The 56961-nt window shown below is 68.0% G+C and carries 50 protein-coding genes and 8 pseudogenes (1 of these 58 only partly in view); 31 read left to right on the top strand and 27 right to left on the bottom strand.

Going from position 1 to position 56961, the window contains the following annotated elements; translation table 11 throughout:
- The 5 genes from AB0M63_RS25845 to AB0M63_RS25825 all read right to left on the bottom strand — a co-directional run.
- Positions 1-63, bottom strand: partial view of a glutamine synthetase family protein gene (locus tag AB0M63_RS25845; protein WP_366021067.1) — the start only. Its footprint begins 1338 nt before the window's first position; the window shows 63 of its 1401 coding nt (coding positions 1-63); its start codon is at positions 61-63; its stop codon lies off the left edge, out of view.
- The gene (locus AB0M63_RS25840) at positions 60-1484 is read right to left on the bottom strand and encodes an amino acid permease (RefSeq protein ID WP_366021311.1); all 1425 of its coding nucleotides are present in this window, start codon (positions 1482-1484) and stop codon (positions 60-62) included. The genes AB0M63_RS25845 and AB0M63_RS25840 overlap by 4 nt, the downstream gene beginning before the upstream one ends.
- 195 nt (positions 1485-1679) lie before the next feature.
- A complete protein-coding gene (locus tag AB0M63_RS25835) occupies positions 1680-2675 on the bottom strand; it encodes a hypothetical protein (RefSeq protein ID WP_366021066.1) in 996 nt (331 codons plus the stop codon).
- Between the two features lie 235 nt (positions 2676-2910).
- The gene (locus AB0M63_RS25830; RefSeq protein WP_366021065.1) at positions 2911-3378 is read right to left on the bottom strand and encodes a hypothetical protein; all 468 of its coding nucleotides are present in this window, start codon (positions 3376-3378) and stop codon (positions 2911-2913) included.
- 14 nt (positions 3379-3392) lie between these two features.
- Positions 3393-3740, bottom strand: a complete 348-nt coding sequence (locus tag AB0M63_RS25825; RefSeq protein WP_366021064.1) for an ATP-binding protein — start codon at positions 3738-3740, stop codon at positions 3393-3395.
- Between the two features lie 881 nt (positions 3741-4621).
- On the opposite strand from AB0M63_RS25825, the gene AB0M63_RS25820 reads away from it, so the two are divergent.
- The 3 genes from AB0M63_RS25820 to AB0M63_RS25810 are packed head-to-tail and all read left to right on the top strand — an operon-like array spanning position 4622 to position 6506.
- Positions 4622-5623 (top strand): XRE family transcriptional regulator, encoded by a 1002-nt coding sequence (locus AB0M63_RS25820; protein WP_366021063.1) that lies wholly within the window; start codon positions 4622-4624, stop codon positions 5621-5623.
- A 14-nt stretch (positions 5624-5637) separates the two neighbouring features.
- On the top strand, positions 5638-6261 hold the full coding sequence (locus AB0M63_RS25815; protein ID WP_366021062.1) for a 2'-5' RNA ligase family protein: 624 nt from the start codon (positions 5638-5640) through the stop codon (positions 6259-6261).
- A gap of 50 nt (positions 6262-6311) precedes the next feature.
- Complete coding sequence (locus AB0M63_RS25810; RefSeq protein WP_366021061.1) at positions 6312-6506, top strand: hypothetical protein; 195 nt, start codon at positions 6312-6314, stop codon at positions 6504-6506.
- A gap of 163 nt (positions 6507-6669) precedes the next feature.
- On the opposite strand, the gene AB0M63_RS25805 is transcribed toward AB0M63_RS25810, so the two are convergent.
- The 4 genes from AB0M63_RS25805 to AB0M63_RS25790 form a co-directional block, all read right to left on the bottom strand.
- Complete coding sequence (locus AB0M63_RS25805) at positions 6670-6918, bottom strand: transposase (protein WP_366021060.1); 249 nt, start codon at positions 6916-6918, stop codon at positions 6670-6672.
- A gap of 154 nt (positions 6919-7072) precedes the next feature.
- Positions 7073-8530 carry an MFS transporter gene (locus tag AB0M63_RS25800; protein ID WP_366021059.1) on the bottom strand — a complete coding sequence of 486 codons (1458 nt, stop codon included), beginning with the start codon at positions 8528-8530 and terminating at the stop codon, positions 7073-7075.
- A 706-nt stretch (positions 8531-9236) separates the two neighbouring features.
- A complete protein-coding gene (locus AB0M63_RS25795; protein WP_366021058.1) occupies positions 9237-10007 on the bottom strand; it encodes an SDR family NAD(P)-dependent oxidoreductase in 771 nt (256 codons plus the stop codon).
- The gene (locus tag AB0M63_RS25790; protein WP_366021057.1) at positions 10004-11542 is read right to left on the bottom strand and encodes a long-chain fatty acid--CoA ligase; all 1539 of its coding nucleotides are present in this window, start codon (positions 11540-11542) and stop codon (positions 10004-10006) included. The genes AB0M63_RS25795 and AB0M63_RS25790 overlap by 4 nt, the downstream gene beginning before the upstream one ends.
- Positions 11543-11706: 164 nt before the next feature.
- Here AB0M63_RS25790 and AB0M63_RS25785 point away from each other — a divergent pair, with 164 nt between their 5' ends.
- The 5 genes from AB0M63_RS25785 to AB0M63_RS25765 all read left to right on the top strand — a co-directional run bounded on the left by AB0M63_RS25785 (position 11707) and on the right by AB0M63_RS25765 (position 18176).
- Entirely contained in the window at positions 11707-12519 is an 813-nt protein-coding gene (locus tag AB0M63_RS25785) for an enoyl-CoA hydratase-related protein (protein WP_366021056.1), read from the top strand.
- Positions 12520-12664: 145 nt separating this feature from the next.
- Positions 12665-13726, top strand: coding sequence for an alcohol dehydrogenase catalytic domain-containing protein (locus tag AB0M63_RS25780; RefSeq protein WP_366021055.1), 1062 nt, complete (start codon positions 12665-12667; stop codon positions 13724-13726).
- A complete protein-coding gene (locus AB0M63_RS25775; protein WP_366021310.1) occupies positions 13618-14730 on the top strand; it encodes an acyl-CoA dehydrogenase family protein in 1113 nt (370 codons plus the stop codon). Before AB0M63_RS25780 ends, AB0M63_RS25775 begins: the two co-directional genes overlap by 109 nt.
- Before the next feature lie 386 nt (positions 14731-15116).
- Entirely contained in the window at positions 15117-17114 is a 1998-nt protein-coding gene (locus AB0M63_RS25770; RefSeq protein ID WP_366021054.1) for a dehydrogenase E1 component subunit alpha/beta, read from the top strand.
- A 351-nt stretch (positions 17115-17465) separates the two neighbouring features.
- On the top strand, positions 17466-18176 hold the full coding sequence (locus tag AB0M63_RS25765) for a TetR/AcrR family transcriptional regulator (protein ID WP_366021053.1): 711 nt from the start codon (positions 17466-17468) through the stop codon (positions 18174-18176).
- A 360-nt stretch (positions 18177-18536) separates the two neighbouring features.
- Here the strand turns inward: AB0M63_RS25765 and AB0M63_RS25760 are convergent, their stop codons facing one another.
- Positions 18537-19583, bottom strand: coding sequence for a cyclase family protein (locus tag AB0M63_RS25760; RefSeq protein WP_366021052.1), 1047 nt, complete (start codon positions 19581-19583; stop codon positions 18537-18539).
- A gap of 262 nt (positions 19584-19845) precedes the next feature.
- Complete coding sequence (locus AB0M63_RS25755; RefSeq protein ID WP_366021051.1) at positions 19846-21498, bottom strand: NAD(P)/FAD-dependent oxidoreductase; 1653 nt, start codon at positions 21496-21498, stop codon at positions 19846-19848.
- A 287-nt stretch (positions 21499-21785) separates the two neighbouring features.
- Between AB0M63_RS25755 and AB0M63_RS25750 the strand changes: the two genes are divergently transcribed.
- From AB0M63_RS25750 to AB0M63_RS25715, 8 genes and pseudogenes are all read left to right on the top strand, one after another.
- Positions 21786-22178, top strand: coding sequence for a carboxymuconolactone decarboxylase family protein (locus AB0M63_RS25750; protein WP_366021050.1), 393 nt, complete (start codon positions 21786-21788; stop codon positions 22176-22178).
- Between the two features lie 113 nt (positions 22179-22291).
- The gene (locus AB0M63_RS25745) at positions 22292-23032 is read left to right on the top strand and encodes an SDR family NAD(P)-dependent oxidoreductase (protein ID WP_366021049.1); all 741 of its coding nucleotides are present in this window, start codon (positions 22292-22294) and stop codon (positions 23030-23032) included.
- A 203-nt stretch (positions 23033-23235) separates the two neighbouring features.
- A pseudogene (locus tag AB0M63_RS25740) lies at positions 23236-24422 on the top strand (FAD-dependent oxidoreductase).
- 21 nt (positions 24423-24443) lie between these two features.
- Positions 24444-24638, top strand: coding sequence for a ferredoxin (locus AB0M63_RS25735; protein WP_366021048.1), 195 nt, complete (start codon positions 24444-24446; stop codon positions 24636-24638).
- Positions 24639-24839: 201 nt separating this feature from the next.
- The gene (locus AB0M63_RS25730) at positions 24840-25766 is read left to right on the top strand and encodes an SDR family NAD(P)-dependent oxidoreductase (RefSeq protein WP_366021047.1); all 927 of its coding nucleotides are present in this window, start codon (positions 24840-24842) and stop codon (positions 25764-25766) included.
- Positions 25767-26093: 327 nt separating this feature from the next.
- Positions 26094-27335, top strand: a complete 1242-nt coding sequence (locus tag AB0M63_RS25725) for a cytochrome P450 (RefSeq protein WP_366021046.1) — start codon at positions 26094-26096, stop codon at positions 27333-27335.
- A 186-nt stretch (positions 27336-27521) separates the two neighbouring features.
- Complete coding sequence (locus AB0M63_RS25720; RefSeq protein WP_366021309.1) at positions 27522-27803, top strand: aldehyde dehydrogenase family protein; 282 nt, start codon at positions 27522-27524, stop codon at positions 27801-27803.
- A gap of 160 nt (positions 27804-27963) precedes the next feature.
- A complete protein-coding gene (locus AB0M63_RS25715) occupies positions 27964-28245 on the top strand; it encodes a hypothetical protein (RefSeq protein ID WP_366021045.1) in 282 nt (93 codons plus the stop codon).
- Between the two features lie 198 nt (positions 28246-28443).
- Here the strand turns inward: AB0M63_RS25715 and AB0M63_RS25710 are convergent, their stop codons facing one another.
- Positions 28444-29022, bottom strand: a complete 579-nt coding sequence (locus AB0M63_RS25710; RefSeq protein WP_366021044.1) for a class I SAM-dependent methyltransferase — start codon at positions 29020-29022, stop codon at positions 28444-28446.
- Positions 29023-29129: 107 nt separating this feature from the next.
- On the opposite strand from AB0M63_RS25710, the gene AB0M63_RS25705 reads away from it, so the two are divergent.
- Positions 29130-29933, top strand: coding sequence for a helix-turn-helix transcriptional regulator (locus tag AB0M63_RS25705; protein WP_366021043.1), 804 nt, complete (start codon positions 29130-29132; stop codon positions 29931-29933).
- Positions 29934-30277: 344 nt separating this feature from the next.
- Here the strand turns inward: AB0M63_RS25705 and AB0M63_RS25700 are convergent.
- Positions 30278-30412 (bottom strand): annotated as a pseudogene (locus AB0M63_RS25700) (ISAzo13 family transposase); the annotation flags it as partial.
- 181 nt (positions 30413-30593) lie between these two features.
- Here AB0M63_RS25700 and AB0M63_RS25695 point away from each other — a divergent pair.
- Positions 30594-31424: a helix-turn-helix domain-containing protein gene (locus AB0M63_RS25695; protein WP_366021042.1), complete on the top strand. Its 831-nt coding sequence runs from the start codon at positions 30594-30596 to the stop codon at positions 31422-31424.
- A 176-nt stretch (positions 31425-31600) separates the two neighbouring features.
- Here the strand turns inward: AB0M63_RS25695 and AB0M63_RS25690 are convergent, their stop codons facing one another.
- On the bottom strand, positions 31601-32215 hold the full coding sequence (locus tag AB0M63_RS25690; protein WP_366021308.1) for a DUF6461 domain-containing protein: 615 nt from the start codon (positions 32213-32215) through the stop codon (positions 31601-31603).
- Between the two features lie 483 nt (positions 32216-32698).
- Between AB0M63_RS25690 and AB0M63_RS25685 the strand changes: the two are divergent.
- Together AB0M63_RS25685 and AB0M63_RS25680 are read left to right on the top strand one after the other, a co-directional pair.
- Positions 32699-33952: pseudogene (locus AB0M63_RS25685) on the top strand (IS256 family transposase).
- Positions 33953-34070: 118 nt separating this feature from the next.
- Positions 34071-34303, top strand: a pseudogene (locus tag AB0M63_RS25680) (hypothetical protein); the annotation flags it as partial.
- Between the two features lie 71 nt (positions 34304-34374).
- Here AB0M63_RS25680 and AB0M63_RS25675 read toward each other — a convergent pair.
- The 4 genes and pseudogenes from AB0M63_RS25675 to AB0M63_RS25660 all read right to left on the bottom strand — a co-directional run.
- Positions 34375-35550, bottom strand: coding sequence for a macrolide family glycosyltransferase (locus tag AB0M63_RS25675; RefSeq protein ID WP_366021307.1), 1176 nt, complete (start codon positions 35548-35550; stop codon positions 34375-34377).
- 289 nt (positions 35551-35839) lie between these two features.
- The gene (locus AB0M63_RS25670; RefSeq protein ID WP_366021041.1) at positions 35840-36490 is read right to left on the bottom strand and encodes a CatB-related O-acetyltransferase; all 651 of its coding nucleotides are present in this window, start codon (positions 36488-36490) and stop codon (positions 35840-35842) included.
- Positions 36491-37049: 559 nt separating this feature from the next.
- Positions 37050-37511 carry a GNAT family N-acetyltransferase gene (locus tag AB0M63_RS25665; RefSeq protein WP_366021040.1) on the bottom strand — a complete coding sequence of 154 codons (462 nt, stop codon included), beginning with the start codon at positions 37509-37511 and terminating at the stop codon, positions 37050-37052.
- Positions 37512-37607: 96 nt separating this feature from the next.
- Positions 37608-38228 (bottom strand): annotated as a pseudogene (locus tag AB0M63_RS25660) (transposase); the annotation flags it as partial.
- A gap of 81 nt (positions 38229-38309) precedes the next feature.
- On the opposite strand from AB0M63_RS25660, the gene AB0M63_RS25655 reads away from it, so the two are divergent.
- From AB0M63_RS25655 to AB0M63_RS25645, 3 genes are read left to right on the top strand one after another with little or no spacing between them, the layout of a single operon-like run.
- Positions 38310-38702 carry a transposase gene (locus AB0M63_RS25655; protein ID WP_366021039.1) on the top strand — a complete coding sequence of 131 codons (393 nt, stop codon included), beginning with the start codon at positions 38310-38312 and terminating at the stop codon, positions 38700-38702.
- 41 nt (positions 38703-38743) lie between these two features.
- Positions 38744-39460: a DDE-type integrase/transposase/recombinase gene (locus AB0M63_RS25650; protein WP_366021038.1), complete on the top strand. Its 717-nt coding sequence runs from the start codon at positions 38744-38746 to the stop codon at positions 39458-39460.
- Positions 39418-39723: an integrase core domain-containing protein gene (locus AB0M63_RS25645; RefSeq protein ID WP_366021306.1), complete on the top strand. Its 306-nt coding sequence runs from the start codon at positions 39418-39420 to the stop codon at positions 39721-39723. The genes AB0M63_RS25650 and AB0M63_RS25645 overlap by 43 nt, the downstream gene beginning before the upstream one ends.
- 30 nt (positions 39724-39753) lie before the next feature.
- On the opposite strand, the pseudogene AB0M63_RS25640 reads toward AB0M63_RS25645, so the two are convergent.
- The 3 genes and pseudogenes from AB0M63_RS25640 to cas6e form a co-directional block, all read right to left on the bottom strand.
- Positions 39754-40329, bottom strand: a pseudogene (locus tag AB0M63_RS25640) (IS110 family transposase); the annotation flags it as partial.
- Between the two features lie 261 nt (positions 40330-40590).
- A complete protein-coding gene (cas1e, locus tag AB0M63_RS25635; protein WP_366021037.1) occupies positions 40591-41595 on the bottom strand; it encodes a type I-E CRISPR-associated endonuclease Cas1e in 1005 nt (334 codons plus the stop codon).
- Positions 41588-42301, bottom strand: coding sequence for a type I-E CRISPR-associated protein Cas6/Cse3/CasE (gene cas6e / locus AB0M63_RS25630; protein ID WP_366021036.1), 714 nt, complete (start codon positions 42299-42301; stop codon positions 41588-41590). Before cas6e ends, cas1e begins: the two co-directional genes overlap by 8 nt.
- Positions 42302-42671: 370 nt before the next feature.
- On the opposite strand from cas6e, the gene AB0M63_RS25625 reads away from it, so the two are divergent.
- Positions 42672-43646 (top strand): site-specific integrase, encoded by a 975-nt coding sequence (locus AB0M63_RS25625; RefSeq protein ID WP_366021035.1) that lies wholly within the window; start codon positions 42672-42674, stop codon positions 43644-43646.
- A 120-nt stretch (positions 43647-43766) separates the two neighbouring features.
- Here the strand turns inward: AB0M63_RS25625 and AB0M63_RS25620 are convergent, their stop codons facing one another.
- Complete coding sequence (locus AB0M63_RS25620; protein ID WP_366021034.1) at positions 43767-44528, bottom strand: SDR family NAD(P)-dependent oxidoreductase; 762 nt, start codon at positions 44526-44528, stop codon at positions 43767-43769.
- Positions 44529-44717: 189 nt separating this feature from the next.
- Between AB0M63_RS25620 and AB0M63_RS25615 the strand changes: the two genes are divergently transcribed.
- The gene (locus tag AB0M63_RS25615) at positions 44718-45590 is read left to right on the top strand and encodes a helix-turn-helix transcriptional regulator (RefSeq protein WP_366021033.1); all 873 of its coding nucleotides are present in this window, start codon (positions 44718-44720) and stop codon (positions 45588-45590) included.
- Positions 45591-45702: 112 nt separating this feature from the next.
- Here AB0M63_RS25615 and AB0M63_RS25610 read toward each other — a convergent pair.
- Positions 45703-48697: pseudogene (locus AB0M63_RS25610) on the bottom strand (Tn3 family transposase).
- Between the two features lie 375 nt (positions 48698-49072).
- Here AB0M63_RS25610 and AB0M63_RS25605 point away from each other — a divergent pair.
- Positions 49073-49852 carry an IS5 family transposase gene (locus AB0M63_RS25605; protein ID WP_366021032.1) on the top strand — a complete coding sequence of 260 codons (780 nt, stop codon included), beginning with the start codon at positions 49073-49075 and terminating at the stop codon, positions 49850-49852.
- 87 nt (positions 49853-49939) lie between these two features.
- On the opposite strand, the gene AB0M63_RS25600 is transcribed toward AB0M63_RS25605, so the two are convergent.
- Positions 49940-50923, bottom strand: a complete 984-nt coding sequence (locus AB0M63_RS25600; RefSeq protein ID WP_366021031.1) for a helix-turn-helix transcriptional regulator — start codon at positions 50921-50923, stop codon at positions 49940-49942.
- A gap of 214 nt (positions 50924-51137) precedes the next feature.
- Here AB0M63_RS25600 and AB0M63_RS25595 point away from each other — a divergent pair, with 214 nt between their 5' ends.
- The 3 genes and pseudogenes from AB0M63_RS25595 to AB0M63_RS25585 form a co-directional block, all read left to right on the top strand.
- Positions 51138-52082 carry an NADP-dependent oxidoreductase gene (locus tag AB0M63_RS25595; protein ID WP_366021030.1) on the top strand — a complete coding sequence of 315 codons (945 nt, stop codon included), beginning with the start codon at positions 51138-51140 and terminating at the stop codon, positions 52080-52082.
- 18 nt (positions 52083-52100) lie between these two features.
- The gene (locus tag AB0M63_RS25590) at positions 52101-52619 is read left to right on the top strand and encodes a cupin domain-containing protein (protein WP_366021029.1); all 519 of its coding nucleotides are present in this window, start codon (positions 52101-52103) and stop codon (positions 52617-52619) included.
- 31 nt (positions 52620-52650) lie between these two features.
- Positions 52651-52893 (top strand): annotated as a pseudogene (locus tag AB0M63_RS25585) (transposase); the annotation flags it as partial.
- On the opposite strand, the gene AB0M63_RS25580 reads toward AB0M63_RS25585, so the two are convergent.
- Positions 52841-53350 (bottom strand): hypothetical protein, encoded by a 510-nt coding sequence (locus AB0M63_RS25580; protein ID WP_366021028.1) that lies wholly within the window; start codon positions 53348-53350, stop codon positions 52841-52843. The pseudogene AB0M63_RS25585 and the gene AB0M63_RS25580 sit on opposite strands and share 53 nt — an antisense overlap.
- Positions 53351-53484: 134 nt before the next feature.
- Positions 53485-54225 carry a CRISPR-associated endonuclease Cas3'' gene (locus AB0M63_RS25575; protein WP_366021027.1) on the bottom strand — a complete coding sequence of 247 codons (741 nt, stop codon included), beginning with the start codon at positions 54223-54225 and terminating at the stop codon, positions 53485-53487.
- Positions 54226-54778: 553 nt separating this feature from the next.
- Here AB0M63_RS25575 and AB0M63_RS25570 point away from each other — a divergent pair.
- Both AB0M63_RS25570 and AB0M63_RS25565 read left to right on the top strand, forming a co-directional pair.
- A complete protein-coding gene (locus tag AB0M63_RS25570; protein WP_366021026.1) occupies positions 54779-56197 on the top strand; it encodes an ISL3 family transposase in 1419 nt (472 codons plus the stop codon).
- Positions 56198-56272: 75 nt separating this feature from the next.
- Positions 56273-56407, top strand: a complete 135-nt coding sequence (locus tag AB0M63_RS25565) for a hypothetical protein (protein WP_366021025.1) — start codon at positions 56273-56275, stop codon at positions 56405-56407.
- 15 nt (positions 56408-56422) lie between these two features.
- Here the strand turns inward: AB0M63_RS25565 and AB0M63_RS25560 are convergent.
- Positions 56423-56961, bottom strand: a 539-nt coding sequence (locus AB0M63_RS25560) for a DUF6368 family protein (RefSeq protein ID WP_366021024.1), incomplete at its 5' end; no start/stop codon positions are given.

Raw genomic sequence — 56961 nt, 5'->3', positions numbered from 1 at the left:
GCCCTCAAGGGCCTCGTGCCCGGCGGAGCCGTTGACCGGGGTGTCGCGGGGGTCGTTGTTCATACGACGTCCTGCGCCATCTGCTCGCGCTCGCCCTCGGTGCCGTACTCGGGGATGCCGTAGGTGCGCCGGCCGCGGGTCGCCCACCCGATGGTGGCCAGGAGCAGCACGGCCACGAGCGCGACGGGGGCGTAGTTGAAGGAGTCCTTGGTGACCGGGGAGACCTGCGGGAGGCAGAAAACCACGGTGATAAAGAAGACCCAGATGACGGCGAACCATCCGATGGGCTTGCTCCAGCGGCCCAGGTGCCAGGGGCCCGGGGTGAATCGGTCTCCGGCGCGCAGGCGCAGGTAGACGGGAATGGCATAGGCGGGGGTGATACCGATGACGTTGATCGCGGTGACCGCATAGTACGCGGTCAGGGAGTACAGCGACGGCAGGGCCAGGGCGAACGGGACGGCCACCGACAGCCACACGGCCGGGACCGGGGTCTTGGTGCGGGGACTCAGCCGATGCCAGGTCTTGGAGAAGGGCAGGGCGCCGTCCCGGGAGAACGCCCACACCATCCGGGAGGCACTCGCGAGTCCCGCGTTCGCGCAGAACAACTGGGCCACGATCACGATCAGCAGGAGAATCTTGGCGCCGGTCAGACCGAGCGCGTCGAGGAAGATCTGCGCGGGCGGCACCCCAGTCGCACTTCCGACGGTGCCGGCGTAGTCCTGGATCGCGAACAGCATCCCCGCGAGCAGGACGAAGCCCACGATCCAGGACCAGAAGATGGAGTACACGATGCCCCTGGCGGCCGAGATTTGTGCCTGGACGGTTTCCTCCGACAGGTGGGCGGAGGCGTCGTAGCCGCAGAACGTGTACTGCGCGAGCAGCAGCCCGAGCGCGATCACATAGATGGGGTTGCCCCATCCGGTGGAGTTGGCGAAGTGGGTGAACACGAAGCTCGCCGACTGGTGATGGGAGGGTATGAAGACGAGGGCGCCGACGATCGCCGCGACGCCGCCGATGTGCCACCACACGCTGAGCGAGTTCAGCACGGACACCAGCCGGACCCCGAACAGGTTGAGCACGGCGAGCAGCAGCAGGATGACACCGCAGATGGCCATCGTCCGGGCGGGAGTGGGTGTGAAGCCCCACTGGAGGTTGAGCCACGCGCCGACGAACAGCGACATGCCGTAACTGCCGCCCGCCATGCCGCCAAGCAGGCCCAGCAGGTTGAAATACCCGGTGTAGAAACCCCACTTGGGGCCGCCGAGTTTGCCGGCCATGAAGAACAGGGCGCCGGCGACCGGATAGGCGGAGGTGACCTCGGCAAGCGCGGCACCCAGGCAGAGCACGGTCAGGCCGACCGCGGCCCAGCCCCACAGCATGACGGCCGGGCCGCCGGTGATGAGCCCGAACCCGAACAGGGTCATGCAGCCGGACAGGACGCTGATGATGGAGAAGCTGAGCGCGAAGTTCCCGAACGGGCCCATGCGGCGGGCCAGTTCGGGCTGGTAGCCCAGCTGCCGAAGCTTGTCCTCATCGCTCGATGCGCGATGGGTGGTTCTTGCGGACGACAACGGAAGTACCTCCGGGGACGGGAGAGTTGGAGTGATCAGGACCCTGTGGCCGACGGGCGGAAGACACTCATCCACGGGGCGGGGACCGGCAGGTGCTTCGCCAGCCAGTCACCGGCGTCGCCCCGCGCGCCACGTGCCGCCGGCCGCAACCGGCAGACAGCGGTCGCGGGCGCGCTCGAACTGCTCCAGCCACCGCTCCGGCGCCTCGGCCACATACCTCCATGGCTCAGGGGTGGCAAACGGCCCGATCGCCGCGAAGACCGCAGCCGCCTCGCTGATGAACCCGCCGGAAAACAGCGCCTGCGCCACGTGGTTCAGGTCCAGCTGCGACCACTGACTCCGATCCGCATACCTGAACCACCCCTCAAACGCCCGCCCCGTGTAATAAGAGATCGGGTCTCGGGTCCAGTACAAAGGGGTGGTGAGCGCCCCGCGGGCCCGCTGCTCCGCGTAGTGCTCGGCGTACAGGTACAGCGGTAGCAGCAACAACGGCGAGCCATCCGGCGCCCACGTGCAGATCCACCGGACAACGTCGTGGACGCTCACCCCGTACGCGCGCAGCGCCTGGATCATGCGGTGCCAGGCCTCACGGTTGCCCCGATCACGCCGGTCGGCCGCGCGCAACAGCCCCCACGGTCCGGACGGCAACAGGTACTCCGGCGACGGCATACGGTGCTCGGGCAGGCGCCGCTCCTCATCGGGCCAGTCCAGCCGCGCCAGGGCCAGCAGGCACACCCAAGGCACCGGATCGGCGGGCCAGTTGCGCGCCGCTTCCCAGCACGCCGCCCGGGGACGATCCGCCAGCAGTCCCGCATCACCATCCCCAGCCCGGTGCGCGGTGAGCGCCCGCTGGGTCCGCACCCGCGCCCGCATCATCACCGCGTTGGCGTCCGGCTCCTCCTGCAACCACGCCTCGACCGCGTCGCCCTGAGCCGCAGCCGCCGCCAGGACCTGACTCCGCGAGGTCCGCACTCCCCACGTCGGGCAGTGCTTCAACAACTCGCTCATCGCACGCCACCGGCCGGCTCGTACGTCGTCCAGCGCCGTGCGTAACTCATCGTCGAACCCGGCCGGATGAAACTGGGGCTGATCAGCGCCGCTCATCCGCGTATCCCGTACCCACACAAGCGAGTTGAAGCGTGTCCCGTCCCATCAGCTCGTCGGGCAGTGGCGAGCGGGAGTAACGGCTTGAGACAAGGCAGGAGCGTCCGTAAGGGTGTCATCGGGACCTCAGGGGAGTTGGTCAAGAAGGGGAGGTGACCGCCGGGACGCCGGCCTCGACGGGGGGCGAGGCACAGAGCGCCCCGGCGGCCGATCACGGGGCGGCGTACGACTGGAGTTACGCGGGGAGTGCACGCGGCTTGATCAAGGCTTGGACAACCTTGCCGCCTTCGGTGAGGGCGTAGGCGATCTCCGCTCCGCGCTGGCGCGCGGTCCACAGGCCGCGAGGGCGTTCGTCCTCCGACGGCTCCCACTCCATGGCGTCATCAAAGTCCGGGAAGTCGCGAATCCTGTCGTGCACCTGAATGACCAGGGCCCCGCTCTGCAAGAGCGCCCACGTCACGGGGATCACGGCGTGCTCGGAGACACCTGAGTGCGCGACAGCGTTGGACATCAGCACCCGCCCAATCACGGCCGCATCCTCAATGTCCACGAGGACGTGCTCCCTGTCCGCAAGCAGGTACAGGCGGGTGAAGCGGTACACGTTCCCGGCCACATGACGGTCGGCCCGGAACTTCTCCTTCCGGACCCACCAGGTCTCCTCGCACACGAGATCCCGGATCGCGGTGACACCGCGGTGTTCCATGTCGTCGTTCCTTCTCAAAGAGGGAGGGAGCACCAGGCCGTCGTGCCGTCAGAGCTGAAACCCCAGACGTCGGCGATGGCAGCGACGAGGAAGAGACCACGGCCGTCCTCGTCGTCGAGGCCGGCAGTGCCGGGCACGGGGATTTCATGAGAGCCGTCCCGCACCTCGATCAGGAGATGCGTATCGGTGAGATACACACGAAGACCGACATCACCACGACCGTGCTCGAACGCGTTCGTGACCAGCTCGGTCACGAGCAGATCGGCGGACTCGATGAGTTCCGGCCGACCCCAATAACGCAGCCCGGCACGGACGATGACGCGTGCGCGACGCGGCACAGCTCGGTCTGCATCGGCGATCACGCCGGCCGTGGAGCCCGCGCCTCGCTCGAAGGACAGGTCGAGTCCGGGGTACGCCCGAGGAAGAGGGGGGATTCTGGGGCGTGTACGCGCGATGATCGCAACCGAAGTCATGCCGATTTCTCCATGCGTCCTCAATTTGGCGATCAGCTTCCAGGAGTCAGTAGCCGGGGGCTGCCTCGCCGGGGTGCTGGTGCGGGCTCCTACGCTTTCAATAAGGTCAGTCGGCGTCGCGGGCACGCGTGACCAACTTTTTTGGACGCACACCGACGCGCCGACCAGGAGCAATCGCCTTATTTGGACGATCAGTTGGGCTGCATATCCCCGTTCTCCCGGTTCAGGCCCACCGATTGATCGATGACGCGGCTACCTTGAGTTCACGACACCGCATAGGGAGCACGCCCATGAACGCCCCCTCGAAACCTGGTTCCAAGGCAGACCGGGATGCCCTCCGCCAGGACATGGCCACTGCCGGATGCGCACTCACCGATATTGCTATTGAGATGCGCGCTCGATTCAGGATGCGTCCCAGAGAAGCGTGGCGGCATGCCCGTGGTTGGACACTTCAAGAGGCAGCAGACCGCATCACGCAGGCAAGCTTCCGACGCCCCGGCGAGTCTGTGGCTGCCGACGCTTCCCTCGTAGGCAAGTGGGAGAAATGGCCGGGTCCATCCTCGCGCCGCCCCAGCTTCCCGGTCCTGTTCGCCATGGCGGGTGCCTTCTCGTGCCGCGTAGAGGACCTGTTGGACTTGGAGGATCGGCGTGCGTTGCCCGAGGCAGACCTGAGCCTGCTTACTCATCGCCCGTCAGCTATCGATTCGACAGTCCCACCATCCGCGTCATCGCTCACGGATACATCGTCCGAAGCTGCGGGGACCGATCTCGTGCGTCTCGCCGCCGACGAGTCTGCGTCCTGGGCACAGTGGGCGGAAGCCGCGAACGTCGGCGACATCGCCCTCGAACAATTACTGGCCGAGACGCGGATGCTCGCGTCCGACTACCTGACCTCAGATCCGGTTCCGCTCTTCATCCGGACCCGGGCGCTACGCGACCGCGTTTTCGCGCTCCTTGAGGGACATCAGTATCCTCGCCAATCGGTGGACCTGTATGTCGCAGCCGGCTACCTGTGCGGGCTCCTGGCGTGGATGTCTTCCGACTTGGGACAACTGCGCGATGCGGAGACGCAAGGTCGGACCGCGTGGCTGTGCGCCGAGCTATCAGGACACAACGACCTGCGTGCTTGGGTCCTTTCGACTCGCTCCAAAGTGGCGTTCTGGGACGGCCGCCTTCGTGAGGCGATCAACTTCGCGCGGCGTGGCAGCACATACCGCACCACGGGAACGGTTGCAGTGCTCCTCGCCTGCCAGGAAGCCGATGCTTGGTCTGAGCTGGGTGCTCAGGACGAGGCCCTGGCGGCGCTCGCCCATGCCGACGACGCGCGCGTCGCAATGGGCGGCAACGACGAGATCGGAGGCATTTTCTCCTGCCACCCCGCTCGGCAGGAGAACTACGCGGCAGCAGTCCAGTTGCGTGTCGGTCGCCCCTCTGATGCCTTGCGATCTGCGGACAACGCCCTCGCGCTCTTGTCTGTGCAACCGGTCAGGGCATACGGCACCGAGGCACAGATCCACATCAGTCAGGCAGCAGCACACATAGCCGCTGGTGAGGCGGAAGGCGCTCTAGAAGCCCTTGCTCCTGTTCTGGCACTGCCACCGGATCACCGTCTGGCTCCTGTCACTCGCCGCCTCGGCGAACTCAGCTCCGGCATCGGCCAGCCATCTGCCAGCGGTACTGCGACCGTTGGGCTGAGACAAGCAATCGAAGCGTTCTGCGTGAACTCAGCTCCGCGACATCTCGCACTCTCGCCAGGGGAGGGCTCCGCCTGATTTGATCGTTAGCTATGAGCACTCAACCCGAGCCCATGCGGAACCACTGGTGGTGGCGACCTGGCTGGAGCATAGGCCGCCGCTTCTACACCTGGCACCTGACATTCGAGGGTCAGGACGACGTACACCGGCTTGCCGCCCAGTACCGGTCCGCGCTCGCTCCGCTTGGAGACGCCTTTACTCCGATCCCAGACAGGTGGCTGCACCTGACGATGCAGGGCATCGGTTTCGTTGGCGCGACCAAAGAGCAGGACGTCCACGACATCGTGGATGCAGCCCAGACGCAGCTGGCTTCCATTCCGTCCTTCGATGTCCAGATCGGGCCGGCCGTACTGGACCCCGAGGCCGTGCTCCTGCACGTCCACCCTGACAGTCCTGTCCGCGCCGTCAGGAACGCCATCCGGGACGCCATCGGGGATGTCCTCGGACAGGTTCCGGAGAGAGCTGAAGGCTTCACCCCGCACGTGTCCGTGGCCTACAGCGCCAGCGACGGACCCACCGAACCGATCGCGCAGATCCTTACCAATCTCGGCGCGACTCCGGCGCGTGCACTCATTTCCAGCGCGGAGCTCATCGTGATCCACCGGGACAACCAGATGTACGAGTGGGAGACCTTCGCGAACGTGCCACTCGGCTAACGTCCCCTGCCCCGCTTCCTGACGAATCCACGGGTACGCAACGAGTTCCGTTGCCTTCCGCCGAGGGCGAGCGGGCGAGGCTCGCCGGACTGATCGGCGAGAAGTACGAGGCGCAGTGGCGGGCGTGGAGAGAGGCGGCCGTCGCCTTCCAGTCCGCGGTGACCGAGTACGCGGGGCGCGAGAGCGTAGGCATGTCGCGGTACGAGGTGGAGCAGGAGGTGAAGTTGGCGGTGCGTCACGCGTAGGAGGATCCGGCGGGGTAGCCGCCAGGTGGATGTGACCTCCAACGTTAGGTGGCCACATCGCCCGACAGAGCCGCAGCCCGGCAGCCCGTGCTCAGTGAACTGCTCCGAGTCTGATGGAGGCTCCCGGACTGTCCCGAGGTGGGTGGAGTCAAGTTACTTGGTTTCAAGCTACCGGTGGGGGACGGAGTTCGTACTCCAGTTCGGCGATGCGCTTGCGGGCCGTGGCTAGCTCGGACAGGCCGGTGCTGGTCGTGCCGGGCAACTGTCCCGTATCGATGAGGTGTTGACGGCGCCAGACATAGATCGTCTGGTCGCTGATGCCGAGGAGTCGGGCGACCTGGGCGACCTTCCTCCCGGACGCGACGAGATCGAGGACCTTGCGGCGGAACTCGGGCGGATAGCTGCGGGGCATCACGGCCTCCGAAGGCTGCTGGATCGTCAATTGTCCAGCAACCCGACTCCCTCAGAACCGGGGCATACCAGCTCCACCGATCCCGGAGCGGTTCAGTACAGGACGCCTGACCGGGCTCCCGCACCGCTCCGCGCGGTGCGGGAGCCCGGTCGGATCAGGCGGCCTGGCCGACCTCGGCGTCGTCGAGGCGTTCGGCCTTCGGTACGAGGGCGACGAGAAGTCCGCCCAGCGTGCAGCATCCGATGACCAGCCAGATTCCGTTGGTGAAACCCTTGTCGAGGTAGAACTGAGTTCCCTTGAGGACCATGCCGTGCTGTGCCATCACCACGTAGGCCAGCTGGGAGACGATGATCTGGGCCACGCCCAGGACCAGGTTCTGGGCGCCGTTGGCCAACGCTTGCTCCTCGGGGCTGACCACCTCGATGACCATGATGGGCACGACCGCGACGACCACACCGGTGCCGAGCCCCGCGACCACGCCCCAGGAGATGATCTGGCCTGCGGTCGAGTGGTACTGCGTGCCGATGCCGTAGCCGATGACGGCCAGGGCCACGCCCAGACCCAGCAGGATGCGGCTGTCTATGCGGCGCGCGACGGAGCCGGTACTGATGGCACCCACGATGATCATGGCGCTGATCGGGCTCGTGACGATGGCGTTGTGGGTGCCGGACCAGCCCAGTCCTTCGGAGACATGCGGGATCTTCGGCATCAGCACCAGCAGCTGGATCACCACACCGACCGCGTTGAGCGCACCGGCCGCCACCGCGGTGGCCAGCAGGGCGGTCCACACCGGTCGGCGGCGCACCATGGCCAGCGGGAACAGCGGCTCGGCGACGCGGCGTTCGACGAGCAGGAACACGACGAGCGCGACCACGGCGCCGGCCATGAAGCCGATGAACTTGCCGCTGCCCCAGCCCCACTCCGAGCCCTCGCCCACGCCGTAGATAATGAGGGTCACCCCACCGCCGAGGAGGATGCCCCCGGCCCAGTCCATCCGGCCGCCTCGTTCACGCACGGGGCTCTCCGGGACGAGGAGAGCCACCAGTGCGAAGCTCAGGGCCGTACTGATGGCCAGGAACCACAGCACGCCACGGAAGCCGTGGTTGTCGAGCAGCCAGCCGGAGAGGAACGGTCCGCCGAAGGCGACCAGGCCCACGCCGCCCGCCATGATGCCGTTGGCGAGACCAACCCACCGGCGCGGGAAGATGTCACGGGTGATGGCGTAGCCGAGCGGGGTGGCCGCGATGTAGATGCCGGCTATGCCCCGACCGATCAGCAGAGTGCGGTAGTCGGTGGCCATGGCGGCCACCAGGTCCCCGGCGAAGCCCAGGCCAGTTGCGACGAGCAGTGCCCGCCGCTTGCCGAACAGCGCAGCCCCCTTGATGACGAAGGGCAAGAAGAACGTGCCCGTCAGCAGGGTCATCAGGGTGAACCAGGCGATCTGGGTGGTCTGGAAGTGGATCGCGATCGCGGCCTGGGTGGTGCCGGACAGGGCGGCGACGAGCGACACCAGCTGAACCGACCACAGCAGGGCGGCCACAATGAGCCCATTGCGCGTGGCGGAGCGGGATCTTTCGGGCATCTGGGGTGGCGCGGTCTGTGTCTGGGACATGGAAGCCCTTCCGAGGGTGAACGGAGGTCCGGGCCGTGCTCCAGTCCGGGCGGCCATATCGGACGTCCGGCACAGGATCGGTTCCCGGGGGATTGCGCCGTTGCGTGGGACCGCGGACCCGTAGGAAGGGCGCGGCCGGGGCACGGCCTTGTGCTTCTTGTTCAGGCGGACCGGCGGGCTTGCGCGGAGTCCTGCCGGATGGAGGCCGACGCCGAACCACGGCTCATGTCGGCGGGGCTTCGACCGCCTGCTTCAGACGATGGGGCGGCCGGGCGGTACGCCGTCGGAGCGCTGGGACGCGGCAACGGTCGCGCGGACGCATCGGGGCGGTGGAGCCGCGGGTTACGGCTGGGAGCCCGGGTGCGGGCCGAGGTGTCGGAATCCGGAGGCCGAGGCGGGAAGGGGTGGTGGTGCTCCCGATCCGCGCATGATCTTCGTTGAACATACGGGTCTCTCCTGGCAGCAGCGATGCGGCTGCCCGTAAAGTAGACCTAACGGTCGGTACAATCAATCTATTGGCCAAAAAAAGGACCCTCGATCTGAGGAGAGCCATTGGCGGGGTACCTTAGTCGTCAATGTGACCAGCGACTTCTTGGCCATACCGACGCCCGGTCCTCCCAGATTGTGTTCCCAGCATGGCTGAGGGACGGTTCACCGACCGCCTCTCAGCCGTGCGTATGCGCCTGTCTTGTGACTCCTGGCTGCGTTACCAGGCCGTCCAGCCACCGTCCACGGTGATCGTGGTGCCAGTCATATACCGGGATGCGTCAGAGGCGAGGAAGACCGCAGCGCCGCCCAGTTCCTCGGCCTCGCCGACCCGGCCCAACGGGGTGCTGTCGACGATGCGTTCGCCCCAGCGGCTGGCCAGCAGGCCGGAGCTGAGGTCGGTGTGGAAGTAGCCGGGCGCGAGGGCATTGACACGGACCCCGCGGTCAGCCCACTCGACGGCGAGGGCCTTGGTGAGCGCCTCGACCCCGCCCTTGCTGGCCGCGTAGGCGGCGATCCGCTCGAAGCCGGTGCGGGCGTGCACCGAAGAGACGTTGACGATCGAGCCCGAGCCCTGCTCCAGCATCACCTTGCCGGCCTCCCGGCAGCAGTAGAAGGTGCCCTGGAGGTTGACGTCGAGAACCTGCTGCCAGTCCTCGTCCGTGACTCGCTCACTCCGGGTGAAGTGCGGGCTGACACCGGCGCAGTTGATCACCGCGTCGAGGCGGCCCGTCCCTTCGGTGATCCGGCCGACCGTGCTCCGCACGGCGTCCGAGTCGGCCACGCAGCCGGGCAGGACCAGTACTTTGCCCCCGTGGACGGTGAGTTCGCCGGCCAGTTGTTCCAGGTCGCCGACTGTGCGTGCCGTGACGGCCAGGTCGGCTCCGGCCTGGGAGAGGGCCACGGCCATGGCTCGTCCGAGCCCCTTTCCGGCGCCGGTCACCCAGACCGTCTTCCCGTCGAGGCGCAGATCGCTTGTCACGTCGGTCATGCCTTGCCCTCCGTCGGCAGATTGCGCAGGTTCCGCTTGAGGACCTTCCCCGAGGGAGTGCGCGGGAGTTCGTCGACGATCTCGAAGCGGGCGGGCACCTTGAACTTGGCCAACCGCGCCTGGCAGAACTCCCGGAGTTCCTCCGCCTCCACCTTCATATCGGGGCGGAAGACAACGAAAGCGCGCGGCACCTCTCCCCAACGGGAGTGTGCGAGGCCTACCACAGCGGCCTCCAGGACGGCCGGGTGGTCGTAGAGCACGCGCTCCACCTCGGGCGTGGCGATGTTCTCGCCGCCGGAGACGATCATGTCCTTCTTGCGGTCGTCGATGTAGAGGAAGCCGTCCTCGTCGAGGTGTCCGATGTCGCCGGTGTGGAACCAGCCGTCCCTCAGGGCCGCCGCCGTGGCCTTCTCGTCGCGCCAGTATCCGGCGAAGACCTTCGGGCCGCGCAAGGTGATCTCTCCGAACTCGCCGACGGGCGCCTCCCGGTCCTTGTGGTCGACGATCCGTACGCGCGTGTGCGGCACCGGACGGCCGACCGAGCCGAGTTTCGACAGGCAGTGCTCACGGTCGAGGAAGGTGTCGCCGGAGACGGTCTCGGTGAGGCCGTAGGCGTCGGCGAACCAGGCGTTGGGGAACGCGGTCATGACCCTCCGTAGCACCGGTTCGGGGGTTTTCTCGCCGCCGCCGAGGATGAAGCGGACCGAGCTGGTGTCGTACGACTCCCGGTCGGGGACCTCCAGTACTGAGTTGACCATGGCGGGTGCGAGCCACAGATTGGTGACGCGCTGCTCCTCGATCGCCCTGAGGACGCCCACCGGGTCGAACTTGCGGTGGAGCACGACGCTGCCGCCTGCGTAGAGGACCCCGAGGGCCGGCATGTCCAGACCGCCCACGTGGTAGAGCGGGCCGCACACCAGGGTCGTGTCCGCGGCGGTCAGGCCGAAGTGGACGATGTGTGCGAGGTTCTTCGCCTGCAGGTTCCCGTAGGTGATGCACACACCCTTGGGCCGCGACGTGGTGCCGGAGGTGTACATCAGCCGTTGCAGGTCGCCCGGCTCCACGTCCACGGGCTCCACCACCGCGTCGCGGTGCCGGGCGAGAAGGTCGTTGTAACCGCTCCACCCGGGGGCCGTGGGGCTCTCTCCGACCTGGACGCGGTTGTCCAAGGCGGCCAGTGCCGTGGCGATCCGGTCCACCGCAGGGACGAACTCCGGTTCGGTCACGATCACCTTGGCCCGGGAGTGGTCCAGGATGTACTGCCATTCGTCCCCCGACAGCCGGTAGTTCAGCGGCAGGAACACGGCGCCGATCCGGTTGACGGCGTACACCAGCTCCAGGAACTCGGGCCGGTTGTAGAGCAGCAGCCCGACGATGTCACCCCGGCGCACGCCGAGCCCGGTGAGGGCGTCCGCCAGCTCGTTGACCCGTCGGTGTAGTGCGCGCACCGTCAGGCGCCGTTGGTCCTGTACCACGGCCACGGCCTCGGGCCGTTGGCCCGCGTGGTAGTCGAGGATGCTCGCGAAATTGTCCACGGCGACTCTCTTGTTCGGTGACCGGCAATGTTCCGACTGGTCGGTTGTCCGCTGAAAAGTTTTCGTGTACCAATTGGTCTATAAAACTGGTAGCGGCACTTTACGACGCTCCGCTGTCACCTACAACCGTCGATCAGACGGTTCTCGTCGAGGAGGGGTTTTCCGTGTCACGTGTCCGTCTGGAAGCCCACGGCCCGGTTGTCGTGCTGCGACTGACCAATCCGCCGCTGAACGCCTTCGACTCCGTGCAGCGCCAAGAGCTGGGGGTTGCGGCGCGTGATCTGGCGGACGCCCGTGCCGTGCGGGCCGTGGTGCTCTACGGCGGTGAGCGCCTCTTCGCGGCCGGTGCCGACATCAAGGCTCTGGCCGCGATGGGTCCGGAGGAGATCCGCGGCTGGAACCGCGCCCTGCAGCGGACGTTCGACGAGGTGGCCCGGCTGCCGATGCCGGTGGTGGCGGGGATCACCGGATACGCGCTCGGCGGCGGCCTGGAACTGGCCCTCGCCGCCGACTACCGGGTGGCGGCCGAGGACGCGGTGCTCGGGCAGCCCGAGGTGCTGCTCGGCATCATCCCCGGTTCCGGCGGCACGCAGCGGCTGACCCGTCGTCTGTTCGGTCCTGCCCGGAGCAAGAACCTGCTGATGACCGGCCGCAATGTCCGAGCCGAGGAGGCCCTGCGGATCGGTCTCGTGGACGAGGTCGTCCCAGCCGACCAGCTGCTTGAAAGCGCGCTCGGCTACGCACGGATCCTCGCCGAAGGACCGGCCGCGGCCCTGGAGGCGGTCAAGGAGGCCGTGGACCACGGTGCCGACACGGCGGTGTCGGCCGGACTCGCGCTGGAGCGGTCCCTGTTCACCGGCGTCTTCAGTACGGCGGACGCGGCCACCGGACTCCGTTCCTTCATCGAACACGGCCCTGGGAAGGCGCATTTCGGTGGCGATGCGGACCACGACGACACGAAGGAGCGGAAGGTATGAAGGCGCTGCGCTGGCACGGTGCTCGGGACCTTCGGCTGGAGGAGGTGCCCGACCCGTCGGTACCGGAACCGCATGAGGCGGTCATAGAGTTTCCTGGTGCGGAGTGTGCGGCACGGACCTGCACGAATTCCTCGAAGGGCCGCACATGATCCGGACCGGTCCGCATCCGCTGACCGGAGCCGAGTCGCCGCTGGCCCTGGGACACGAGTTCAGCGGAACCGTCTTTGCCCTGGGCAGCGAAGTACCCGGCTTCGAGATCGGTGACCGGGTGACCGCGGACCCGGTCTGGAGCTGCGGCACCTGCTACTGGTGCGTGCGCGCCGAGTACCACATCTGTCCCAGGAGCGGCTCCGTCGGCCTCGCCTCCCCGGGCGCGTTCGCGGAGCGCGTCACCGTGCCCCTGGCCGGGCTGACCCGCCTGCCCGACAACGTCACCGACGAGATGGCCGCCCTGGCGGAACCCCTCGCGGTCGGCCTGCACGCGGTGACCTGGGCCGGCGTCCGCCCCGGCGACAACGTCCTCGTGGTCGGCGGCGGCCCGATCGGCTTCGCCGTCGTGCTCGCGGCCCGACTGGCCGGAGCTGCGGGCCTCTTCGTGAGCGAGCCGCTGAAGGGACGCCGGGAGGAACTCCTGGACCTCGGCGTGACCGAAGCCTTCGACCCGCGGAAGACGGACGTACGGCGCGAGGTGTTCCTGCGCACCGGCCGTATCGGTCCGGACGTGGTGATCGACGCGACCGGAGTGGCCTCGCTCGCCGCCCAGGCGGTTACCACCGTCCGGCGCGGCGGCCGAGTCGTCCTCGCCGGCGTCGGCCATGGCAGCGTCGAGGTCGACATGGGACAACTCGTCTTCTACGAGCGGTCCGTTCTTGGCACCCTCGGCTACAACTTCGACATCCCCCCGGGTCATCGACCTGATGAGCACCGGGCGCCTGGACGCCTCGGCGCTGCTGACCGGGCGGTATTCGCTGGACGACGGTGCCTGGGTCTTCGAGGACCTGGCCAGGGACCGGGCCTCTCATCTCAAGGTTCTGTTGACCCCGAAGGGACTGTGACATGGATTTCGACCTGCCTGAAGAAACGCAGGCGCTGCAACAGATGGTCCGTGAGTTCGCCGCTCGCGAGATCACTCCGCACGCGTCCGATTGGTCGGAGAACGAGCAGTTCCCCACCCACATCTTCACCAAGCTCGGCGAACTCGGCCTGATGGGCATGCTCGTGCCCGAGGAGTATGGCGGCGCCGGATCCGACATGGTGTCCTACGTGGCGGTGATGGAGGAACTCGGCGCGGCCGACCAGTCCGTGGCCTCGACGTGGAACGCGCACTCCACGATCGCCACCCTGCCCCTGCTCGCCTACGGCACCCAGGAGCAGAAGCACCGCTGGCTGGCGCCCCTGGCACGGGGCGAGGCCCTCGGAGCCTTCGGCCTGACCGAGCCCGACGCCGGCTCCGACGCGGCCGGCATCACCACCACCGCCCGCCGGGCGGACGGGGGCTGGGTCATCAACGGCACCAAGATGTTCATCACGAACGCCGGTACGGACATCAGCCAGGGCGTGACCCTGCTGGCGGTCACGGGACGGGACGACGAGGGACGCAAGCGGTTCGCCACGTTCTACATTCCGACGGACACGCCCGGATACACCGTGGGCCGCAAGCTGAAGAAGCTCGGCTGGCACGCCATGGACACCCGGGAACTGGTCTTCACCGACTGCTTCGTACCGGACGACCACCTGATCGGCGACGAGGGCGGAGGACTGCGTCAGTTCCTGTCCGTCCTGGACAAGGGCCGTATCAGCGTGGCCGCGCTCAGCATGTCGCTGGCGAAGGCGGCACGCGCGCTCGCGATCCAACACGCCAGGGAACGCGAGCAGTTCGGACGCCCACTCGCCGCTTTCCAGGCTGTGGCACACAAGATCGCCGACATCGGTACGGAGTTCGAGGCCGCCCGGTGGATGGTCTACCGTGCCGCCTGGCTCGCCGACCAGGGCCGCCCGCACGCCACGGAGTCTGCGATGGCGAAACTGTACGCCTCTGAGGTGGCCAACCGGGCAGCCTCCCAGGCGGTGCAGATCCACGGCGGCTACGGGTACATACGAGAGTCCGAGATCTCCCGCTTCTACGCCGATGCCAAGATCCTGGAGATCGGCGAGGGCACCAACGAGATCCAGCGCAATGTCATCGCCAGGGACCTGGTGCGAGGGGCATGAGCCCCGACGCTGCTCCCTCCGGCGGTGGTAAGTGAGACACCGCCGGGCCGGATCAGCCTCCTGCCGGAAGGCGCACGGTCGGCCTCCGGATCGAGTGGGAGCCCGGCCGCTCGCGCTCGAAGGCCCCGGCCTCCTCCATGGCCTCCCGGTCATGGCCGGCCGCTCCGAATCCCGTTCTTTGAGCCGATGGAGTGGCAGAGCACCCCTTTGGCGAGTCCGACTGCCCGCCCCAGGCCGTTGACGGGGGCCGCGGAGTAGCCGCATCTCCCCGGCCGGTGCAGCAGCGATCCGACCATCCGCGGTTCACTGGACCGATCGGTACATTAAATGATGGCTGAGGCGGTGCCTTTGGCGGCATCGCCTGCGTGAGTGTAGCGAGGACGCACATGACTGTGGCACCGCAGTTCACCGGCGTGGAATCCACGCATGCGAATGAACTTCTGGAAATGTACCGGCGGATGCGCCGCATCCGCAGGTTCGAGCAGCGGGCTTCGGAGCTCTACAAGGCCACCGAGATCCCGGGCTTCCTGCATCTGTCGATCGGCCAGGAGGCGAGCGCCGTCGGCGCCTGCTGGCCGCTGCGTGACAGCGACGGGATCACCTCCACCCACCGCGGCCACGGGCATGTGCTGGCCAAGGGGCTGGACGTGGCCCCGATGATGGCGGAGCTGATGGGCAAGGGAGAGGGCACCTGCCACGGCCGCGGCGGTTCCATGCACATCGCCGATCCCGGTCTGGGCATCTTCGGCGCCAACGGCATCGTCGGCGCGGGTCTGCCCATCGCCGCGGGCGCGGCCACAGCGGCCAAACTGCGCGCCGTCGGCGATGTGGTGGTGGCGTTCTTCGGGGACGGGGCGGTGGCCCAGGGCATGTTCCACGAGGCCGTGAACCTGGCCGCCGTATGGGATCTGCCGGTCGTCTTCCTCTGCGAGAACAACCACTACTCCGAGTTCTCCCCCGCCTCCGAGCAGCACCGCGCCCCGCTCTCAGCACGCGCCGCCGGGTACGGCATCGGCTATGCACACATCGACGGCAACGACGTGCTGGCCGTGGCCGGGATGATGACCGATGTGGTGGAGCGGATCCGGCAGGGGGGCGGTCCGGTCCTGGTGGAGGCGGAGACCTACCGCTGGCACGGCCACTACGAGGGCGACCCCGAGCGCTACCGCCCCGCCGAGGAGGTCGCCGCCGCCAAGGAACGCGACCCGCTCCTGGTGGCCCGCCGGCATCTGGCGGCTGCTGGGATGAGCACGTCCCAGGTCGACGCCATCGACAAGGAGATCGACAAGGAGATCGAGGCGGCGATCGACTGGGCGAGGAGCCTGCCGGAGCCCGCCCCCGAGACCCTGCACGACTACGTCTCCGCACCGCGCGTCCACATACCCGAGCCGGCCCCGCTGCCGGCCGACGCCGAGATCTTCCGGTCCATGGACGCCGTACGACTGGCCCTTGAGCATGAACTCACCGCCGATCCCAGCGTGTTCGTCGCCGGGATCGACGTCGGCGCGGGCGGCAACGTCTTCGGACTCACCCGGGGGCTGGCGCAGGCCTTCCCGGGCCGGGTGCGGGACACGCCGATCAGTGAGAGCGCCGTCGTCGGTACGGCGGTGGGGGCGGCCATGGCCGGCATGAAGCCGGTGGTCGAGATCATGTACATGGACTTCATCGGCGTCTGCCTCGACATGCTCCTCAACCAGGCCGCCAAACTGCGCTTCATGACCGGCGGCCGGGCCTCCATGCCGCTGGTCGTGCGCACCCAGTTCGGCGCGGGCCGCTCCTCGGGCAGCCAGCACTCCCAGAGCCTGGAAGCCATCCTGGCGCACATCCCCGGGCTGACCGTGGTCATGCCCTCAACCCCGGCCGACACCTATGGATTGCTGCGCGCCGCCATCCAGGACCCGAACCCGGTCGTATTCGTCGAGAATCGCCTCCAGTACGGCCTCAAGGGCCCGCGCCCCTCAGCCGACCACCTGATCCCGCTGGGCAAGGCCAAGGTCATCCGCGAGGGCACCGACATCACCCTGGTCTCCTGGTCGCGGATGGTCCATGACGGCCTGGCCGCCGCGGAATTGCTCGCCGGGGAGGGCATCAGCGTCGAGGTGATCGACCTGCGCACCATCGCCCCGCTGGACCGCGAGACCGTCCTCGCCTCCCTCGCCAAGACCAACCGCCTGGTCATCGCACACGAAGCAGTGCGGGACTTCGGCGTCGGCGCCGAACTGTCCGCGCTCGCCGTCGACGAGGGGTTCTGGCACCTGGACGCGCCGGTCACCCGGGTGGCCCCGCCGTCCGTCCCGGCACCGTACGCACCCTCGTTGGAGCGCGTCTGGCTGCCCTCGCGGGACACGATCGCCGAGACACTGCGCCGTATCGCCGCCGTCTGAACACAAAGGTGCCTCCGGGAAACCTCCCGGAGGCACCTTTGCTGTTGAAGTCCGAACCCGGCCCGGTTGAATCGGCAGGACCCCACGTGTGGACCGGTGGTGATGTATGACCTCACCCGTTGGACTAAAATAATTCTAGGGAAGCGGAAACGGCAGGTCAATGATTTACCGAATCCAAACCCGCGCCTCACGCATCCATTAGACCGTAAAGTCTAAACATCAAACGAATGCGCTTCCGCGACCTGTGGACGAGTGTGACACGGTGATGACCTCCGCGCCCGTTCGCCGCTGCACAACCAAGATGAGTGCGGGGCTTCGATCATCGCACTCAAGCCCCTAAACTGTGGAGTTATGGCAAGACCACCAGGGCATGGACCGGGCTACGAGGCCAAGCAGCAGGAGATTATCGACAAGGCGGCCACACTGTTCGCCAAGAAGGGATATGCCGCCACGGGCATTGCCGAAGTGGGCAATGTCGCGGGGCTGGCCCGAGGCGCGCTGTACTACTACATCGACTCGAAGGAACATCTCCTCGTCGAGATCCAGGACCGGGTGATGCGCCCGATGCTCGCCAACGCGCATCGCATCGCCGCGCTGGACGAGGACCCGGTGTTCCGGCTCCGGATGCTGTCCCAGACACTTTTGGAGAACATTCTGGCGCGGCTGGACCATGTCTGGGTCTACGAGCACGACTACCGGAACCTGCGCGGGGCCAACCTGTCGCGGCTTCTGGGCCAGCGCCGCGAGTTCGAGGACGTCGTTCAGCAGCTACTGGTGGCCGCCATGGAGGAAGGATCCTTCCGGAAGCTCGATCCGCGGCTCGCTACCCTGCAGTTCCTCAACTTGCACAACCACACGTACAAGTGGATCAATCCTTCAGGCGAGTGGGACGCCAGCTGCCTCTCGCGTGAGTACTGCTCGACCCTGTTCGGAGGCTTCGCCAATCCCGCCCGTGGCTTCGATGACCTTGAGGTACGTATGAGCGAGTTCCTCGCCCACAGGGAGACCGCCACCCCTGAGCCGATCAACCGGGCCGAGAGGTCTGCTCGGGCCCCGTCGTAGCGCCGCCGGCCGACGCGCAACGGCTGATTGCGACTGCTGCCTGCGTTTCCTCGCGCCGGTGAGGCCGGAGGCGTCCGGGCAACCGGCGGGTTTCGCCACCGGAGTGTCCCCCACAGGCTTGTGACAGCGGGTGTGAGGCTGGCGGCCGAGGGAGGAAGACGTGTCTGGTTGCGCGGCGCTCTAGTGCCGCTTCTCCTGAACGGCGGTCGGCTCGGGGATCCTCGATTTCGGCGGACGGCGCGCTGGCACCTTTGCGTCTTCGCCGAGGCCGGCTGAGCCGCCTGAAGCCGCACACACAGATACCCCGGAAGAGGAGTTCCGGGGCATCGACGTGGGCTGGCTGAAGGATGGACCGTGGTATCAGACGGTCGCGACCGGTGTGAGCGGACTGCCCTGTGTGCCGGGCAGGTTGAGCGGGGGCGCGGTGAGCAGGAAGCGGCTGCGGTTGTGCTCGCGGAGCCAGGCCGCGAGGTCGTGCAGGTACCACAACTCGCCCAGCGGGACGCCCAGTTTGAACAGGCACAGGTGGTGGATCGGCAGCAGGGTGTGCGGGCCCTGGGCCTTGGTGGTGGCCACGCCCTCGACCGCGTAGTTGTCGGAGATCAGCGCCGACATCTGCGACTCGGTGATCCAGTTCAGGATCTCCGGGTCGTCCGCGTCGAGGTAGGCGGCGGTCTGGTGGATCGCCACCGGGTCCGGGTTCTTCTCCCAGGCGAGGACCTGGGTGGCGAAGCCGGTGTGCAGCAGGACCATGTCGCCGGGCTCCACCACCACGTTGTCCGCGGTCATGATGTCCTGCAACTGCTTGAAGCTGACCGGCTGGTAGTCGGTGCCGAGGTGGTGGGCGATGTCGATGAGGACACCGCGTCCCTGGACGCCGTGCTCCGCCATCTTCTCCAGGCCGAGGTTGCGGGCGAAGCTGATGCTTCCGCTGCCGTCGCCCTTGGCGTCCTCCTGCGGTCCCACCAGGTGCTCACCGGGACGGAACCCGTTGTAGTAGACGGGCTCGGCGACCCCGTCGCCGTCCGCGTCGAACTCGGCGCCCTGGTGCGCGAGGGAGTCCCACTGGGTGGAGTACTGCAGCCAGAGGGTGACCACGTCGTCGGACCACACGTCGATCAACTGCGGGTCGATCTGCTCGCGGGCGACGACGTTGTAGAAGACGTCCTGCTTGTGGGCCAGGTCCTCGGTGGGCCTGAGGATCGGCGGGTACCGCCGCTGGTTCAGCGCGGTCCCGCCCGGATAGTCGAGGGGCAGGCTCAGGCTGAAGCTGACCCCGGCCTCGACCTCGCGGACCCCTTGGAGGACCTTCTCGGGAGTGAGCAGGTTGATACGACCCAGTTCGTCGTCCTCGCCCCAATCGCCCCACGTCGAGCCCGGCGGACGCTGCTTCCAACGCTTCGTCATGATCACGCCTCCTCTGTCGACGTCTCTGTCGACCGTTACTGTCATGCTATTGAGATTGTACCGATCGGTCAATTAATTCCGGAAACTACTTCATGGTGCTGCTCGACCGTTTTATGTTCTCGAAAATCAACTGAGACCGGTCGACATCCATGCGGCAGGCCGACGGAAGGTGGTTCTTCCCGTGCCGGTGCGTCACCTGGTCCGAGTGGTCCTATGTCGGGTTGGCCCCCGCATGGCCTAGTCCGACATTGCCGCGACCGGATCACGCGTCGGCCGCAGGTTCCGTCCTGGAGAGGTCGAATGTGTTGAAGTCGTTCGCCTTGACCTCCGCGATCAGTTCCTGGAGCTTCCAGCGGCCGGTGGGGTTGAGCAGCTGGCTGACCGCCTTGCCCGGGATGTTGGCCCCGTAGAAGTAACTGGCCTTCTGGAAGATGGAGAAGCTCTCGGGACTGTTCATGAGGTCGGTCCACTCCTTCTCCGCGGACGCCTTGGCCTCGATCACGGCATAGCCGCGGTCGCGCGTATGGACGATGGCGTCGTGTGTGAAGTCCGCCTGGTCGCCCGCATACCGGGGGTTGTTGCCGAGTGCGCCGTGCGGGCCGCCGGGGAAGAAGAAGTTGGGGAAACCGGCCGTCGCGACACCCAGGTAGGTGCGCGGGCCGTCCGCCCAGTACTCCTCCAGCGCCAGACCCTGACGGCCGCGCACGCCCAGCCGGTTGAGCGCCCCGGTGCCGAAGTCGTATCCCGTGCCCCAGATGATGATGTCGTACTCGCTCAGCCCCTCCGAGGTCTCGATGCCCGTCTCGGTGAACCGGACGATGGGCTCCTCGGGCAGGGAGACGAGGGAGACGGCCGGCTTGTTGTAGGCCTCGTAGTAGCCGGTGCCGAACGGAGGGCGCCGGGCGCCGTAGCCGCCGTCCTTGGGGACCAGGTGCTCCGCCGTCTTCGGGTCCTTGACGATGTCGCGGATCTTCCCCGCCATGAAGTCGCACCACTCGGCGTTGATCTCCGGGTTGTACGTCATGTCCCGGTAGTGCTCGGTCAGCTTGGTGAAGCCCGGGCTGTTCCAGATCTTCTCGTAGAATTCCTGGCGCTCTTCCGGGCCGACGTCCGTGCCGCTCACCGGGTTCATCGCGTGCAGGAAGCCACTGGGGGAGGTACTGAGGGTGTCCCGGATGCGCTCGAAGTCCGCCTTCAGCGCGGCCTGTTCCTCGTCAGTGATCGGCCGGTTGTTGAGCGGCGTGACCCAGTCTGCCTTCATCTGATAGACAGTCAGGCATGCCACGTCGTCGGCGATAGCGGGCACGACCTGGACGCCGCTGGAGCCTGTCCCGACGAGGGCCACGCGCTTGCCGGTGAAGTCGATGGGCTGCTTGGGCCAGCGGCTGGTGTGGTACTGCTCGCCCCCGAAGTCCTCGCGGCCCTTGATGGCGGGGATGAAGGGCACTGACAGGTTGCCGGTGGCCGCGACGACGAACCGTGCCCGGACCGTCGTACCGTTCTCGGCCGTCACGGTCCAGGTGCCGGTCGGCTCGTCGAAGACGGCCGAGGTCACCTTCGTATTGAAGGTGATGTCGCTGCGCAGGTCGAAGCGGTCGACGACGTAGTTGAAGTAGCGTTCGATCTCCGGCTGACCGGCGTACTGCTCCGACCACTCCCACTCCTCCCACAGCTCCTTGGAGAAGAGATAGCCGTAGGTGTAGCTCTCGGAGTCGAAGCGCGCCTCGGGGTAGCGATTCCAGTACCAGACACCGCCGACGCCGCTGCCCGCTTCCAGCAGTTTCGCCGAGAGGCCCGCCTCGCGGGCCAGGTACAGCTGGTAGATGCCGGTGACGCCCGCTCCGATGACCACGACGTCGAGCAGGTCGGCCGGGCCTCCCTGAATCGATGCCGTCGTGTTCGTCGTGTTGTTCATCTGCCCTCCATGGTGAACAGGTGGGCTGCTCCGCCCGCGTGAGTCCGAGTTTGTTAATCCGACCGGTCGATCGAATATTGAGGCGAGGGTAGAGCAGGGCCCTGGCTCGATCAATGGCCGCGTCACAGGGAAGCGGCCTCTGGGTGGTGTCGATCACGTACCGTGCGCCTGGCGCGGCCGCGAGGTGCCCGCTCGGAGGCCGGATGCCTCTGCGGCGTTGATTGTACCGACCGATTGGTATAACTTTCATTCCGGGGGACCCAGCGGTGTGCCAACTGGAGTCGCACATGACGGCCACGAATGCCGAAGAGCCGGCTGACCTGCGCAGAGCGGGACTCAGGGCCATGCGAGACGCGCTGCCGGGCGTGTCCCCCGAAGGGGACATCAACCAGCGGGACGGACGTCTCGGAGACGAACTCTTCGAGATCGGCCTTATCAGCGTGTGGGGTGCGCTGTGGGCTCGTGAGGAGCTCAGTCCGCGCGATCGCAGCCTGGTCACCCTGGGGCTACTCATCGCGCTGGGCGCCGAGGCCGAGTTGCGGACCCACGTCCGTGTCGGTCTCACCAACGGCCTGACCCGCGAGGAGATCGCCGAGGTCATCTACCACGCTGCTGGATACGCGGGCTTTCCGGCCGCCACAGCAGCGCGCACGGCCGCCCGTGAGGCCCTCCCTGACTGACGGAGGGCGGCGCCCGAGGTGCGTCGCGTGAACGCACGGGGGCGAACCCCGGCTATGCGACTGCCGCCCGACCAGGGGCGGTAGCACAACCGCACGCAAGATGAGGAGCGCGCATGTCATTGCAAGGAAAAGTCGCCGTCGTCACCGGCGCCGGCCGGGGAATCGGCCAGGCCATCGCGACGGTACTGGCCGCCAGGGGCGCCTCGGTCGCCGTATGGGACCTGAACCACGAAGGTGCCGAGAAGACCGCGGCCGCGATCCAGGAGGCAGGCGGGACGGCGATCGCGGTCGTGGGAGACGCCGCTGCCGCCGCCGGTGTCGCCGAGGCGGCCGCACGGACCCGCGCGGAGCTGGGGCGCGTGTCGATCCTGGTCAACAACGCGGGGATCACGGCCTACCAGCCCTTCACGAGCATCTCGGAGGATGCCTGGGATCGCATGATCGGTGTCAATCTGAAGGGGCCATTCCTGGTCACGAAGGAGCTGGTGCCCGACATGCTGGAGGCGGGCTGGGGGCGGATCGTCAACATCTCCTCGTCGTCCGCGCAGACCGGTGCCCCTTCCATGGCGCACTATGCCTCCTCCAAGGGCGGGGTCATCAGCCTCACCCGGGCGCTGGCCATCGAGTACGCGGACCAGGGCATCACGGTCAATCACGTACCCCCGGGCTTCATCGACACCCCGCTGGTGCGCGAGGGCCCGATCGACGTCGAGGCTGCCGCCGCCCACATGCCGATGAAGCGGGCCGGTAGCCCGGAGGACGTGGCCTACGCCGTGGCGTACCTCGCGTCAGAGGAGGCCGGCTACGTCACCGGTCAGACGTTCAGCGTCAACGGCGGGCGCCATCTCGTCTGATCTCGGACCGGTGCGGGGGGCCAGTCCGGGTGGGCGATCTTTCGGACCGGGTCCGTCCTGCCCAGTTGTTTGGACCGATTTGCACAAAATACGTGGCAAGGCTGCGCGAAGCTGCAACGGAGTGACGGTATGAGGATCGAGCACGGTTTCGAGGACGGCGGCCGGCGGCTGTCCGAGCTGCGGGGGGCCGCCGGGGCGGGCGCATGACCGCCCCCGGGCGGCTCCTGGTGGTGGGCGCCTCAGCGTCCGGGCTCACCACGGTGGAGGCGCTGAGGCGCAAGGGGTACTCGGGCGAGGTCGTCGTGATCGGTGACGAGCCGCACGCGCCCTACGACCGGCCGCCCCTCTCGAAGCAGGTCCTGTCCGGCGCGTGGGAGGCGGAACGGGCGGTCTTGCGGACGGACGAGGTCCTTTCGGGTCTCGACGCCGAGTTCGTGCTCGGAGAGGAAGGGGTGGCCCTCGACGTGCCGACCCGCACGGTGCGGACGGCGTCCGGGCACGAACTGTCCGCGGACGCGATCGTGATCGCGACCGGCGTCCGGGCCCGGACCCTGCCGGGCAGGACGGCCTGACCGGCGTGCACGTCCTGCGCAGCCTCGACGACGCCCTGGCCCTGAAGGCAGACCTGCGGCCCGGGGCCCGCCTGGTCGTGGTCGGGGAGGGCGTGCTCGGGTCTGAGATCGCGGCCACCGCGCGAACCCGCGGGCTGGACGTCACCCTCACCGGCCCGCTCGACGCGCCGATGGCCCTGCAGGTGGGCACGATGGTGTCCGGGCTGCTGGGCGACCTGCACCGCGAGCGCGGCGTACGGCTGCGGCTGGGTGCCGGCTGCGCGGGGCTGACCGGCCAGGACGGCCGGGTCACCGGAGTCGAGCTGAGCACCGGGGAGACCCTGCCGGCCGATGTCGTGGTCGTCACGATCGGCGTGGTGCCGGCGACGCAGTGGCTCGCGGACAGCGGACTCACCCTCGACAACGGTGTGGTGTGCGACTCCCGTTGCCGCGCGGCCGACGGGATCTACGCGGTCGGCGACGTGGCCCGCTTCCACCACGAGGGCTATGGCCGCCTGCTCCGGCTGGAGAACCGTACGAACGCCACCGAACAGGCGGCGGCCGTCTCTGCGGTGATCCTTGGCGAGGACCGGCCCTACGCACCGGTGCCGTACTTCTGGACCGACCAGTTCGACGTAAAGCTCCAGGTGCACGGAATGCTCCCCGCCGACGCCGAAGTGGAGATCGTCGAGGGCGAGATCGCTGCCCGGCGATTCGTCGCCCGGTACACCTGCGACGGCGCCGTGACCGGCGTCCTCGGCTGGAACATGCCCAAACAGACGCGGCTGCGCCGCCAGGAGGTCGTCGACAGCCTCCAAACCCCGGCGTCCACCCCCTGAACCCCAACCAGGAGAAGAGTCATGAAAGTTGTCATCGACGAAGAGAAGTGCTGCGCGGCCGGGCAGTGCGTCGCCGCCGCACCGGAGGTCTTCGACCAGCGTGACGAGGACGGCATCGTCGTCCTGCTGAACGAGAGCCCGGGGCCGGAGCTGGAGGACAGCGTCCGTGACGCGATCGCCGTGTGCCCCGCGCTCGCGATCAGCATCGAGGCGTGACCTCCCGCCTTCGCACGGAAGGCGACGACTGCCTGAGCCGAGGCTCAGGCAGTCCCACAACATCTGGCACAAGGCCTGTGCCACCGCTTCTCCCGCCGTCGACCGGCGGCGGGCGCACCACACAGAACAGTCGCCAGAGCCGGAGCCGGTGCTCCTGCACCGGCGCTTCACGGGACAAGCGCACCACGACAGGAGTCGTCGATGGACCAGTTGAGCTTCGAGGGACGCGTGGCCGTCGTCACGGGTGCGGGCAGAGGGATCGGCCGTGCCCATGCCCGGCTGCTGGCAGAGCGGGGGGCCAAGGTCGTCGTCAACGACCTCGGCGGATCGATGGCGGGCGAGGGCACGGACGCCGGCCCGGCGCAGAAGGTGGTCGACTCGATCGTGGCGGCCGGCGGCGAGGCGGTCGCCGACACCCACGACGTCTCCACAGAGGAGGGCGGCAAGGCGATCGTCGACTCCGCCCTGGAGACGTTCGGCCGGATCGACATCGTCGTCAACAACGCCGGCATCATCCGGTGGGCCGGTCTGCCCGAGGTCGATCTCGACAACCTCGAACAGCATCTCGCCGTACACCTGCTGGGTTCCTTCAACACCATGAAGGCCGCCTGGCCGCACTTCGTCGAACAGGACTACGGGCGGGTCGTGCTGACGACCTCGGCCGGTGTCTTCGGGCTCGACAACAATCTCTCATACGCCGCGGCCAAGGGCGGTGTGATCGGCCTGGCCCGCAGCGCGCGGCTGGCCGGCGAGCCCCACGGGATCAAGGTGAACGTGATCGCCCCGGCCGCGCTGACCCGGATGGGCGGCATCGAGGACGAGGCCGCCGCCGACGCGGCCGCCCAGCAGGCAGGCATGACCTCGGAGGCGGTGTCCCCCATCGTTGCCTATCTCGCGCACGAGGACTGCCCGGTCAACGGTGAGATCTACGCGGCGGGCGCAGGCCGGTTCGCACGCTTCTTCATCGGCTCCACTCCGGGCTATGTGCACGAGGGCGGCCTCCCCACCGCCGAGGACGTCGTCACGAACTGGGATGCGATCAACGACGAGAAGGACTATTACGTCCCGTCGGGCCTGATGGCGTGGACGGGTGCGTTCCTCGGCCATCAGCTCGGCGAGAAACCGTAGCCAGGTGCGTCCCCTCGCGGGGCGCGCGGGGAGGGAGGTGTCCCGCCTTAGCCGGCGCGGGCACCCCCTCCCTTATAAGTTCCGGGCCGGACTCGGCCCCGCCGGGTCGCGGCGAAGACGCAGCGACATTGATTGTACCGACCGGTCAACGTAATATTGCGCCGTGCATATCGCCTTCCCCTGGAGCAGAAGCCGCGCGTGACTTTCGAAGGCCGTCCCGAAGCAGTCGCCGTGGGGCGAGGCGGGCGGTTCCGCCGACGTAACGGCGACGGCGCGCGGACCATCGCCGTCTGATGACGAAGTCAAGAAGAAATGAGGAGTGCGGACATGGCTGAGAACACGAACGGCGTCGGTGTGGCCGAGGAGATGCCGAAGTATCCGTCGCCACGGGCGGCGGAGTGCCCCTTCGCGCCGCCGCCCGGCCTTCTCGCGATGCATGACTCGGGCAAGTCCGTACGCAGGGTCGAGACCTGGGACGGCAGCACACCCTGGGTGGCCACCACCCATGCCGCCCAGCGACAACTGCTGTCCGACCCGCGGCTGAGCGCGAACATCGGTGCGCCCGGGTATCCGCACACCACCGCGTCGATGAAGGCGCACGCGGCCGTGATGCAGCCGTCGATCAACAACACCGACGGCGCCGAGCACCAGCGCTGGCGCCGGATGCTGACGAGTTCCTTCACCCGGCACCGGATGGAGCAACTGCGCCCCGAGATCCAGCAGATCACCGACGACCTCATCGACAGGATGCTGGAGGGACCGAACCCGACCGAGCTGAACGAGGCGCTGGCGCTGCCGCTGCCGTCGTTGATGATCTGCGCCATGCTCGGCGTCCCCTACGAGGACCACGGCTTCTTCCAGGAACACGCAGGAGTCACCAATGCGCGGTTCAAGAGCGCGGAGAAGGCGGCGGAGACGACCCGGGTGCTGCGTGAGTACATCTCAGGCCTGATCGAAGCGAAAATGGACAACCCGGGCGAGGACGTACTGTCCGATCTCGCCGAGCGGGTCAAAGCGGGCGATCTGGCCATGTCGGAGGCTGCTCCACTCGGGCACATCCTGCTGGTCGCCGGCCACGACACCAGCGCCAACATGATCACCCTCGGTACCGCGGTCCTCCTGGAGAACCCGGACCAGCTCGCGCTGCTCCGGCAGAACAGCGACGACCCGAAGTTCGTCGCCAACGCGGTCGAGGAGCTGCTGCGCTACCTGACCATCCCGCACCTGCTGGCCCGGCGCGCGGTCGTCGACGACATCGAGATCGACGGCGAGATCATCAGAGCCGGCGAGGGCGTCATCGCCGCCCTGCCCTCCGCGAACTGGGACCCCGAAGCCTTCCCCGAGCCGGCCAAGCTCGACCTCACGCGCAAGGCGGCGCACCACATGTCCTTCAGCTGGGGACCGCACCAGTGCGTCGGACAGCAACTGGCCCGAGTCGAACTCCACGTGGTCTTCAGCACGTTGTTCAAGCGCATCCCGACACTGCGGATGGCCGCGGACCTCTCGGAGCTGAAGTTCAAGGAGGACTCGCAGGCCTACGGCATCTACGAGCTGCCCGTCGCCTGGTAGCCCACGCGGGCGCGTCCGGGTTGCCCGCGGGAGACGAGGGTCAGACGCTCCGGACGGTGCCTGTCGGCCCGTGCCGCATGATCGGTGATCTCTCGCTGACCGTGGCCGTCAACCTCCACCGTGCCTTCTCCCACCACACCCGTCGGGCCGCCCGGCGGGTGTGCGACGGTCTAGGTACGAAGGCCCCTGCTGGAACGGCAGGGGCCGGCTCCGACGTGCTGCCTGGGGATCGTCGCCGTAGTCCCGCCTGGCCAGGCCGATGACATCCGGTCGACCAACCTCACCCGCGTCCACCGTGTGGCCAAGCGACTGAAGGCGGGAGGTGTCTACGTCAACGGCGCCCGACAGAACCTTCCCCACACCCCCTTCGGCGGAGCCGGGCTGAGCGGCTACGGAAAGGAAGGCGGCCGGGCAGTTATCGACGAGTTCCTGCGGCACAAGACCGTTTCGATCATCGAGCCGGAGTGAATGCGGCACCGCCGTGCCGCGACCGCTCCAGGCGTCGTAGGCACGTCCGTGCCCCATGCACTCCGGCTCGATGACGGGGTCGACCGGCCTAGCGATTGGCGCGGGGCACAGCGAGTACGGTCACCGATGCACCGGCCATCGCGGGCTGTCCCACCGCCCTGTGCCGCAGTACCCCATACGACAGCGGCTGACCGCGCTGGGACAGACCCTTGCCTACCTGGCCTCCCCGGCACGCTCTTCTTCAGGGCGTCCGTGGCGATTTACCGAGGGCAGTACCTACACCGGCACGATCCACGCCGAGACCCTGGACAGACTCGGCGCCGCGCTCGGCACCCTGCTGCACGCCGGCGCGGACGCCGGTGTCCTGCGGCCGGGCAGCGGCCCGTTCGACGTCGGCCTCAGTCTGGCTGGCATCGCGCTGATCACCAGCGCTCCCGACTAACGCGAACGGGCAGCACGCCCCTTCGACCTGCTCCTCGACGGCCTCCGGTACGGAGTGGGCGGATCGGCGTCCGGTTCGTGATCCGGATCCGTCCCCGGCCGCGGTGCATCGGGACGCGGATGCACACGACGTGCGCGGCACGGCTTGCCGAGCGCCGCCCGGCATTGTTGGCGGGGAGGGGCGGTTGGCCTGAAGAGTTCAGGCGCCGAGTGGTTTTCGGGTGCAGAAGCGGAACTGGTGTTCGTTCGTCTTTGTGACGGTGGAGTCGGTGAACCCGGCGGCCGCGAGCCGTCGGGCGAGCGTCGCGGGGTCGACGGGGACGAAGGTGTCGTCGGTATGGCCCTGTCGCATGCGCTCCGTGTCGAGGGGGTCGGTACCCAAAAGCGCGGCGCCGGGACGCAGTGCGTGGTGGAGCCGGGCGAAGAGCCGGTCCTGGGCCTCGGGGGACTCCATGTGGTGCAGCATCGAGAAGCAGACCGCCGCGGAGAACCGGTCCGGTGCGAGATCCAGGTCGGTGGCATCGCCGCGCAGAACCTCCGCGCGGGTGCCGCGCAGCCTCGCACGCAGTTTCTCGGCAAGGTCGGCGTCGACTTCGACGGCAGTGACCTTCCTGGTGCCGATTTCCAGGAGCAGGTCGGTGGTGAGGCCAGGGCCGGGGCCTATCTCCAGCACGTCGTCGCCGAGGTCCGCACACGTCCGCAGCCAGGGCAGCAGATCGGTGCGCAGCGTCTCGGCCCACAGGGGACTGGCCAGGGATGCGAGATGGGATGCGTTCATGGTGTCCATTGGTACCCTCGACAGCGATGACCGGTTTAGCGGAAACGGCCAACTCTCAGCCTTCAGCGGCCAGTTCGCCGCCCGCGGTGACGTCACGCCTGGTGTCGATGCGCGACAGCAGGCGCGTGACCGCCGGCAGCTACCCCTACGACGGCAGCAGGCAGGTCGCGTCGTGGCACCACCATGACCTCCATCAGCTTGAGTATGCCTTCGAGGGCATCGTCGAGGTCCAGACCGCCGTTGCCCGCTACCGGCTCCCATCAAGGCAGGCTGTGTGGATACCGGCCGGACTGGCGCACAGAACCACCTTCGACCGGGCCAGGTCCGTCTCCGTGTTCTTCGATCCCGAAACAGTGCGGGACAGCACCGGACGGGCCCGGGTGCTGCCTGTCGAGCCGATCCTGCGCGAAATGGTGATCTACGCGGCTCGCTGGCCCATAGGCCGTCCGGCCGCGGACACCTTCGCCGACAGCTACTTCGGTGCCCTGGCCCACTTGGTCCTGGAGCGGCTGGAGGACGAGCGGCCGTATCACCTGCCGACCACCACCGACCCTCTCATCACGCTGGTCATGCGGTACACCGACGAACACCTCGACGATGTCTGCCTGGCGCAGGTGTGCCGCGCCGCCGCCGTCTCGGAGCGCACGCTCCGACGTCGCTTCCGGACCGTCACCGGCATGACATGGCGTCAATACGCGCTGCACAGCCGCCTGTTGCACGCCATGACCTTGCTGGTCCGGAGTGACGGCGCGGTCCACGCGGTGGCCAGGACCGTGGGCTTCGGCAGCACGAGTGCCTTCAGCCGGGCCTTTCTCGCCTACACCGGGCAGACTCCGTCGGCATTCCGTCGAGACCGCCAGGACACTGCGCACACCGCAAGGGCGGAAGGAGTGCATCGCCCTGGAAGGTAGATGTCCTGAAAGCAGCTCAGCGGCTATGAGTGAATGGGATGCACCTAGCGACTGGCCGGGCCGTTGATGTGGAGGCGGCGGGAGTGGGAACCGACGGCTCGCCCAGGGGGCCTGTGCGGGCTGGACTGGTGCGTCGGCACTGTGGCGCTGGCGACCTTTTCTAGGGCCTCATCGCGGTTGATGCTGAAGGGCAGTGTGTAGATATCGAGTTTTGGGTCAAGTCGTCACCCGTGTTCTTCGAGGACGAGCCAGCCTCCGAGTGCGGAGGAGGGACCACTGGTGGTGGCGACGACGTCAAAGGCAGCACTGTCCTCAACCCGCTCACCGGCAGCGTCTCCACGCGACGCCCGGCTACCACCGTGCCCCAGGATCCGGGCTTCGGCCCCCATCAGCAGCCTCCGCTGCCGCTCGTCCAGGTGCGGGAACAACACCCTCCACTTCACGGCGAGTTGACCACGAACCTCATCGGTGGCGCCCATATCACAACAACGAGCCGCATTACGGGAAGCAACACCTTGATTCTCTGCGAGCCCTTAGTAGTCGACTCCGGAAGTCCTTCGGGGGGGGTTGACTGCGGTGTGGGCGGGTTGTTGACCCTCACCCCTGGGGAAGCCGCAGAGTGGTCGTAACCAGGCACTCACCTGGAACGAGGAGCCCTCCATGAGCATGGTCAGCATCGGCGAGTTCTCGCGGTTGTCACGTCTGTCGCCCAAGGCACTGCGGCTGTACGACGAGCTCGGACTGCTGGTGCCGGCCCGTGTCGACGCGGGAACCGGCTATCGCTGGTACGCGGTCACGCAACTGGATCAGGCGCGTCTGGTGGCCGCGCTACGCCGGATCGGCGTCCCGCTCGCCAGGATCAGGGACACCCTGGCCCTGGAACCGGAATCGGCCGCCGAGGGGATCCACGCCTACTGGGCCGAAGCCGAAGCCGAGCACGCCGCCCAACGCGTGTTGGTCGGCCGCCTCGTTGACCACCTCCATGGGAAGAAGCCCGCCATGTACGAAGTCACCGTCCGCGACATCCCCGACCGCAGCCTGCTCACCCTGATCAGCAGGGTGCACCAGGACGACCTGGAAACGAGGACCCGGGAGCTTTTCATCCACCGGTTGCGCGGTGGCGGTGTCCCGCGCGCCGGGGGGATCGCCGGAGCACCGTTCACGATCTACCACGGGCAGGTGAGCGGGGACAGCGACGGCCCGGTCGAGTGGTGCTGGCCCGTCCCCGACGGCCGGGCCGCCGAGCTCGCGGCCGACTTCCCCGACCTCACCCTGCGCACCGAGCCCGCACACCAGGAAGCCTTCGTCCGCCAGGAGAATCCCGGACGGTGGGCCAGCGGGACCCAGGTCGAGATCGCGGTCGGCGCCCTGTTCGCCTGGGCAGCCGAGCAACAGCGCCAGCCGTCCGGCGGTATCCGCGGCGTACTGGTCCCCGATCCGGCCAACAGGGGAGCCGGACCGTACGTCGAGTTTGCCATGTCACTGAGCTGAACCGACACGCGAAGCACCCAGGGCCCCATGGCGATCCCCTCGGGGCCTGTCCGCGTGCGCATGCGGCGGGCAGGCACCCAGGCTGGCTGTGACGTCGTTCATCGGGATCTGGCAGCGATCACGGGGAGCCCTCACGGTCCGTCATTGAGTGTTTTCTAATCCTGCAGCCAGCCTCTCTACCGTGTGGGTGGGTGAAGGGTGCCCAGGAGCGGGCCCGGGGGCCTTGACTTGGTCGCATGGACGAAGGGTAGGGGCGCTGCCGGTGATGGGAGTGGGGGAAGGGTCCAGGGCAGGACTGTGGTGAGCAGCGGGTCGTGCACGATGTCGGCGGTGAGGTGTCCGCCGATGCGGTCACCGACGGCTTCAAGCGCGTCGAGGACGGCCGGCCGGTTTGGGTTTTCGGCGCGGTGGCGTTCGGCCGCGTCCCAGAACGGGTGGACATCGGCAGCCTGAAGAGTGGATTCCTGTCCTGCTTCGAAGTGCTCGCGTGGTTGTCCGTCCACCCAGTGTTCCAGAGTGTGCAGCGCGTTGGCTCCGTGGTTGAAGGCGACTGTCTGGGTGTCCTGGGAGAGTGCTGCGAGGACTGCGGGCATGATGCCCTGAACGCCGAGAGTTTCGCAGCAGAAGGTCCATTCCCGGAGGGTTCCGACTCTGAGGATGGAGCTGTCCGGGCCCGGCTGGAGGAGTTCGTAAACCTGCGGGAAAGCGATGCTGCTGGCCTGGGAGGCGTCGGCTCCGTAGCGGCGGAGGAGGTCCTCGGGGGTCACGCCGTGGGTGAAGGTGAGGCACATGCCCCCGTAGCCGCCGCGCAGTATCCAGTCCCAGCCAGGGGATGACTCGGTCATCCTTTCTCCTATTCGTTCACGTCGGACCCGGCTGTCCCTGGGGCTCCGCCCCAGGGACAGCCGGGTAATTGGCTCAGCTTGTGATGACGACTTCGTATTTCTCGGAATCGAGGATGCGCTCGGTCTGGCTGTTGCTGCCCACCTTGCCGCCAGCGGCCGAGTTCTGAGTCAGCGGCACGTGGCCGCGAACGCATGGTTCGTTGTGGGTGACCGCAGGGGCGTTGGGGTCCTGGTAGAACTGCCAGACACCGTTCTGGAGCAGGGGAACGACGTCCGCACACAGGGCGCCGTTTGTGCCTCTCCCCTGGGAGCAATGCTCATGACCTGTGGATCGGCCTCGGGGCGGACGCGAAGGGCGTACTTCCCGAGTGAGCGACTTCTGGTCATCGAGTAGGCCGACGTTGCTGCGTCGGTCGGGAAGGCACGCCCGTGCTGAGCGTAGTGAATGCCGATGGAACGACCGGGACCGGCTCCCTGATCGACGACATCGTCCGCGAGGGCGCGAGGCGGATGCTCGCCGCCGCTCTGGAAGCTGAAGTCAACGCGTATATAGCTGAGTTGACGGACCAGCGGGACGAACACGGACGCCGCCTGGTGGTCCGCAACGGTCACCATCAGCCGAGGAAGGTCGCCACCGCGGCCGGGGTGATCGAGGTGAAGGCCCCGCGGGTCAATGACAAACGCATCGACGAGGCCACGGGCGAGCGCAAGCGGTTCTCCCTCGGCGATCCTGCCGCCGTGGTGCCGCAAGTCCCCGAAGATCAGCGAAGTGCTGCCCCTGCTCTACCTGCACGGCCTGTCCACCGGCGACTTCGTGCCCGCCCTGGAGCAGTTCCTCGGCTCGACGGCCGGCCTCTCCGCTGCGACGGTCACCCGCCTCACCCAGCAGTGGCAGGCCGACCACACGGCGTTCGGCGAACGCGACCTGTCGAGCAGCGACTACGTCTACGTCTGGGCCGACGGCATCCACCTGCGCATCCGTCTGCGCGAAGAGAAGTCGTGCGTGCTCGTGGTGATGGGCGTGCGCGCGGACGGCGCTAAGGAACTGATCGCCATGAGCGACGGCTACCGTGAATCTGCCGGCTCCTGGGCCGACCTGCTGCGCGACTGCGCACGTCGGGGCATGCGTGCTCCCGCCCTCGCGGTCGGCGACGGCGCGCTCGGCTTCTGGAAGGCGCTGGCCGAGGTGTTCCCCGAAACCCGGCATCAGAGGTGCTGGGTTCACAAGATGGCCAATGTTGCGAACGCCCTGCCCAAGTCCGCCCAGCCCGGCGCAAAGAAGGCTCTGCAGGAGATCTACAACGCCGAGGACCGCGACCACGCGCTCAAGGCCGTCACGGAGTTCGCCGCCACCCACGGCGCGAAGTTCCCCAAGGCCTCAAGAAGATCACCGACGACACGGACGAGCTCCTGGCGTTCTACGACTTCCCCGCCGAGCACTGGATCCACCTGCGCACCACGAATCCGATCGAGTCGACCTTCGCCACCGTCCGCCTACGCACAAAGGTCACCCGGGGCGCCGGCAGCGCGGCCGCCGCGCTCGCCATGGCCTTCAAGCTCGTCGAGTCCGCCCAGCAACGGTGGCGAGCCGTGAACGCACCCCACCTCGTCGCACTCGTCCGCGCCGGAGCCCGCTTCGAACGCGGACACCTCGTCGAACGCCCCGAAGCTCAGGCAGCCTGAACTGCCCCGTTGATCCATAGGATTTGACTATTACGCGCGCCCTCCCCGGGGCGGCGGCGTAGAGGGAGACTGTGGTGTCCGGTGACGCGGCGGCGCGCTGGCGGCGCACCTCGACCGTCTGTTGGATGCGCACACGGCCGTCGGCGGGGTGCCGGGCACCGGCTGGGACTTGCACGAGTGGCGGCGCTCCGGCCTCACCCACCTCGGTGAGGCCGGAGCGCCAGTCTGCCGGTGCTTATGGCCAGGTCACGGCGCAAAAAGCCCGAGAACCTCCGCGCCTACTTCAAGCCCTCTGCGGGAGCGATCGCCGATCTCACCAGTCTCCTCGCTCCTGGCACATGCCGCAGATGACGGGGCAGGCGAGAACTGGAGGGGGGGTGAACATCGAAGTGCTGCATCCTTCCGGCTGCCGCGGGCAGGGCTCAGGCCAGCATGTTCTCGATGAGGTCGGCGGCGCGCGGGGTGCCGCCCTCGGCCCGTCCGCCAGCGCGCAGTTGTGCCGAGCGGCGGGCGACCTCCGGGTCGGTGACCAGATTGTTCAGGGCCGCCCGTAGGGTGTCTGCGGTGGCTTCCGCGGTGTCGATGCGGCGGGCCACGCCCAGCTCCACGAGCCGGTCGGCGTTCATGAACTGTTCGGCGGCCTGCGGTACGGCGATCATCGGGACGCCTGCCAGCAGCGCCTCGCCGCAGCCGCCCATACCGGCGTGGGTGACGAAGGCGTCTGCCTGCTCCAGGATGGCCCGCTGCGGGACCCAGGAATGCACTTCGACGTTGGGCGGGATGTCGCCGAGTTCCCGTGGGTCGGTGTGTTTGCCGATCTGGAGGACGACGTGCCAGCCGGGCTGGTTGCCGTAGGCCGCCAGGCACCGGCGGTAGAACTCCGGTTGACGGGTGAACGCGGAGCCCAGGGAGATCAACAGCACGTTCTCCGCGTACACCGGGCGGGTCCAGCCGTCCGCGCCCGCCCGTGGGTCGAAGCAGGGGCCGACGAAGGTCACCGTGTCGGTGTCGACCTGGTCGGCATGCGGCTGCATCGCCTGGGTGATCAGCGCCAGGGCATGTGCGGGGCGACCGGAGAAGGCGTCCACGTCGGTGGTGGACGCCCCGCAGCCGGCGAGCCACTGTGCGAACTTCGCCTGGTATGCATCGGCGCCCGGCAGTTGCCGCAGGTGTGCCGCGACGTCCTGGTCGTAGCCGTCCCAGGCCACGAACGTCGGGGACAGCTGCATGAGCGGCCGGTTCTGCGATTCGGCGAGGGCGCGCGCGGCGTAGGCGCCGATGTCGTACAGGTACAGGTCCGCCGGGTCGTGATCGTAGGCGGCGCGCAACTGCGGGAGTGCCTGGATGGCGTCGTCGAGGAAGAGGTCCCCCGCGGCGATGGGGTCGTCGGGCCAGTTGTTGTCGGCGAACGGCAGCGAGGAGGCGCAGGGGACGAGTTTGGCGCCGGTGGCCGCGATCAGGTCGGCCGCCGCCGGGTCGTTGGCGTAGGTCACCCGGTGGCCGCGGGCCACCAGCTCGCGGATGACCGCAAGGCTTGGCAGGACGTGGCTGACGATGGGGATGCCGACCATCGCGATGTGGGCGCGGCGACGGGAGATAGAAGACGTGGAAGGCACGGAGGATCACTCGTTTCAGGTCTACGGCGAAAGGGACACGGCAAGCTGGCGCACCGGCCCTTCCGAGGAAGACTCGGTCGTAGGCGCACACATGGACATGCGAGAGGAAGCCGGGGCGCTGCCCCGACCGCGTCAGCCGTAGATCTGAGTGAAGTGCATGCCCGGGACTCTAGACGTGCTCCAGCTTCCGGGCACCTCAATTACCGTCGAGCGCCATCTGGGGAAATCCCGTGCAGGCCGATGCGACCGCACGGGAACTCCCGCACGCGTGTCACGCGTGCGGGGTGTCCGGGGCTGCGGCTTCGAGATCGGCGATGCTGCCCGACATGATGATGCGAACGTGCTCGGTGATGTGCTCCGCCGGCCAGTCCCACCAGGCCACCGCCAGCAGCCGGGCGATGTCCTGGTCGTTGTAGCGGGTGCGGATGAGGCGGGCCGGGTTGCCGCCGACAATGGCGTAGTCGGGCACGCCGCTGGTGACCACGGAGCCGGAGGCGATGATCGCGCCGTGTCCGATCCGTACACCGGTCATGACCGTCGTGCCGTGGCCGAACCAGACGTCGTTACCGACGACGGTGTCCCCTCGGTTGGGCAGGCCGGTGAGCAGGTCGAAGTGCTCGGACCAGGAGCCGCCCATGGTGGGGAAGGGGAAGGTCGAGGGGCCGTCCATCCGGTGGTTGGCGCCGTTCATGATGAACCGCACGCCCGTGCCCAGCGCGCAGAACTTGCCGATGATCAGCTTCTCCGGCCCGTAGTGGTAGAGCACGTTGCGCGTCTCGAATGCGGTCGCATCGTCCGGGTCGTCGTAGTAGGAGTACTCCCCGACCTCGATCAGCGGGGACTTCACCAGCGGCTTGAGCAGCACCACCCGGGGCTGCTCGGGCATCGGATGGAGGATCGTCGGGTCGGCAGGCACAGGCATGGGGGAACGCTTCCTCATCGGTAACGGGTCCGTGTCCGGTCCATGATCGCTGCACCGCACCGTCGCAGGACACCCAATTACCACCTGCACGAACGCGGCCTACTGCCTGTCGGCGCTGTCCGGCTCCCGAATCGGGCGTAACCCTCCGGGAAGATCCGGGGGTGGGAACGAGTAACGCCCGAGCACGTGACGTGATGCCGCACGAAAGGTGAGAGAGGGCAACTTCCTCGTCGCGGACGTCGAAGCCGTCCGCGCGCAGCTGGTTAACCGTGGCGTTCATGTACGGGGTGTTGAAGAGCACAAGGGCGTTGAGGATCGCATCCTCGCCTGCATCCACAGGTCTTGACTATTGCTCTCCCGGAAGCGTCCTGGCGCTGGAACCTTCCGGCACAACCAGAAACAACCTGCCAAGCCCGACAATCGAACACCACACTCGCCCGCTTGATGCATAGCAACGTGAGGTGTCTGTGCGGTCAGAGCACTAGCGGACGGTCAGCTGGGTGTTGGACATCACCAGCACGTCGGGGGCTTCCCAACGATGTTGTCAAGCGGCACTGTTTCAGCGCTGGATGGTGACCACCATTTGTGGCAGCACTCTGCCGGGGATGGAGCCCGAGGGGACGGTTCCTATGCGGACTGCGCCCATCGCGCTGTAGAACGGCTCTGCATTCGGGTCTGCGTCGATCGTGAGCTGAGTGAACCCCAGGTCTCGTCCGGCAGCGATGGTGCGTTCGAGCAGAAGGCGGCCGATACCCTGGCCAATGGCCTGCGGCTCGACGAACATCATGCCCAGAACGCCCGTGGGTGGCTCTCCCTCAAGAGTCGTGAAACCCAGGATGCGGCCATCTCTGTCAGCCACCGTGGTTCGTCGGCGTGCGACCTCGTTCGCGGCGACGCTGAGCTCGTCTCGACAGGCTTCCAGGAACTCGGCGTCATAGCCCCAATGCGCCTTGGACCGCAGCGCCAAGTCGGTGAGTACGTCGGCTTCCGTTGCCCGTGCAGGCCTGATCAGCACGTCCATCTTCCTCCCCCGCTCAGGTGTAGGTCTTTCGATCTTCGCACCCTGCAGTCGTGCGGGAACAGTACGCAGTGGCCTCCGGCTGGGCAGGGCGAGCGTTCAGCAGGCCGTTGCTGGAGATTCGACTTGGTAGCAGCGTCGGTCGCGGATGAGTGCCCACAGGACGTTGACGCGTCGCCGGGCCAGCGCTAGGACGGCCTGGATGTGACTCTTCCCTTCGCCTCTCTTGCGGTCATAAAACCGCTTGGAGTTCGGATCGCTCCAGGAACTGACCAGCGCGGATGTGTAGAACACGTGCTGGAGGCGCCGGTGGTAGCGCTGTGGGCGGCGCAGATTTCCGCTGGTCTTGCCGGAATCGTGCGGGGCGGGAGCGACACCGCCGAAGGCCGCGAGCCGGTCCGCGGTGGGGAAGCCGTCCAAGCTGCCGCCGACCGCGACCACAAACTCGGCACCGAGCTTCGGGCCCATGCCCGGCATGCTGAGCACTATCTCGGCGAGTTCGTGTTCGCGAAACCGGCCCTCGATGAGCTTTTCGACCTCAGCGATCTTCTCGTTGAGGGCCGTCACCTCCTTTGCCAGGGTGTGGACCATCTGGGCAATGACCTTCTCGCCGGCGACGGCTGTGTGCTGACGCTCGGCGGCCTCCACAGCTGCCTTGGCCAGGTTCTCGGCTCCACGGACCTTGCGATTGCGCAGCCAGGTCGTCAGCCGGCTGATGCCGATCCCCTCTCTGACAGCCTCGGCCGAGGCACCCGTTTTGTCGGGTTAGCCTGGATGGGCGAGACAGGAGTACAACCCGGCATGGCCAGCACCACCACCCCCACCGGTTCCGGAGTGGATCCGGCACCGCGTCCGAAGCGACGCACGTTCACCGCCGAGTACAAGCTGCGCATGGTCGCCGAGTACGACGCCGCCCCGTCCGGCGAGAAGGGCGCTGTTCTACGCCGCGAGCGGCTGTACCACTCGCACATCATCGAGTGGCGGGCGGCCCGCGAGACCGGCGGGCTCGGTGCGCTGACCGACCGGCGGACCTCGGTGGTGCGGCCGAAGAAGGCGGCCGAGCAGGCCGAGCTGGAGCGGCTGCGCAAGAAGGTCGCGAAGCTGGAGAAGGACCTGGCCCGCCGCGATGCCGCGCTGGAAGTCATGGGAAAAGCCAACGCGCTCTTGGAGCTGCTCTCCGAGAGCGCGGACTGAAGCGCGCCGCCGATCCCCTGGTCAGCGACGCATTCGCCGGTGTGCAGGGGCAGTTGGGCATCGCCGCGGCCTGTCGGCTGACCGGCCGCTCGCGCGCCACCCACTACCGCCACACCCACCCGGTGCCACGGGTGCGCAAGCCACGCCCGACGCCGACCTCGGCCCTCACGCCCGACGAGCGGGCCGAGATCCTGGCCCTGCTCAACCGGGCCGAGTACGCCGACCTGCCACCCGCCCAGATCTGGGCACGGGAGCTGGACGCGGGCCGCTACTGGTGCTCGGAGCGCACGATGTACCGCATCCTCGCGGCGGCCGAACAGAACGGAGAACGCCGCCGGCAGGCCACCCATCCGGCCAAGACCGTTCCCCAGCTGCGGGCGGACGCCCCGTGCCAGGTCCTGACCTGGGACATCAGTAAGCTCCGCGGCCCGACGAAGGGCGAGTGGTACCACCTCTACGTGATCATCGACATCTTCAGCCGCTACATCTGCGGCTTCACGGTCGAACGCGCCGAATCGGCCGAGCGGGCCGAGGAGTTGATCCGCGAGACCATCGAACGCAACGGGATCGTGCCCGAGACCGTGCACGCCGACCGGGGCACCTCGATGACCAGCAAGAAGGTCTCCCAGCTGCTGATCGATCTTGGCGTGACCCGGTCGCATTCGCGTCCGAAGGTCTCCAACGACAATCCCTTCAGCGAGGCGAACTCAAAACGATCAAGTACTGCGGCGAGTACCCGGAATCCTTCAACTCCCTGACCCACGCACGGGATTGGTGCGAGAGCTTCATCGCGTACTACAACCACGAGCACCGCCATTCCGGGATCGGCCTGCACACCTCGGCCTCCGTCCACTACGGCACCGCCGACCTGGTCCGCGAACAACGCGCCGCAGCCCTGGCCGAGGCATACGCCCGCAACCCCGAACGCTTCGGCCGACGCCCCGAACCACCCCCGATACCCCGGCAGGTCTGGATCAACGAACCGAAGGAGAAGCCAGAACCTGCACAACAGAACGCATAGCCTCAAACCGTCTCATTTGACTTGACAGCTTCCGATCCGGCGCAGAGCGGCCGGAGTCTGGTAGCCGGTGAGCAGGACCAGCGGTCCGGCGTTGGTGAGTTCAACAGCCCGCTCCAAAGCGGGGAACATGCTGGTCAGCACCGAGCGGAGCCGGTCGATGGTACGGGTCCGCTCGGCGACCAGGTCGACGCGGCGGCTGGTCAGCAGTCCCAACTCGATGTTGGCCTCGTCGCCGGGGCGGATGGGCCGAAGGTCCCGGCGCATGCGTGCCTGGTCAGCGATGATCCTGGCGTCGCGAGCATCGGTCTTGCCCTCGCCGCGGTAGGCGTCGGAGGCGCGTTTCACCATGCGGCCGGGGATGTACAGCAGCTGCTGCATGTGGTTGATCAGGACCGCGATCAGCAGACCGGGTTCGCCGCCCGTCATGTCCAACGCCCACGTCACCTCGCGGCCGTCCGCGGTGTCAAGGACGTCGCCGAGCAGTTGGAGAAGCTCTGGCTCGTCGTTGGCCACGCGGCGCGACAACAGGGTCTTGCCGTCAGCGTCCATGGCGACGCAGTGATGGTGCGTCTTGCCACAGTCGATCCCGGCCCATATCCGGCTCATCGTGCTCCCGAAGTCGTTCCTGCCTTGCGTACCACGGACGACCTCGCCGGCATTGCCCTACACAGCGACCTGTTCACACTTCCCAATCGGCGGCCGAGTCGTCGTGGGGAGCGGGGCGGCCAAGCCTCCGAAGCCATGGACGTCAGCGCAGCTGAGAGCCACACCCCACTCCCCTGGGTGCCACAACCCTACGAATGGCTGGGGACAACCCGTGATCAGAAAGGTAGGGCGCTGCGATGAGGATGACGACCGTGGCCGGGCTCATGCGGTCGTCTTTCGCTCAGAGGCGTGTGCGTCGTCCGGTGGCGGTGGGATCACGTCGAGGTGGTGTTGTGGGTCGAAGGGGTCGGCCCAGTTGCGTCCACCGCTGACGACGGTGTTTCCCTCGTCCCAGAGGCCTGTGAGTTCGTCGTCGAGTAGATCTCGGTTGTCGGGGATGAGCAGGCGTTTGATGTCGGTGACGATGCGGGGCAGGAGGGTGCATTGCACGACGGCGTCGCGCAGGGCGGTGCGTGCATCGCGTTCGGTGGTGAGGCCCTTGGCGGCGAGTTCGAAGGCCAGGGGGATGGTGAACTCGGCTTTATAGAGGTCGGCGATGTCCAGGACGAAGGAGAGGGCGGAGCCCGTGTGGACGAAGCCGAGGGCGGGGCTGGCCCCGATGCCGGTGATGACGGCGTGGCAGATGCCGTAGAGGGCGGAGTTGGCGGCAGACAGCAGGCGGTTGACGTCGTCGCCGGCTGCGAAGGCGTCGCCAGGTTTGTAGTCCCGTTTGGCCCAGGGGACGCCGCTGCGTTGGGAGTGGTGGGCGTAAAGCTTGCGGATGCGGGTGCCCTCACGGCCGCGGAGCTGCTGGAGGGTGAGTCCGGTGGTGTCCTCGCCCGGGAAGCGCAGGTCGTACATGCGTCGGGCCACGGCGACACGTTCCTTGGGACGCGTGACGAGCCAGGCCTGGCGGAGCTGGAGTTGCGCGCCTCGGGCGGCGCCGATGCCGGAGGCGTAGAGGCGTACGCCGTGCTCGCCGACCCAGCACACACAGGTGGCCGAGTCGGCAAGCAGGGCGATGGCGGCGTGGGTGATGCGACTGCCGGGGCCGATGAGCAGGACGGCGAGGAAGGCGGCGGGCACGTGGACGACGCGGTCCTTGTTGACGAGAACGATGGCGTTGTCGTCGCGGTCGATGTGGACGCGTTCGACGTAGGGGCTGGAGATGCGGTCGTCGAGCCGGTGGATGTCCTGGGGACCGGTCCGCCACCAGGGCTCAGCCATGTGTCGCCTCCGCGGGGAAGGGGGCGAGGGTGAGCAGGCCCTGGCCGTAGCCCTTGGCGGGGCCGATGCCGGTGAGGAGGGCGTTGCGCAGTGCGTGGGTGTCGGTGACGCGCAGCCGGCCTTGGAAGGTGACGGTAGAGATGCTGATGCGGGCGCCGCCTGTGCGTTTAGTGAAGCGGAGGATGTCGTGGGCGACCAGGGAGACGGCGGGGGCGGGGGTCATCTGTTCGTCGATCCGTAGGCCGGGGGCCGGGTCGGGGGCGGGCAGGGAGGGGACGGTGAAGCCGTGGCGGTCGGCTTGTTTGAGTAGCCAGCCGCGTTGCTGGTCGGCGGTGCGGTGTGCGACGCGGAAGCCGCGATGGCCGGCCGGGGTGCCGGGGGCGGCAGGGGTGTCTGTGCGGGCTTTGAGGCGGGCGGTCTGTTCGTCGCTGGGTTTTTGCGGCCGTTGGACGGGTTTGGCCGTCAGCCGGAAGGTGAACTCACGTCCCAGGGTGATGCGTTGGAGCAGGGGTGAGTAATCGGCGATGAGGGCCTGGCCGCCGTCGGCGCCTGGCCAGCCGGCCTGTTCCACCAGGTGTTCCCATGAGGGGCGACTGTCGGTAAGGACGAGGATCTCGGCGCGGTGGACGGTGTTGGTCTCCGTCCGCCACCGGATGCGTTCGGTGGCGGGCTGGGTGGCGAGGCCGCTCAGGACGGCGGCGTGCATTTTGTGGGGACAGGAGGGCGATCGCGCTGCGGCGGCGCGGGTTGAGGGCGATCTTCGAGAGGTGCGGCATGTTGTCACCAGCCCAGGAGGGCGAAGGGGTCGTGGCCGGGGCCGGTCTGGTCGGGGCCGGGCGGGTTCTCGGTCGTCGGGCGGCCGGTGGGAATGGGGGTTGAGGAACATCCGTGTCAGATCGTGCGCTAAGCCTTCGTCGGCACTGGTGGGCGGCTGACGGTGCGTCGGGCGCGGGACCGGTTTGAAGTCGTCCCGCAGATAACACCCCAATATCTGCGGTAGCTTGATCCGTCACCTGCGATGACGTTCTCCGGCCGCTGCGTGAAGCGGACCTGTTATCTGCGGCAAGGGGGAAGCGGTGCCCACCATCGTGCAGTTGCCGGCTGGAATGGCATTGACCGTCCGCACGGCGGCGGACGTGTTCCTTGACTCGCTCGGCAACCCGAATACGGTCCGGAACTACGGGATCGGGGTGGGCAAGACCGCCGAGCGGATCGGCGAGGGTCGGCCACTGGCCTCGGTCGCGGCCGATGAAATCGGCGAAGCCCTCGAACTGCTCTGGGGCACCGCGGCGGTCAACACCTGGAACTCCCGCCGGGCGGGGGTGCTGTCCTGGCTCGGCTGGTGCCGGGATCGCGGCTACGAAGGGCCGATGGTCCCGGCCTGGGCAAAGCGGCTGGCGGTGCCGGACTCCGAGACCCTCGCCCGCTCAAAGATGGCCATTGACCGGCTGATCGCGCGGCGCGAGGTGCACCTGCGGGAGAAGACGCTGTGGCAGATGCTCTACGAGACCGCCGGACGGGCGGAGGAGATCCTCGGCGTGAGCATCGACGACCTGGACCTCGCCGGGCGCCGCTGCCCGGTGAAGGCGAAGGGTGCCCGGACCAAGGCCCGCCGCCGGGGCCAGGCGCGCAAGGACTACGTGCTGGAGACCGTCTACTGGGACGCCGGCACCGCCCGGTTGCTGCCGCGACTACTCAAGGGGCGAACGCGCGGGCCGGTGTTCGTCACCCACCGCCGCCCGGGACCCGGCAAGGTCGTCAGCTCTCGCGACGTGTGCCCGGACACCGGGCTGGCCCGGCTCTCGTACGGGCAGGCCCGCGCGCTGCTGGACGAGCACACCGCCCTGCGCGGCTTGGGAACGGGCTGGGACCTGCACGAGTACCGCCACCCTGCCCTGATCCACCTCGGCGAGCAGGGCGCCTCGCTGCTGATGCTGATGGCCAAGTCCCGGCACAAGAAGCCGGAGAACGCCCGCCGCTACTTCAAGCCCTCCCCGGAGACGATCGCCGAACTCACCAGCCTGCTCGCCCCCGGAGACGCCCGCCCCTGAAACTGTCGCCGCGCGGGCGGGGCCGTTCGGGGGCGGGGTTCGTATCCAGGACGCCTGGTTGCCCGTTGGCCGCCCAGGGGGCAATGAGCGAGGAGGCCGCCGATCGGGAGGGGAAGGGTGTCAGCCTTGGCGGCTGGGGAGCATGGCCAGGGCCTGGGATCGCTGTGCGACGAGGTCGTCGTAGGTGCCGTCGCGCTCGGCCCAACGGTGCAACAAGACGCCCTTCACGAGGATCTCGTGGGGGGTGGGGTCCTGCGAGAGCAGGTGCATGACCTCGGTGGCGAAGTCGTCGAGCGGCAGCGCGTGCGGGTTCACCTTTTCCTGTCCTGCCGTGGCGACGGCCGGGGGGACGAGCTCGACGACGCCGACACCGGTGCCGTCGAGTTGCGCGCGCAGTGCCTCGGAGTAGGCGTGCACCGCAGCCTTCGAGGCGGCGTAGCTGGGCATGGGCGGGAACGGCAGGAAGGCGATGCCTGAGGTGACGGTGATGAAGGTGCCGGTACTCCGCCGGACCAGGTGCGGGGTGAAGGCGTCGACGACTCGGATCGTGCCGAGCAGGTTGGTGTCGATCGTCGTAGCTGCCGCCTCGAAGTGCGCGGGGTCGCGCACGTCCTCCAGGAGCATGACCCCCGACATCGTCACCACGGTGTCCAGCTCGGGGTACCGGGCGAGCGCGGCGTCACGGGCAGATGCGACGGAAGCACTGTCGGTGACGTCGATGCTGATCGTGCCGAAGCCTTCTTCGGCGAGTTCCGAGAGTGCCTCCGGGCTGCGGCCGCCAACGGCCACGGTGCTGCCCGCCGCAGCGAACCGCCGGGCCAGCTCTCGCCCGATACCCGAGGTTCCGCCGACGATGAGAACGGTGCGGTTGGAGAGATCCACGAGGTCTTCCCTTCGGTCCAGGGCGCCGCTGGCGTTCAGGCCCGCGGCGCAGACAGTGATGCTCTCTGTCTCTTCCAAAACAGTGCTATCGCAGTCTTGATGGCATCCGCCGGGTGTGGCAGGGCCCCCGTCTTCCCTGGTCCTGCCAGGGCCCCCTCTGGGACACGCGCGCCGCATTACGGTGTCGGTATGAAGGATGAGGAATCCGGTAACCGGCTCGGCAGCTACCTTCGTGCCCGGCGTGAGCTGGTCTCCCCGGCGCAGGCAGGACTCCCGCCCGGGGGCAACCGCCGCGTGCCCGGTCTGCGCCGTGAGGAAGTCGCCCTGCTCGCCGGAATCAGTCCCGACTACTACCTTCGCCTGGAACGGGGCCGTGACAAGAACCCCTCACCGCAGGTCCTCGAATCACTCGCACGGGTCCTGCAGCTCGACGACATCGAGCGGACGTATCTGCTCGGCCTCGCGGCGGCACGCCCCAGGGCTCCGCGGCGCAAGCGGTCCGAGCACGTACCGGCGCGCGTGCACGAGCTGCTCGCCCACCTTCAGATCCCCGCGTTCGTCGAAGGGCGCGCGTTCGATGTCCTGGCCTCCAACCCCATGGCGGTCGCTCTCTCCCCCCGCCTGCAGCCCGGCAAGAACCGGCTGCGCTCCCTCCTCCTCGACCCCGAGGAACAGGCATTCCAACAGGACTGGACGAAGGCCACCGCGGATTCTGTCGCCGCCCTTCGCACCACCATCGGGGACGACACCGACAACCCCCGGTTCGTCGAACTCGTCGGAGAACTCGCACTGTCCAGTCAGCGGTTCCGCACCCTGTGGGCCCGACACGACGTCCGCAACCTCGACGGAGGCACGACCACCGTCCACCACCCCGTTGTCGGTGAACTACACCTCCACCGAGACAAACTCGCCATCGGCGACGTCATCCTCGTCGTCTACTACCCCGACAAGGACAGCGACAGCGACGAGAAACTGCGGCTCCTCGCCGCACTCTCACACACCGAGTCCGCCGGTACAGCACACGACAGACCGGCGGACGCCCCGCGCCCAAAGACACCCTGACGAGCACGCGCCGCCCCGGCGTCGCAACCAGAGCCCGCACCATGCCGCACTGGCCGCACCGCCGGACGTACCTCCATGGTCCTCCCGTCCGGCGGTGCGGGCCAGGACCCGGTCATTCCTCGTCGGTGGCGTCCGGGTCGCGCAGCGGGCGCAGGCCACCGGGCCGGTCGGGAAGCTGAAAGGAGTACAGGCCGAGCATGTTGATGTGATGCCGGACGAACGGCGAGAGACGGGCCACGTCCTCGTCACGGATGTCGAAGCCATCCGCGCGCAGCTGAATCACCGCGGCGTCCATGTACCGCGTGTTGAAGAGCACGAGGGCGTTGAGGACCAGGCCCAGGGCGCCGATCTGGTCCTCCATGCCGTCCTGGTAGCGCTGGTACAGCTGCCCCTGCTTCCCATGGAAGATCTTCCGGGCGAGGGCGTGGCGGCCCTCCTGGAGGTTCGCCTGCATCTTGATCTGGCGGCGGTAGCCGGGGGCGTCGGCCAGGCGCAGGATGTGCAGGGTCTTGGCGATCCGCCCGTAGTGGGCGATCGCGTCGCCGAGCGGCGTGGGGCGGCCGTCGCGGGACAGCATCCGGATCACGTCGTACGCGCGCACGGCCCCGGTGTGGATGGAGCGGATGATCCGAAGGATGTCCTCCCAGTGGCGTTCGATCCTGGCGAGGTCGATCCGGCTGCAGGCGGCGTCCTGGAAGGCGCTGTAGTCGGCGGTGCGGTCGATGCGCCACATCTTCTGGTCCGGCAGGTCCGCGAGCTGCGGCTCGTACGCGAACCCCGCCAGGGTGAGCAGCCCGAAGACAATGTCGCTGTAAGAGGCGGTGTCGGTGACGATCATCTCGGGCCGCTTGCCGCCGTCGCGGTCGTAGAGGACGTCCAGTACGTACAGCGAGTCGCGCGGGGTGTCGGCCACAACCTTCCCGCCCAGCCCCGCCGCTTGGTCGTTGATCATGTTGAGCCAGGTGGCGCCGCCCCGGCGCCCGAAGTACTTCGGGTTCGGCCGGGCGTACACCGACGGCACGGGCACGACGAACCGCATGCCGTCCACTGAGGCGACCAGGCCGCCGCCCCACGCCTGCACGAGCGGTATGGACGCCTGGCAGTCGATCAGCGTGGCGTTCGCCGCCCGGTACGTCGCCAGCCGCAGATACGTCTGGTCGACATGGGACAGGCGGCCGTACTTCAGGGCGTCCGCGGCCCCGATGACCGGGGTGTAGCCAACGTTGCAGCTGTGCGCGACCAGCAGCGCGACGACCGTCACGTGCAGGTCCTTCAGCCTCGCCTCGCCGCCGGTGACCGAGGTGAACGCCTGGTCGGCGCCGGTCCACGAGAACACCTCCAGCAGCGCCTCCGGCAGGTCGACCCGGGGCAGCATCGCCTCCACCGCCTCCCGCAGCTGGCGCAGGGAGGCGGGTTCAGGCTCCGGCTCCAGGGCGGCGAAGTGCAGACGGCCGTCGTCGTCGAACACGATCTGCGAGTTCGCTGGCACCCGCCCGGCCACCTCACGGTAGGTGCCGTCCAGCAGCGCGGCCCGCGCCGCCAGGTGCTCACCCGCCCCGGCGGGCAGGTTGAGCGAGGCAAGCACGGTGGGCTTGGCCTGCTCCCACGCGTCCCCATCCAGCAGCTTCGCGCGGGGGTCGCCCCACTTGGAGGAGTTCTTCGCGAACACCTGCTTGCTCCGCAGCATCCGGTGCAGGTGCTCCAGCACGCAGAACGTGTACGCCTCCCAGTCCACGGTGCCCGGCTCCACGTGCGGCGCGGAGAGCACCAGACACCGCCAGGAGCCGGTGAGCAGGCCGGTGTCGATCTCAGCCGGGCCGACCTTCTTGCGCCCCATCAAGTCCGGCAGCGACTTCAACGCCTCCAGCATCGGCAGGCCCTCCGGGGTGGCGCCGAAGTCGACCACCGTCACCAGGAGCTTCAGGAACGGCCGCACGGTGCCGAACCGGGTGACCAGCTGGGCCCGCCACGCCTCGTCCGCGTCCGAGTCGAGCGGCGGAGTCAGCTCGAACAGTGCCGCGATCGCCGCAGCCAGCTCGTGCCGGGCCACCACCTGCTCGATCCGCTCCCACATCGCCTCAAGTGTCTCCACCTCGGGCGGGCTGATCTCCCCAGTGTCGGTGTCGACCTGCTCGCTGGTGCTGTCGAACACGATCTGGAACGCGGCGGCCAGCTTCGCCGACGCCCTCTCCACCCGCGGCAGGGTCTTCAGCTTCTCCTTCGCCGTCTCCCGCTCCGCCCGGGACGTCAGGTAGACCGAAGTGGCCAGCAGCGTGGCCAGGCGCCGGGAGTCACCGCGCCGCTTGAGCAGCGACGCCTTACCGCCGATCCCGTACCGCGACAGCTCCGCCAGCCGCCGCGGCGGTATCGCGGACACGTCCACCTCGCCCATCCCGAAGGCCGCGATCTCCTCGGCCCGTTCCAGCGCCCACTTCATTTGCGGCCCGGAGATCCGCACCGGACCGCGCCGTAGCCGGTCCAGCTCCGACACTCGGGCCCCTGGTGGCACGAAGAGCAGCGAGTCCAGCACCGCGCGCTGACCGGTGCTGAGCAGCCCATAGAGGGCGTCCCACAGCAGGTTGCTCGCCGCCTCCCGGATCGTGCCCACCAGCCGGGCCAGGCGGCTGGCCCCGGGCACCAGCACCCGGCGCTCGCGCAGCCACCCAGCCGCCGCGTCGAACAGCGACTTCGGCCCGTCGCCGGTCGTCCAGGCCCGCGCGTCGAGCCACTCGCTCAGCTCGTCCCGCACCTCGGCAAAGTCACGCCAACCCCCAGCCTCCTGGATCTCCCCGGCATGCGTACGGGCCGTCCCGTCCCGCTCGCCGTACTCCTTCAGGCACGACGAATCGGCGATGCCCAACTGCTCGGCCAGGTACTCAGCCACCTCCGCCGGCACCTGCCGCGGGTCCGGCATGAACCGACCCAAGTAGCGCACACTCGTCAGCTGGACCGCGAACCCGAGCCGATTGTGCGCACGCCGCTTGGCCTGCACTTTCTCCAGATCCGAGTCATCCAGGAAGAAGTACCTCCAACTCCGCACGAGACGGCGCTCCGTTGAACGCCGCGTACTGAGCTGCCTGTTGATCCGACAGAAACTCGACCGCCACCAGGTCCTCCGAAGATCGACAACATCGACCCGCGAAGGCTGCGCCGTACGATCAACCCAGGTCAAAACGCCAATCGAGGCCGCGAGGGCTTAGAAGCTGTATCTCAACCGATCATGGAACGTGCGGGTCGAACAGGTTTCCCGCCGGGGTGATCTTCGCGTTGTCCGCGCATGAAGACAGGGCCCCTCGGTAGCTCGGGGATGCGAATCTGACCGAGCAATGCCGGGAGGTCCTGGTGTCGTTGTTGTACGCGTCCGAGCCCGTCGAGTTCAACTCCGCTGCACCATCGTGTGATTGCCTCGCGCACGTGTACGGCAACGCGGCCGACCATCCCCACCGGGAACGCCGGTATCCCTCCGACATGACGAACGCGGAGTGGGCAGCCGTCCGGCCGTTGCTGCCGGTGCCGGCCTGGCTTCAGGGACGGGGCGGGCAGCCCGAGGGCTACTGCCCCGCCAGCTGCTGGACGCGATCCGCTACCTGGTCGCGGGCGGGATCTCCTGGCGGGCGATGCCCGCGGACTTCCCCGACTGGGGCCGCGTCTACGCCTTCTTCCGCCGCTGGCGCGAGCACGGGCTGATCGGCGAGTTCCATGACCGGCTGCGCGGACGGGTCAGGGAGCGTGAGGGCCGTGAGGCCGAGCCCACGGCGGGGGTCATCGACGCGCAGTCGGTGCGGGCCGCCGCGACGGTGCCGGCCTCCTCACGCGGCTACGACGGCGGGAAGAAGGTGCCCGGCCGCAAACGGCACATCGTGACCGACACGCTCGGTCTGCTCCTGGTCGTCTGTGTCACCGCCGCGAACGTCGGCGACCGGGACGCCGCGGCGGGTCTGCTGCGGCGGCTGCGCCGTCTGCACCGCGATATCACCCTCGTCTGGGCCGACGGCGGCTACACCGGCTCCCTCGTCGACTGGTGCTGTCAGAAACTCGCGCTGACCTTGGAGGTCGTCAAGCGCACCGACGACATGGAGCGATTCGTGGTGCTGCCCAGACGCTGGGTGGCAGAGCGCACGTTCAGGTGGCTAATGCATTCGCGTCGGCTGGCCCGTGACTACGAGACGTTGCCGGTCAGCAGCGAGGCGATGATCCCGTGGTCGATGGTCACGCGGATGGGCCGGCGTCTGGCACGGCCACGACCCGCCGCCCGGCACTGATGGGTCGCCGTGTGGTCACACCGGAGGACGTGGTGGATAGCATCGCGGCCTTCCCGGCGCTGCTCCGCGCGGTGGCCAGCTGAGTCGTCACATCAGCCGGCGTGCAAATTGTGCTGGTGTCGCATGGTATTGCTTCTTGAAAGCGCGGATGAAGTGGCTGCTGTCGGTGAAATGCCAGAGCGCGGCGGCCTCGGAGACGCTGAGCTGTGATCCGGAGGCGGTGAGCGCCTCGGCCGCTTCCTCCAGGCGTCGGCGGCGGATGTAGGCGCTGAACGGCTCGTCCAGACTCGCGAAGGCCCGCTGCAAGGTGCGTACTGATACGTGTAGTTGCGCGGCTATCGCGGCCGGCGACAACTCGGCGTCGGTGAGCCGGGCATCGGCCAGGTCCTTGGCCGCCTGCGCCAGCGCCGGGGTGAACGTGGGCTCGCGGTCGTCGACGTAGTCAAGGATCAGCCCTTTGGCGAGTTCGAGCAGGGCGTCGCGGGACGCGTGCGCCCCCGCCGGGCTGAGGCCGCTCACGGCTCGCTGCACCATGCTGGTGTGTGCCATGAGGATCTGCGCTGCGGGCGAGATTGCCTGACCGGTGCGCGGTTTCCCGGCGACCAGGGGTCGCAGGGCGTCGCCGGGAAAGATGAAGATGCGGGTGCCGATCACCGGCGTGGTGTGGAAGTGATTCTCCGTCACGACATGGTGCATGAAGTAGGTGCCGGCCGAGACGTACGCGTCACCGCCCTGATCGTGCGGGTCCTGCAGGGCCACCGCGCCGCGGAGCCCGACGTACAACCTGATCTGATCGTGCTCGTACGTTCCGACTGCCCGGGTGCTCACGGGTGAGGAGCCCCAGAGCTCGTTGATGGCGGTGTCTTCCAGGGTCACCGAGCGCATCGTCCCCTGGAAGCCGTCGACCGTGGAAGCGCTGAATTCCGGCAGAGGGTACAGGTCTCCCATCCGGTCGTTCCAGGTGTCGATGAACGGCTCCCACGTTCCCCGACCGGCGCCAGTGGAGTCGGCGTCGACGCTGAACGTGCCCACCTTGCCGCCCGGGCCAAGGAAACGCGGCCTGCTCGTCATGTGTCCTCCGCCCCGATGAGGATGTCGCCGGAATCCCATCCTGTGTCGCGAAGGTACACCCCTTCTGCACACGGCTGTTCCTACGCTTGGCTGGCGCTTCGACCCCCACAACGATCTACCGCCTGCCGGCCGTGCCCGGCACCGCAGACACCGTGCCTTGCTTCGCATGCGAAGCAACGCGACCGCGACCCCTCGGGCGAAAGTGAGAAAAACTATGAAGGCAGTGCGTTTCCACCAGTACGGCGACCCCGACGTCCTGCGTTACGAGGACGTGGAGCAGCCGAATCCAGGCGCCGGGCAGGTGCGGGTCCGTGTTGCGGCAACGTCGTTCAACCCGGTCGACGCCAACATCCGCGCCGGTTTCATGCAGGGGCCGATCCCCGTGACGCTGCCGCACACACCCGGCATCGACGTCGCCGGCATGATCGATGCGCTCGGCGAAGGCGTGACCGGCATCCAGGTCGGGGACCAGGTCGTCGGCTTCCTGCCGATGGCGGGACCCGGCGCCGCCGCGGAGTATGCCCTGGCACCGGTTGAGGCCCTGACGCCGGCGCCCAAGAGCGTCACGCTGTCCGACGCGGCCGCGCTGCCACTGGTGGGCCTGACCGCGTGGCAGGCGCTGTTCGAGCACGCCAAGCTGAGCGCCGGGCAGCGCGTGCTGGTCAACGGCGCGGGCGGAGCGGTCGGCGGCTACGCTGTGCAGTTGGCCAAGCAGGCCGGCGCCTACGTGATCGCCACGGCCGGTCCGCGCAGCAGCCAGCGTGTCACGGCCGCGGGCGCGGACGAGGTCATCGACCACACGACCGCCGACGTCGTCGCGGCGGTCGGCCAGCCGGTCGACATCGTGCTCAACCTCGCCCCGGTCGAACCGGCACAGCTGGATGCGCTTCTCGGCCTGATCCGCCCCGGCGGTGTCCTGGTGAACACCACGGTGTGGATGCCCGCGCCCACCGACGAGGAGCGCGGTGTACGCGGCATCGATCTGTTCGTCCGCAGCGACGCGGAGCAGTTGTCGCACCTGGTGGAGCTGATCGACGGCGGCGAGCTGCGCGTCGAGGTGGCACGGCGGGTGCCGCTGGCCGAATTGCCGGCCCTGCACGCCGACGCCGCCGCGGGCGCACTGCCCAGCGGCAAGGTCGTCGTCACGCCCGGCGCCTGACGCCCAGCTGACTGACCCATGAAGGAGACGACCACGATGATCCCCGACGACGATCCGTCGCGCTCGCTGACCGAGGCGAACCCCGACGACCCCGGCACGACGTACATCTCGCTGGTGGGCAACACGTACGCCATGCTGGTCACTGGCGAGCAGACCAACGGCCGGTACTGCCTGATCGACATGCACGTCCCCGACGGCGGTGGCCCGCCGCCGCACCGGCACGACTTCGAGGAGATGTTCACGATCCTCGAGGGCGAGATCGAGTTCACCTTCCGCGGCGAGAAGCACACCGTACGGGCCGGGTCCACTATCAACATCCCGGCCAACGCGCCGCACAGCTTCCGCAACGCATCGAGTACGCCTGCCCGCATGCTGTGCATGTGCGCCCCTGCCGGCCAGGACGAGTACTTCATGCGCATCGGTGACGTCATCGCCAGCAAGGACGCGCCGCCCCCGCAACTGTCGGAGGACGAACTCGCGGAGCGCCGCCGCCGCGCCGCCGAGTTGGCCTCGACCTACCGAAGCGAGTTCCTGTAACTTGCAGGCCCGGCAAGCCCGGCACCGGTCTGCCGCGGACAAACTCGCCCTGACCTTGGATATCGTCAAGCGCACCGACGACACGACAGGGTTCGTAGTGCTCCCCAGACGCTGGGTGGCAGAGCGCACGTTCGCATGGTTGCTGAGCTCCCGCCGTCTCGCCCGGGACTACGAGACATTGCCGGCCAGCAGTGAGACGACGCTGATCCGGTGGTCGATGGTCACGTGGATAAGCCGGCCTCTGGCACGGCCACGGGCCGCTGGCCGGCACTGAACATCCCCGATGCCTCCAGGAGGAGCCACCCGCGCTCCCCCAGACGTCTGGCCTTGGAGCACACCCCCTCGACCTTCGCCGACGTTGTCTCCAAGCCCAGCCGAACCGTAATCTCCCCGGCCTTCAGCGGCCCCTGGTCCACGGGCTGTCGCTCCTCCAGCACGCCCAGAATCCGCTGGTAGTCCGGCGCCAGCACTGGCACCGGCAGTCCTTCGCGCCAAGGCGGCACGATCGAGCCCGGCACCGGCGCGGGCGAGGCCACGCGTTCCACCTCCGTCCCGGTCACGGAGGTGGTCTCGGCAGCCGAGGCCGCCAGGGCCTCGACCAGTTCCTCCCGCGCGATCACCCGCCGGTCCAGCTCGATCTCCGCAGCCTCCAACACCCTAGCCAGCTGCGCGACTTCCTCCCGCAGACCCTCCACCCGCACCCGGGCCGCCGTCTCCCGCTCCTCCAGCATTCCCAGCACCGACGCCGTCGCGCACCCCTCGACCACAGAGCCGAAACAAGACGCCGCATGCCTCCCTCAATCTGAGCCAGATCATGCCTGACCAGCAGAAATAAAGCGATCATGTTCGATGGAGAGACGGCTTCTTAGCGCACGATCTGACATGGATGTTCCTCAACCCCCGCCTCCTCCGCACGGCATACTGCCCCGGCCGGCAACACATCCTGCGCATCCGACAAACCCCGGAAATGCTCGCTGTCACTGGCGATCCAGTCCGCCATCACGATCAGACCCGACAGGGCGAGCTGCTCCGCCTTGCTGAGCACGCCCACCGGACGGACACCGGCCAGATCCTCGAAACCCACCGCCCGTGTGAACACGTCCACCACCGCCCGCTGGACATCAGCCCACGCCGCTCCCCTGCCCTGCACCTCCCGATGCTTGGGCGCCAGGGTCCCAGCCGACGGATACGTCCCGTGATGTCCCGCCACCAGCGGCCACACCCAGGCGGCCGCCTCCTCATCCCCCCACTCCTTCTTCATGCGGGGCAACAACATCGCCGCCCCCGCCACATCGTGGCGCCAGCGCTGCTTCCTGTCCGTCGGCAATCGCCCCCACGCCAGGCCCGTCGCCAGCACACGCGCCGCCTCCACCGCGTCCACAGCCTGGAATGCCGGACATGCCTTGCCGCAATCATGAATGCCGCAGACCCACATCAGCCAGGCCCGACCACGCCCACCGCTGATCTCGTCAAGACGCCGCCGTAACGACCGCGACACGTAGCGGTCCAACAAACCCCCAACAGCAGCCGTATCCAGCAGGTGCCCGAGCAATAGATGCCTTCGCCCGCCGTTACGCGCAGCCGAATTCCCCCACAAATACGCCACCCGCGAAACGCCCGCAGGCCGCCAGCCCCATCGACTGGATCAACTCAACAACCGAACGCCCGTCTTCCATGCCCCGCACACTCCCCTCGCCCCCGGCGCCTACAGTTGTGCGGCACTATAGAGGCCACCACTGACAACACCCCTCAGAAACCGGCCGAGTGACTGCGCAACAGGCAAAGCAAAACAGACACCCTGGCTAGCATCACCGCAGCTCACAAAGTGTCGTCCCCGCGCCAGCGGGGGTAGTTCCACGCATCCGGCCCTCGGCGAGCGCGACTTGCTGTCGTCCCCGCGCCAGCGGGGGTAGTTCCTCTGTACATCGTTCAGAGTTTCCGTCCCCCTGTCGTCCCCGCGCCAGCGGGATAGTCACCTTGCGAGGCCGGCACTGTTGTTGTCGATAGTCGTCCTCGCGCCAGCGGGTGGCTAGGGCGGTATTCTTCGGGGTCTGGCACAAGTTCCGTAAGCGGTCACCCCCCGTAGTTTGATCTTCCGTCGCGCGGTACGGAAGTCGCCTTGAAATCGCTCCTCGTGCGGGCGACACGGCCGACATTCGATGGCCGTGAACGAGGTGCTGTCCCGGTTGCAGGAGTTGTTGTTCCCATCGATCCCGGGAGTCGCTGTCGTGGCCGTACGTACGGAAGGCGAGGCGTTACGCGTCGAGGCCCGGTGCACACCCATCGGGGCCGCCTGCCCCGACTGCTCCCACTGGACGGAACGAATCCACAGCTCCTACCTGCGGTTTCCCGCGGACCTACCCACGGCCGGGCAGACTGCACAACTCGTATTGCGGGTCCGGCGGTTCTTCTGCACGGCCAGAGCATGCGGCCGACGGACGTTCGTGGAGCAGGTGCCCGGCCTGACCCGCCGCCACGGTCGGGTCACCGAGCGGCTGCGGCAGACGATGGGCGCGATCGGGCTGGCACTGGCCGGCCGGGCCGGCGCTCGCCTCGCCGAGCTCATGGGCATCGCCACCAGCCGGACTACGCTGCTGCGCCGGGTGATGGACCTGCCCGACCCAACCGCGACGCGTCCCCGTGCCGTCGGCGTGGACGACTTCGCGCTGCGGCGAGGGCACATCTACGGAACGGTTGTGATCGACGGAGAGACCCACCAGGTCCTCGACCTGCTGCCCGAACGCGACGCCGCCACCCTCGCCCCGTGGCTCGCAGCCCATCCCGAAATCGAGGTCATCTGCCGCGACCGCGCCGGCGCCTATGCCGAGGCGGCCGACACCGCCGCACCCCAGGCCCTCCAGGTCGCTGACCGCTTTCACCTCAGGCAGAACCTCGCCACAGCGGTCGAGAAGACCGTCGCAGCCCACCGCGCCCGCCTGCGCGACCTGCCTCCATCCAACCCAGAACCGGAGCCCGTTTGGGAGACACCCTCCGAAGCGAACTCCGGCCAGAACGACGAAGAGGAGGATCCGACCGGCAGGTTCGCCGAGCGGGCTCGCGCCCATCACGCCCTCGTCCACGAACTCCTCGACCAAGGCATGGGAATCCGCCACATCGCCCGCCACCTGGGCTGGGGACGCCACACAGTCCAGCGATACGCCCGCGCCGCCCACTGGCAGGACATGGTCAAGGGCCGCAAGCGCCAACTCCCCAGCAAACTTGACCCGTTCAAGCCCTTCCTGGCAAAACGCTGGGCCGAGACTGACGCAAAAGTGACAATCCTTGACCTCCACCACGAGATCACCGCCCGCGGCTTCCACGTCCACTACTCCACCGTCCGCGACTGGGCCCAGCGCGACCTGCCCCGACCTGAAGGCTTCGCGCCCGCTCCGCCACCACCGTCGGTTCGGCAGGTGACCGGCTGGCTCACCCGGCACCCCGCCGCCCTCACAGAGAGGGAGAAACTGCACCGCAAAGCCGTGCTTGACCGCTGCCCCGATCTGGCGTCCGCAGCTGAGCTGACCAGCTCGTTCGCCGAGATGCTCGCCGCACTCAGCGGTACCCGCCTGCCCGAGTGAATCACCGAGGCCACCGACGCCAACCTCCCCGGCATCAGCAGCTTTGCCACCGGCCTGCACAGCGACTTCGACGCGGTGACCGCCGGACTGACCACCGACTGGAACTCGGGCCTGGTCGAAGGCGCCGTCAACCGGATCAAGATGCTCAAACGGCAGATGTTCGGCCGCGCCGGCTTCATGCTGTTGCGCAAACGGGTACTGCTCGCGTGAGCCGATGAGTTCCGGCTACTTCAGAAGCCGGAAACCGGGCTGTTCGCTCCACTCTCTGAGGAACTTCGCAGAGCCATACGCGGCAGGCCCCGGATCATTCGTCGTTGCGACGATGCCGGGAAGGCCGCCGACGATCGGCACCTGGTCTTCTCGCAGTTCAGCGTTGGCGACGCCGCCGATCACGTCCATGATGGCGGCGGTCAACCGGGCTGTGACGGCGTGGTCAACCGGACTGTTGCAGAACGCGATGACGTCGACCGCGTGGGTCGGGGTGAAGCCAATGAGAGGCTCTTGGTCGACTTCGTCGGCGTGCTCGGCTTCGAAGACAGCCTCGTCACCGATACCGGGCCCCATGAGAGAGACCAGGATGGGCCGACGCCCGTCGACACCCACGGTGTTCGTGATGCCGAGACTTTCCACACGAATGTGCAGGTCGTACTCACCGACTCGCTTCTCCTCAGAGGGCGTTAAGTCCGTTTCTGGTAGCGGCCTCGTCCGGGCTGGGTGAGGAAGCCTTGGCGAGTGAGGCGTCCGAGGCGAGCGCGGGTGACGTT

Source organism: Streptomyces sp. NPDC051576 (genome assembly GCF_040681835.1).
Lineage (GTDB): Bacteria > Actinomycetota > Actinomycetes > Streptomycetales > Streptomycetaceae > Streptomyces.
The sequence above is the reverse complement of the archived record's forward strand: the minus strand, read 5'-3'. Positions and strand labels throughout refer to the sequence as shown.

Coding starts and splice junctions, on each gene's coding strand:
- AB0M63_RS25595 (WP_366021030.1), top strand. CDS start 51,138: ATGAAGGCAGTGCGTTTCCACCAGTACGGCGACCCCGACGTCCTGCGT.
- cas6e (WP_366021036.1), bottom strand. CDS start 42,301: ATGCACGCCGCCGTCCTGAGCGGCCTCGCCACCCAGCCCGCCACCGAA.
- AB0M63_RS25765 (WP_366021053.1), top strand. CDS start 17,466: ATGGCAAGACCACCAGGGCATGGACCGGGCTACGAGGCCAAGCAGCAG.
- AB0M63_RS25800 (WP_366021059.1), bottom strand. CDS start 8,530: ATGTCCCAGACACAGACCGCGCCACCCCAGATGCCCGAAAGATCCCGC.
- AB0M63_RS25600 (WP_366021031.1), bottom strand. CDS start 50,923: ATGACGAGCAGGCCGCGTTTCCTTGGCCCGGGCGGCAAGGTGGGCACG.
- cas1e (WP_366021037.1), bottom strand. CDS start 41,595: ATGGCTGAGCCCTGGTGGCGGACCGGTCCCCAGGACATCCACCGGCTC.
- AB0M63_RS25695 (WP_366021042.1), top strand. CDS start 30,594: ATGAGCATGGTCAGCATCGGCGAGTTCTCGCGGTTGTCACGTCTGTCG.
- AB0M63_RS25730 (WP_366021047.1), top strand. CDS start 24,840: ATGGACCAGTTGAGCTTCGAGGGACGCGTGGCCGTCGTCACGGGTGCG.
- AB0M63_RS25835 (WP_366021066.1), bottom strand. CDS start 2,675: ATGAGCGGCGCTGATCAGCCCCAGTTTCATCCGGCCGGGTTCGACGAT.
- AB0M63_RS25750 (WP_366021050.1), top strand. CDS start 21,786: ATGACGGCCACGAATGCCGAAGAGCCGGCTGACCTGCGCAGAGCGGGA.
- AB0M63_RS25795 (WP_366021058.1), bottom strand. CDS start 10,007: ATGACCGACGTGACAAGCGATCTGCGCCTCGACGGGAAGACGGTCTGG.
- AB0M63_RS25840 (WP_366021311.1), bottom strand. CDS start 1,484: ATGGGCCCGTTCGGGAACTTCGCGCTCAGCTTCTCCATCATCAGCGTC.
- AB0M63_RS25735 (WP_366021048.1), top strand. CDS start 24,444: ATGAAAGTTGTCATCGACGAAGAGAAGTGCTGCGCGGCCGGGCAGTGC.
- AB0M63_RS25580 (WP_366021028.1), bottom strand. CDS start 53,350: ATGCTGGAGGAGCGGGAGACGGCGGCCCGGGTGCGGGTGGAGGGTCTG.
- AB0M63_RS25665 (WP_366021040.1), bottom strand. CDS start 37,511: ATGGACGTGCTGATCAGGCCTGCACGGGCAACGGAAGCCGACGTACTC.
- AB0M63_RS25760 (WP_366021052.1), bottom strand. CDS start 19,583: ATGACGAAGCGTTGGAAGCAGCGTCCGCCGGGCTCGACGTGGGGCGAT.
- AB0M63_RS25705 (WP_366021043.1), top strand. CDS start 29,130: ATGCGCGACAGCAGGCGCGTGACCGCCGGCAGCTACCCCTACGACGGC.
- AB0M63_RS25745 (WP_366021049.1), top strand. CDS start 22,292: ATGTCATTGCAAGGAAAAGTCGCCGTCGTCACCGGCGCCGGCCGGGGA.
- AB0M63_RS25570 (WP_366021026.1), top strand. CDS start 54,779: ATGGCCGTGAACGAGGTGCTGTCCCGGTTGCAGGAGTTGTTGTTCCCA.
- AB0M63_RS25655 (WP_366021039.1), top strand. CDS start 38,310: ATGGCCAGCACCACCACCCCCACCGGTTCCGGAGTGGATCCGGCACCG.
- AB0M63_RS25755 (WP_366021051.1), bottom strand. CDS start 21,498: ATGAACAACACGACGAACACGACGGCATCGATTCAGGGAGGCCCGGCC.
- AB0M63_RS25815 (WP_366021062.1), top strand. CDS start 5,638: ATGAGCACTCAACCCGAGCCCATGCGGAACCACTGGTGGTGGCGACCT.
- AB0M63_RS25690 (WP_366021308.1), bottom strand. CDS start 32,215: ATGTGCCTCACCTTCACCCACGGCGTGACCCCCGAGGACCTCCTCCGC.
- AB0M63_RS25775 (WP_366021310.1), top strand. CDS start 13,618: ATGGTCCGTGAGTTCGCCGCTCGCGAGATCACTCCGCACGCGTCCGAT.
- AB0M63_RS25830 (WP_366021065.1), bottom strand. CDS start 3,378: ATGGAACACCGCGGTGTCACCGCGATCCGGGATCTCGTGTGCGAGGAG.
- AB0M63_RS25590 (WP_366021029.1), top strand. CDS start 52,101: ATGAAGGAGACGACCACGATGATCCCCGACGACGATCCGTCGCGCTCG.
- AB0M63_RS25725 (WP_366021046.1), top strand. CDS start 26,094: ATGGCTGAGAACACGAACGGCGTCGGTGTGGCCGAGGAGATGCCGAAG.
- AB0M63_RS25780 (WP_366021055.1), top strand. CDS start 12,665: ATGATCCGGACCGGTCCGCATCCGCTGACCGGAGCCGAGTCGCCGCTG.
- AB0M63_RS25770 (WP_366021054.1), top strand. CDS start 15,117: ATGACTGTGGCACCGCAGTTCACCGGCGTGGAATCCACGCATGCGAAT.
- AB0M63_RS25670 (WP_366021041.1), bottom strand. CDS start 36,490: ATGCCTGTGCCTGCCGACCCGACGATCCTCCATCCGATGCCCGAGCAG.
- AB0M63_RS25805 (WP_366021060.1), bottom strand. CDS start 6,918: ATGCCCCGCAGCTATCCGCCCGAGTTCCGCCGCAAGGTCCTCGATCTC.
- AB0M63_RS25710 (WP_366021044.1), bottom strand. CDS start 29,022: ATGAACGCATCCCATCTCGCATCCCTGGCCAGTCCCCTGTGGGCCGAG.
- AB0M63_RS25615 (WP_366021033.1), top strand. CDS start 44,718: ATGAAGGATGAGGAATCCGGTAACCGGCTCGGCAGCTACCTTCGTGCC.